Source organism: Pelagicoccus mobilis (assembly GCF_016595505.1).
Lineage (GTDB): Bacteria > Verrucomicrobiota > Verrucomicrobiia > Opitutales > Opitutaceae > Pelagicoccus > Pelagicoccus mobilis.
Genome location: NZ_JAENIL010000010.1, coordinates 57507 through 115177, shown reverse-complemented (window position 1 = coordinate 115177; position 57671 = coordinate 57507). Strand labels below are relative to the sequence as shown.

Sequence of the window (57671 nt, the reverse complement as noted above, 5' to 3'; positions counted from 1 at the left end):
GTTGTTGCCTTCGAGTGAGTTGGGACAGTTTGTTGATTTTTTGGGAAAGTGGGTCGTTTTCTATCTGAAATCTGAGGCAGTGAGTTTCTTAACCGCTCAATGCTGCTTAAAGGGGGGGAGCTATTGCCACTTCCGAGTGCAGGCGACAGGAGGTGCCGTGGGTGTACTACGACATGTTTCGTCATCAATTCCTCAAGTGCCAGCCTCCGGCTTCGGTACGAGGAACGAAACACGATAGTGACGAAACAAAAGGCGCCAAGAATCGGACTGTTGGAGGACCTTCGTCACGACGAAGGCAGTCAGTGCAAAAGCTTTGGGTGGCTAAGGATTCCTGCGCAGGAGAAAACCTAAATGCCGCTAGGTGCCTATTTGGAGAAGCCAACCTGACCCACTCTCATCGTGTTTGGCTCCGTGAACTCTGCGTCCTCGAGGGAAGCGGGTGGTTGATAATTCCATTGCTGGATCATCTGCTGCTCAGCGTGCTGAGCATATTGTTCCGGCTTCGCCGGATTGTTAATTTTAACATCGGCAGCCTTGCTGCCTAATGCCGCGTGGCGGCAACATTGTCCTGCTTTGCGGGCGCAGGTGATCCGTCTTCACTTTGTTTCCGCCTTCTCTTCGATTCGGCGAGACTAGCCGCCGGGACAAGTAGGTGTGTGCGGGAATTGTCAGGCCCGAGCGTTGCTCGATGTAGGTGTCAAATTCGCTGACGCTAGGCCTTAGGACCTTTTGCGAAGCACCTCTTTGGCGGGAGCCAACCTGACTGTGTGTTTCCTTAGCAGTGTGAGTGTTGAAGGTGGAGAGGTGGGGATTGGTCAGGTTCGCCTGGGGCGAAGTAGGTGTCGCGGGGCAACGGTAGGTTTTTCTTTAGCCACTTCCGAGCAGAGGCGACATGAGGAACGATAGTGACCAAACAAAAGGCGCGAAGAACCCAGCATTTTGATCCAGTCTTATAAGACTGGAGGGGGGGCGCGGAGGTTGGTAGAGAGCAAAGTGGAGAGAACTGAGCTGGGGGCGCTCTTCGTGGTAGATGTGAGGGGCTGATTCTATTTCCTGTGCGGAGGTGCTTGTCATTTTTTGGACCGCTGCCTGTGGGCTCTTGATTTTACAATTTATTGCCCACACGGGACGGGTGGCGTAAGTCCGCATGGGGGCGTGGGAGTGGCGCCTAGTGGGGTTGCGTAGCTTTTGCTCAGGAGGGAGTGAGGTTCCTCAAATTGAGGCGGGTGCCTTCAGTGGTTGGGTAGAGAGGCGAACTGTGGGGCATCATGAGAAGCCCACATATCTCGCAGTTCAGAACCTTTCGCCAGCCGTTGTGTTTACTGAGTTTACTCCTTCTGGGAGTGGTCGGGGCGTGGTCTGCTAGCGCGGGGCAATTATCACTCACTTGGCAGGACAATAGTGATAACGAAGATGGTTTTGAGGTTGAGAGAGCGTTGGTGGGAGAATCGTTTGGATTGCTCTCTACAGTGGGGCCGGATTCGGAGAGCTATGTGGATGACGCGGTTGTTCCAGGGCTTGAGTACGAGTATCGGGTGAGGGCTTTTAACGCGTTTGGCTACTCCGGATATACTAACGTTTCGGTTGGGGCGGCTGCTAATTCTGCTCCGGAAATAGGGGAGATTGATAATGTTTCCATGTTGAAGGGCGAATCGGCTCCTGTTGCGGAGTTCTCTTTTGCTGATGCTGAGTCGTCTGCTTCCGATCTGTTGGTCGAAGCGATTTCTTCGAATTTGTCTGTTGTACCCTTGGATGGGATCTCGGTGGAGTTGAGAGACGACGGGAGAGGCCACGTTGTTGTTGAGCCTCGGTTTACTGCTGGGGCGGCTGACATCACTGTGATTTTGAGCGATGGGGCTGAGGCGGTGCAGCGTGTGTTTTCTTTCGAGGTCTTGAACAATTTGGCTCCGACTATTTCCTCGGTTTCTGCGGTCGAGACGTTTGATGGAATGTCGGTCGCTCCGGTTGGATTTACTGTCTCGGATAAGGAGTCTGATGCGTCTGAGTTGCTTGTTACGGCTAGCTCATTGGATGAGTCGCTTGTTGCTTCAGATTCGATAAGCATCGGTGGCTCGGGTAGCAACCGTACTGTGGCCTTCGAGACGCTGCCTGACGTATCTGGCACTGCTACCATTAGGCTTACGGTCAGTGATGGCGTGAACCAGACTCATGGGGCATTGCAGGTTGCAATCACTCGAAACCGGGCTCCTGAGCTGAATGGGCTTGAAGAGCTTTATACGATCGAATCGGGCGGGCGTTTGTCTGGTGTTGCTTTCGATGTCGCTGACGTTGAGACCGCAGTTGGAAATCTCGAGGTAGATGTTCGTTCCTCCAATTCTGCTATCGTGGGGCCGATCGGGCTTCGCTTGGAGGGTACTGGAGCGAATCGCACGCTGGACGTGACTCCGAATCAAGGCGCGTATGGATCGGTTGAGATTACGGTGTCGGTTTCTGATGGCGGTAAAACGACTTCGCATACCTTCACGCTGCGTGTCCTTCCGCCTGAAGCGATTGTTAAGATCCTCGGTTTCTCTATCGAAGAGCGCCTTGCGGTGATCGAAGTGGAGAACCGTCCTAACGCAACCTTCTCACTCTGGAAGATCCACTCTCGGGATGGTGCCTGGGAAAAGGTGGATGCTGCGGAGATCTCTGCTGACGCAACGAGTACGATCATCATCGACCTGACGCCTGTTGAGTCTGCGGTTTGCTATCGTGTGATCGCGAGCGAGTAGGGGCGTTTCTTCCCACGAATGCTTGATTAAGCATGTCCGCCAAAATGGGGCGGACATTGGTGGGATCCTCCTTCGCTGATTGCTACGGCGAGACGAGAGCGTCTGATGACGCTTGGAGTAGGAGGCATTTTGTGTGTCAGGATCGCCTATGCGATTTAGGGGTCGCTTCGCGACTTTGGGTCTTTGGGATGTTTTTCTGAACCACCGATGAAGACGATTGGAGACGATAGCTTTGGTTTGGTGCGGCGTGGATGTCGATGGGTGGAAACTGTCTTTAGGTTGGTCGGATTAGAGCTTTTTGTTGTTTTCCTGAAGTCCGTCGTTGACAGATATTTGCCGCGAACTATCCGTAGCTCCTTCGACTAACGGAGTACCGAGCTCTTACGAGCGACACTCGAGCGAAAGCGAGACAATGGCAGGTATTTCAGAGGTTGAAGAACGCAGGGTGGAACTTCACGGTTTCGCCTAGACCAACGGAGAGATGGCAGAGTGGTCGAATGCGGTGGTCTTGAAAACCATTGAGCCGAAAGGTTCCGGGGGTTCGAATCCCTCTCTCTCCGCCACTTTTGAAAACTCCCAATCAACGATTGGGAGTTTTTTTTGGGGCTCGTTCGAGGGATTGTATCTTTTGTCTTCGCTTCGAGTGTCGTCACTTTGTTCCGCGGTGCTCTCTGCCGCTTTTAGGCGTCCCTGACACGGGGCGCCTTTTTAGTGTCTACTTTCGAGGGATTCGTGAATCCTTTGCCTCCTCGCTCACCGCTTGTCGGGTGTCGTCGGCGTTTGCTTCCTCGGGTGCTCTCCGCCATTTTTAGGGAGGTCTTTTTGTGGATCCCGCCTCGGATAATGGGTTCTGTAGGTTTTACGCGGGCTGAAGCACCGCGCTACGGTTCGTGCAATCGGGGGGATGGTTCGCCGCTAGTGATGGGACGGCGAGTTGGGGCGTGGCCGCTGGGATAGCGGCCGCAACCTGTTGGTGACCTACTCTGGGGGGGCTTGGTATTGGCAACGACGTTGCCCTCCTGGGTTAGCTCCAGCTGAGGTCGGTTTTGGATAGGGGGAGGGTGCGGACTCTTACTCCGGTGGCGGCGTAGATGGCGTTGGTAATGGCTGGTGTTGTTGGGGGGAATGCTGGTTCACCGAGTCCCGTTGGGGGATTGTCGCTTTGGATGAAGTGAGCTTCGGTCTTGGGCGACTGGGAGATGCGGAGCATGGCGTTGTCGTCGAAATTGCTTTGGCGGACTTGGCCGCCTTCGATGGTGATCTCTTGCTGCCAGGCGGCGTTGAGGGCGTCGAGCATGGAGCCGTGCACTTGGTTTTCCGCTCCGGACATGTTGATGACGGGGCCGACGTCGACTCCGGCTACAAGTTTGTCGACCTTGAGGGAGCCGCTTTGATCAACTGTGACCGAGGCTACGACAGCCACATAGCCTCGGTGGCTGAAATGGAAGGCAATGCCTTGTCCGCTGCCCTTGGGGAGCTTCTTGCCCCATCCTGCCTTTTCAGCGGCGACATTGAGGACGCCTTTCATGCGGGCGGTGTCGTAGGGGACTCCTCGCTTGCCGCTGGGCTTGACGGGACGGTCGGGGCCGAGGAGATCGAGGCGGAATTGAAGTGGGTCGGATTTGGCTTCGACGGCGAGTTCGTCGATGAAGCTTTGGATGGCCCAGGCGATCGAGCAGCTGCCGGGGGCGCGCCACCAGCTCATGGGGACGTTTGTGGGAAGGATGGTTTGGCTGAGGCGGGCGTTGTCGACGAAGCGGTAGGGGAATTCGTCTCCGCCCATGTTGGCTCCTCGGCCTGGCTTTTCATCGGTGTTGAGGCCGAGGGTGACGAAGTGGTCGGACCAGGCGGAGATTTTGCCGTCTTTGACTGCTCCCTTGAAGTGGTGCCAGCCGGCGGCGCGGTAGTAGTCGTGCTTCATGTCCTGCTCGCGGGTCCAGGTGAGTTTGACTGGGGTGCCTTCGAGTTTGTGAGCGATGGCGGCGGCTTCGCACATGAAGTCGGAAACGAGGCGCCGGCCGAAGCCTCCACCGATGCGGGTCATGTGGATGACTACGTTGTCGTCTTCGAGGCCGTACATTTCTTTGATGCGGCCGTGTCCGTCGCCAGGGTTTTGGGTGGGGCTCCAGATTTCCATGACGCCGTCTTTGTATACAGCGGTAGTGTTTTGGGGCTCGAGATTGGTGTGTGAGAGAAATGGATACTCGTAACTGGCTTCGAGTACTTTTGAAGAGTTGCTGAGTGCAGTGTCTACATCCCCGTCGGAGCGACGTTGCTTGCCGGGTTCTGAGGCGAGGGCTTGGGCTTTTTCGCGGTAGAGGAGGGAGTTCTCCTCGTTGGCGGCGGGTTCGTCCCAGATAATTTGTAGGCTTTGCTGGGCTTTGAAGGCGGTCCAGGTATCTTGGGCGATGATGGCGATACCGGGCACGAGTCCGAAGATGTCGTCGCTACCTTCGACTTGGAAGGCGTCGACGACGCCGGTCATTTGCTTGATGGTATCCAGGTTTGCGGTACGTGGTTTCCCTCCGAATACGGGACAGCGAACGTAGCTGGCGTAGAGGAGCCCTTCGTGTTGTTCGTCGATCCCGTAGATTGGGGCTCCGGTGACGATGGAGTGGTTGTCGACGCCGCCGATGCGTTTGCCGAGGAGCTTGAAGTTTTTGGGATCCTTGAGTTTGACGGAGTCGACGGACGGGGCTTCGAGGGTGGCGGCGATGTCGACTAGGTCTTTGAAAGCGAGTTTCTTCTTGGACTTCGCGTGTTTGACGTAGCCTTGGTCCGCCCGGCATTCGTCGACGTTGACGCTCCATTTCTGGGCGGCGGCTTGTTCGAGCATGGTGCGGCCGACGGCTCCGATTTTGCGAAAATTCATGTAGTGCCCAGGAGTCGCTCCACTGCCGCCAGCTCCTTGCCAGCCGGGAAGACCCTTGACGAAGCCTGCTTGCTCGATGCTGACGTTTTCCCAGGGGGCTTCGAGATCTTCGGCGATGATCATGGGAAGGGACGTTTTGATTCCCTGACCGATCTCTGGGTTTTTGGATACGAGGGTGATGAGGCCCTGGGTATCGATTTTGATGAAGAAGTTGGGCTTGAAGACTGTTGCGGCTTGGGTGGCTGCGGAGGCCTGGCGAGTGGGGAAGAGGGCGCTGAGGAGGAGACCGCCACCGGCGAGGGCGCTGGCTTTGACGAAGTCGCGACGGGAGGTCTTTTGATTATTGATGGAAAATTGCTGATTGCTGATTGTCATGGTGGCTTGAGGAGTTCGGGGTGTGTTTTGGCAATGACGGAGCATTGCCCTCCTATTTTGAGGCGGCGGTGTGGATGGCTTCGCGGATGCGGGTGTAGGTGGCGCAGCGGCAGAGATTGCCAGACATGGCGGCGTCGATGTCTTGGTCGCTGGGATTCTTGACGGCGGAGAGCAGGGCGGTGGCGCTCATGATCTGGCCGGATTGGCAGTAGCCGCATTGGGGGACGTCGTGTTCAACCCAGGCTTCTTGGACTTTGCTGAGTTTTCCGTTTTTGGCGATGCCTTCGATGGTAGTGATTTGTCCGGTGGCTGCCGCGGCGACTGGGAGTTGGCAGGATCGGGTGGCGACTCCGTTGAGGTGCACGGTGCAAGCGCCGCAAAGGCCTTTGCCGCAACCGAATTTGGTGCCGACTAGGCCGAGGTGGTCGCGAAGGACCCAGAGGAGAGGAGTGTCGTCGGATACGTCGACGGTTTGTTTCTGTCCGTTGATATCGAGTGTGTAGCTGCTCATGGATTGATTGGGTTCCGGGGCTCAGGTGCCGGGTTCCCGGGGGATTAGGTTGGGAGAGGCTTGGGGGTAGTTGGTTGAAGGGGAGAATGTTGTGTTGTGTGGTGCCCGCAACAGCTGAGGTATGCACGTTTTGATTTGGTACGTTTCAGATGTGCTTCCTACTTCATCTGAATGCAAAAAAGCCGCCTGTTATTTAGGCGGCTAATTTGGATCGTCTGTTTTAAGAATCTCTAAGGTCGGAAATTGACCTCGAGGCTTACGAGGGTTGGTACGTTTTTGCCGTTCTTTTGGCCTGCTTGCCACTTTGAACGGGTGACGGCGTCGATGGCGGGCTGCTCGAATTCGCGATGCGATGACCCGGTGACGCGTGCTCTGGAGACTCGTCCGTCTGGTCCGATCACGAATTGTACGACTGCGTGGCCGGAGGTCTTTGATTGCTGGAGCGAGTAGGGGTAGAGCGGCTTTACTGCCACGAGGACTCGAGGCTGTTTGTCGAGCTCGCTCGGTAGGAAGTGAGTGATGGCGGTCGCTCCCTTGTCGAGAAAGGACTTTCCGGCGTCCACGGCTACTTTTACTCCTCCATCGGTAGCGTTGATGATCAGGGCGAGCTGATCGATGGTCATGGGAGGAGGTGGTTCCTCGATGACGGGTTTTTCGATTTCGGGCTCAGGGGGAGGAGGGGGCGTCTTTTCGAATTCGATCGTCTGAGGGGGATTGTCGTGAGTGGTGATGGGAGTCGGTGGTGGTTCTGGAGTTAGCAGTCCAGGAAGGGTGCTGAGGATGGGGAGGATCGAAAATACCGCGACGACGCAGGCGGTTCCGAGGGCGAGAGCTTTGAGGTGGTTTTCAGCTCGTGGGGATGCGGGGGCGTAGACTTCGTTCATACGATTCCTTTGTTTTGAGGTTCGGGGTGAAGGTTGTGTATTACAAGTGTAGGATATGGGGCGGTTTGTCAATCCTACGGTTGTAGGATTTGGGGAGTTGTTATGGGCACACAAAAAAAACGGCCGCTCGATTGAGCGGCCGTTTTGGAAAGTGGACTGACTGGTCTCTATGGGGAGAAGTCGATTGGGATACGAACCTTACAGGCAACGGGCTTGCCGTCTTTCTGCGCTGGGTTCCAGGTGGAGCGCTGTACACACTGGATCGCTGATTCTTCGAACTCGCGGTGAGTGGACTTGGTGGCGCGAACGCGGTGTACCTTGCCATCCGGGTCGAGTACAAACTCTACCACCACGCGGCCCTTGGTCTTGGACTGCTGCATGGAGTAAGGGTAGAGCGGGGTCGACATGACGAGAGCACTTGGCTTTTTGTCAACGTCGGCGAGAGAGAAGATCTGCATGCCTTCGAGGGCGTCGATACCGGTGTTGAAGTCGCCAAAACCGAAGTCACCTACCGCGTCGCCAGAACCTGGGTTGAGGGCCATTTCCAGCTGGGCGAGAGTCATTGGAGGAGGTGGCTCTTCCATTTCTGGCTCTTCCATTTCCTGCTCTTCTTCTGGTGGAGGCGGTTGGTCCTCAGGAGGAGGAGGGGGAGGCTGGACTGAGTTGTCCTCGGTGCTTACGAGGACGGCTGGTTTCGCGAACTTCCCGAGGTATTGCATGAAGGGGAGAACGGCGAAAACGGCGGCTGTGAACACGATCGCGACGACTGCGTTCGAAAAGAAGTTACCGGTTTGGTTTGAAGGTGTGTAATTAGAGCTCATAGCGGCTGTAATTTAGATTTTGTACGGGGCTCGCTGGCGTTAGCCTTTTTGGATGCCGCTGAAGTGCTGCAGTGAAATGCTCTCGAGGCGAACGAGGAAGCTTTCGTAGTCCAGCACCTTTTGCTTGAGGTAGTAGGTGAGGAAGTAGCCTGGGATCGCGAGAACGAGACCCATCTGAGTGGTGATGAGGGCGACCTGGATACCGCTTGCCACGATGGAAGTGGTGCTCTCGGAGCCGCCGAGGGCGATACCGTAGAAGGTCGTCAACATACCGAGAACGGTACCGAGCAGACCCATGAGCGGAGCGGTGTTGATCATGATCTGCAGAAAAGTGATGTTTTGCTGAAGGCGTGGGATCTCGGCGATGCGGATTTCGGAGAAGCGGTCCTGGATCTCTTCGACCGAGTTCACGCCGTCCTGGGAGTAGCGGATGATCTCGCCTACGGTTCCCTGGGCCTTGCTTGGGTCGGAAACCCACTGCTCGCAAGTGGTGATGGAGGTCTTCTTGTGATTTCCGCGGGAGAAGAAGAGCAAGAGGCGGCCTCCTGTGTAGAATGCTACCAGCCCTAGGAGAAAGAGCGGAATCATGACCCAGCCGCCGGAATAGATAATTTCCCAAGCGTCGATTAATGTATCAGTGAATGTGCTTTCCGAATTTTGCATCGAGGTAAATGAGATTTACGAAAGGGGGCGTCGGTTCCTTCCAATTCGGGCTTGAGGGGAAGCAAGCTTTGTAAGGGGAGGGGTTGAACGTTACTTTTCGGGTGATGGTTGAAATATCCTTATCAAGGTGAGTCAAGGCGTAACCCCGAAGATTGCTCTGACCGGTTAAGGAAGGCGTTCAGGGGCGCTTGGATGGGTTCGAACTTAATGGGACATGGCCTCTATAAACCTGTTTCCTACAATTGTACGTCAAACCTATTTTTGAAAACTTTCCCTTAACCAATGAATTCACGGGAGTAGGCCGCGCTTATCGTTCGAGGCCGGTCACCTCGATGGAATCGAGCAGCTCGAAGAGCTCGATGAGAGAGTCTGGGGTATCGAGGTCGGGGGCTTCGATGATGTGGGTGACTTCGAATTTTTGTCCGTAGGAGCTTTCGTTTGCCTTGTTGTCGGGCAGGAGGAAGCCGCCCTCGAAGGATGCGCCTGCGTAGTAGCCTTCAAATGCGGTGTAGGCGAGCATGTCGGCGTCTTGGCCGATACTCGATTCGCTGTAGGCTCCGGTCGGGCCGCGTACGATGTTGGCGTCCACGCCCAGTTGGAATTTCTCTTTCTTGAGCATTTCCAGGGCTCGGTCTTTTACGACGAGCAGGACGACGTTGAGCTTTTGGGCTCCGAGTTGGAGGCCGCCGCTGATTTCGCCGGTTTTGAGCCAAGCGGGGGCGCCCCAATAACCTTCTGGATCGCGTTTGGCTACGATGCCGAATCCGCCGGAGGCGCCGAAGATTACGCCTGCCTCGTACTGTTTCAGTACAATGACGGCCTTGGCTTGGCGCATGATGTCAGCGGGGATTTGCGAGCGCTCGAGGGATTGGATGTCGCGAACCGAGGCTGCTAGCTTTTCGCCCCGGCGATCGAGTCGTTTTTGTTCGCGTTCTGTAGGGGCTGCGAAGGCGGGTAGCACGAAGACCTGCAAGAGGATGAGCCCAAGTGCGAGGATTCGGAGGGAGCTGTAGCAACTGCTTCTCAATGAAAGGGAAAGGCGAACGTTTCTCCTCTTATTGAGTCTCCGACTTCGGCGATCCGAGCAAGCTCCTATTTTAGGGGATGGTCCCTAGGTCTGTTTTGTTGGGTGGTTGGGGTGCTACTACTTGATCGGGGCTCTGCGGTGCGGTGGCGAGCGCCGACCCTACAAATTGATCAAAGTAGTAGGTCTGGATGTTGTTTGGGTACAGAAAACCCCGCTGGGATGTGGGGTCCTCAGCGGGGTTTCTCAAAACAAGAGACTTAAAGGGAGAGGCCTCAGGCCGGCATGGTGTAGGCGGCTGGCTTGCTTTGGCTTGGAAGTTCGATGATGCCCAGTTCGAAGGCGCAGCGGGTGAGTTCCACGGCGCTACGTGCGTCTAGCTTTTTCATGAGGTTCGCGCGGTGGGCCTCGATCGTCTTGACGCTGACTTCCAGCATCTCGGCGATTTGCTTGGTGCTGAAGCCTTCGGCGACGGCTTGCAGGACTTCGCGCTCGCGGTTGGAGAGGCGGTTTTTCTTTTTCGCTACGGCGCTGCCGACGAGGTGAGACTCGCGGAGGAGGCTGGCGCAGAGCGGGCAGAGGTAGCCGCTGCCGCTTTTAACTTCGCGGAGGCCTTCCTTGAGCTTCGAAGCGGAGGAGGCTTTGGAAATGATGCCGTGGCAGCCGAGTTCGAGCAGCTCTCGTATGGCGTCCGGCGTGAAATTGGAAGAGATGGCGACGAAGCGGGTGTCCGGGTGCTTCGGTCCGTATTGTCGGAGGATTTCGATGCCGTTCAGGCCGGGAAGGTACATCTCGAACATGACGATGTCGGGCTTCTCGTCGTCGCAAAGCTTGAGGGCTTCGCGGCCTTCGGAGGCTTCGCCTACGACCATAATGCCTGGGATGGTAACGGCGAGTGAGGATAGGAGGTCTCTCAGCATGAGTTGATCCTCCAATACGACCATGCGACTTGTCTGGTTGGTGGGTTGAGTCATGGTAGTTCGGGTTGGTTGGTTAGTTTGCTCGGCCTTGTGGTTGGATGGTGAGTGCCTATCTCAGCTTTCGCTTAGGGAGGATCGACGTGCTCTCCAGAACGGAGGGTAAACGCTTAGACTCTTGCCCAAACAAAAGGCGTCACGGTCCCTTAAGCTGCTCCGTTTAGGCTAGTTGTCAAAGGTGTTTAACATTTTTTTTAAATTTGAAGAAAATTGCGAGTCTTTTGCTAAAAAGTCGCAAAGGGTCGATAAATCAGGAAACAAACCTAGTGTTTTGCAGTTGAAAGACTTGCGATGAGCGAACCTTCGAAAAGAGACGCAACGGGACAGAACGAGGAGCTGCCAGTGGACTGGCGGCTGTTTTTGGTGGATAGCAGGCTGAAGGTCGTTTCGGCGACGGGCCCTTTGTCGGCGGATGATCCGTCGGAGGTGCTTGGCTACGATCTGGCGGACGTGCTGGAGGTGGAAGGCTTGCCGTTGGCGGATGTCGGGGAGTTGCTGGTTTGCTTGGAGGACATGCCGACGGAATGCGAGTTGAGGCTGAGGCTGGGGGAACCTGCGATCAGCATCGTGGCGCGGGGATTTGAGGAGAGTCGGGGGATTTGTTGCGTGGTCTTGCGGCCGAAGGCGGACCCTAGGTCTGAAAAGGTTTTGCCGGCGGCTTGGGATTGGGCGGTGAGGAGCGTGCGGAAGATGGGGTTGACGAAGCGGGATCCGAGTGACGCTCCGCTGCAGATTCTGGTGGTGGATCAGAATCCTGAGGTGGTGGAGTTCGGGAGAACGCTTGCCCGGAAGTTAGGTTGCCGTTCATTGGGGGCGTCTTCGGCAGGGGAGGCCTTGGCTCAGGCGAAGGCTAACTGTTTCGACCTGGTGCTGGTGGACCATTTGATTCCCGGAGTGGGGGCTCAGGTTTTGGAATCTCTACTAATAGAGAGAGGGGAGCGTGATTGGGGCCGGGCTCCGTTAGTGGCGGCGATGGCTTCGGATGTAACGAAACTGTCGGGCTCGGGGCAGATCGCGATCGAGAAGCCGATTTCGATGGGCGAGCTGGGCGAGGTGGTGCAAATCGCCAAGCGGCAGCGAAAGGAGACGGCGGAGCAGGGCGGAGCTTCGGGTGGTTTGCCTGTCCTGGATATTGGAGCGTGGAAGGATGATCTTCCTTTGCTGAGGCGTTTATCTAAGGCGTTGGTGGCCCAGGGGGCTGAATTGTCGCTCAAGTTGGGAGAGAGCACTGTTTTTTCCGAAAAGAGCCAGTTTCTGGAGGATTTGAAGTCGCTCAAGAACGGGGCGGATATTCTGCGGGCGCGTCGTTTGTCGGCGATTTGCGGGGAGATTCTCGATTCGGTTTTGCTGCTGGGAAGGAAGGCGAGAGTGGCGAAGCTAGACAATTTGCTGATCGAAATCGAGGGCTTCCGCCTATTCGCTGCTGGTCAAGGGCTTTTGCGCGATTAGGTAACGAAATCCGCTGAGCATGAATTTTGTGGCTCAAATAGGCGTTTAACCCGCTAATTTGGGTTGATTCGCACACCGCCAGTCGTATCCAAGGAATCCTTATGGCAAAATCTTCTTCTTCAAAACCAGCCAACGCGGCTTTCATGAAACCTGTTACTCCTGACGCTGCGCTTTCTGCAGTGGTAGGTGCTGACCCTCTCCCACGTACCGAGCTTACCAAGAAGCTTTGGGACTACATCAAGTCAAACGACCTGCAAAACCCAGAAAACAAGCGTGAGATCATCGCTGACGACAAGCTCAAGGCTGTTTTCGACGGCAAGGAAAAGGTTTCCATGTTCGAAATGACCAAGTTGGTTTCTGGCCACATCGTTAAGTAAGGCGAAACCGAAGCACTTTAAAAAACGAGAAGCCCGGGGCGTACGCTCCGGGCTTTTCTGTGGAAACTTGACTGGTATCGACCGGTGTTTGTTTCTCTCGTTCTTATTGGGGTGTAGGGTTCCTTTTTCGGCCTAGGGACGAAAGGGATTCCGCGGCGTCCGGCGGGTAAGGGGTAGGCCATTCGCTGCGTGTTGATTGGAGGGATGAGTTAAGTGGATTCCTGCGTTCAGGTCAAGAACCCTTCAGTTCTGCGGGAAAATGCCCCTAGCTGAGCTGAGCCTACTTTGGGCTGTCGGGGCGTCGGCCGCTATTTCCGTTAGATGATCGAAGCTTGTTAGGTGGCGGTTGCCTCCTGAGGGGATGGGCTCGGCGTTTGAGTTGGCCAGTGGAGAGGGGCTGAGAGAGTCGTTAAGACCGGTAGGTGGTCGGAGGCGAGGCAGCGGATGACCTCGGTCGTTTTGGCCTCGAAGGGGGAGGCGAGCAGGATGAAATCCAGTCCGCGCGAGGGAAAATGGGAGGGGAAGGTACGTTCCCGCTTGGGGTAGTAGTTGTAGTCCTCCTTGTGGGCGGAGCGTTCGATCAGCTGATGCAAGGCGTCGCGGGATGAGCGAGAACTCGTATTGAAGTCGCCGCAAATGATGGGAGGAAGGTGGTAGGGGTCGGCTAGGCTTCGCTGGTGAATGGAGGCGAGCAGTTTGTCGACCTGTTGGAGGCGGGTGCGACGTGACCGGAAATCGAGATGAAGGTTGATCACGTCTATTTCGCGGCCGTCGACGAGGAAGCAGGCTTCGAGGAAGCCTTTCTCGCCGAGCTTCTTGGAGCCGAAGGTTACGACTTTCCAGTCTTTGCATTCGTGCTTGGAGAGGAAGGCGTTTCCGTATGCGAGCGGCTTTCGTCCGTCTCGCCGATTGTGAATGCCGTGGAGAGAGACTGGGTATTCGGTGGCGGACTGGAGGTAGTCGAGCAAGTTGATGTGACCGTTCCAGTGCGAGGACGCGTCGATTTCTTGCAAGGCGACGATGTCTGGCTGGTGCTCGCGGATGATATGGGCGATCCGGTCGAGGTTTTTGAAAATGCTCCGAGCGCTGCTGAAGCCTTGGTAGAGCGAGAGCCCTCGCCCGTGGGCGATGTTGAAGGTCATCAGTTTGATCTCTCGTGTTTGCGACTGCATCAGCTAGGTGTTTAACGCTTTAGACAGTCTATCGAATTCTGCGAGCGAGGAAAGGTCTTGCCCGTTATTTCACCAGAAGTTTATCAGTCTGCAGACTGACCTGAACCGCGTCTTGCAGTGAATTCCTTTGGCGAGCTCGATATCCACCTGAAAATCCCCGACCTGTGGCAGCAGGATGCGCTGCACCATATCAAGGCGGGGGAGGATGTCGTGGTGAATGCTCCGACTGGGGCGGGCAAAACGTATCTGGTAGAGCTTATCGCGGAGTCGAAGCGAAGCGGCCAAATCGTGCTAGCGGTGCCGACACGGGCGTTGGCGAACGACAAGCTACGAGAGTTTCGGGCGAAAGGCTGGCGCGTGGGAATCGTGACGGGAGATGTGGCGATCGACCCGGATGCTCCGATTGTGGTGGCTACCTTGGAAACGCAGAAACCGCGCTTTCTGAGGGGGCAGGGACCGCAGCTTTTCGTGATCGACGAGTATCAGATGATTGGAGACGAGGCTCGCGGGGTTAACTACGAGCTTTGTGTGGCGCTTGCACCGCCGCAAACGCAACTCTTGCTGCTGAGCGGTAGCGTATCCAATCCGCAGGACATGGTGGACTGGCTCATGCGGTTGGGACGAAAGGCCCAGTTGATTTCAGTGAAGAAGCGGCCTGTTCCTTTGGAGGAAATACATTTGGACGCGTTGTCGTTTAATCCGCCGCGTACGGTGACGGGATTTTGGCCGCGGCTTATCGCTCGGGCGTTGATGGCTGATTTGGGGCCGATTCTGGTATTTGCCCCGCAGCGAAAAGGAGCGGAGTCGCTGGCTCGACAGTTGGCGGCGGCATTGCCGATCGAGAATCCGTTGGCTCTTAGCTCGGAACAGAAACGCCTGGCAGGAGGGACTCTGGAGAAGCTGCTGAACAAACGGGTCGCTTACCATCACAGCGGTTTGAGTTATCAGCAGCGAGCGGGGCTTGTGGAGCCACTCGCGAAGGCGGGGCAATTGCGTATCGTCGTTTCGACTACAGGTTTAGCTGCTGGGGTTAATTTTTCGATGCGCTCGGTTTTGGTGACGGAATCCCAGTTCACGCTAGGCAGCGTGCAGCAGCTGATACAGCCAGACGAGCTGCTGCAGATGTTCGGACGGGCGGGACGGCGTGGTTTCGATGAAGTGGGCTATGCGCTCGTAGCTCCTGATCGACCTCGGTTAAGGGAAGGTAAACAGAGGCCAGTACGACGTCCAAAGCTCCTGGATTGGCCGAGTTTGATTGGAATCCTCGACGTGGCATGCGAGCAGGGGATAGAGCCTTTTTCTCAAGTGGTTGAAGCCTGTCATCGTTTGCTGGGTGAGACGCCAGCGAAAGTCGGGGTAGAGCACGGTATACGGTTTCCAAATACGCCTTGTGGACTGCAGGTGGATGCGGAGCGGGCTCGCTATGCGACGGCGAATAGCGAAGAGTTTTTAAACTCTCAAGGAGCGTGGGAGCCGCGACGGGAGCGTGTCAGTCTTCCTTTGTCGAAGCTTCATGTGTTGAGCGAGGGGGCTGTGGTGCCGGCTTTGGAACGGCCTTCGGTGATCAAAGCGATCGGCGGCGGCAAGCCGTTTCGGATGGGGAAGCGATTGGGAAAAAAGAGGTTGATCGGATTCTTCGATAAGCGAAAGAAAGGACGTGTGCAGTTGGCGAGTTGGCTGCTGGACTCGTTTGCTGAGTGTGGCTCGGAGGTGTCGAAACGTTGTGATTTGGACGCTCTGGATTCTTTGCCTTGGGAAATGGTCCCTGACTGTGGTGAATTGGTGGATACGAAGCGGGAAGGATTCCGCTTGTTCGGCGTGTTCGATTTGGCGAGTTTGGTTTTCGAGGCGGATGTGGACGTGTTTGGCGTCGCTCTCTACGAGCCGCAGACGCGTCGAGCTTATCCCTTGGAATGTCAGGGGTGCCCGCAAAGGGCTGTTTGTGAAGGGGAGTTAAGTTCGGCCCGTAGCCCGGCTCTTGCTTGGAGGCAGTTGGGACTGGTTGAGGCGGATGGGCATCCGACTTTGCGGGGAAGAATTTTTAGTTTTTTCCAAGGAGGTGAGGGGCTGGCGATCGCTGCAGCGCTTGAGGACGAGAGTTATGCGGTGGATGCGATCGCGCGAGATATCGCGAATCTGAGGGCTGGGTATCGGTTTGATGACTACAGCTCCTATAGTCACCGGATATCGAGGGCTTGCCGTGTGGCGTATCAGGATCGCAGCTACGATGGGTATTTGAGGCACGGACTGCCTTTGCACTACGGGGATGGAGCGGCCGAGGTGATCGCCGAGTGGGCGGACTCTGTGGGCAAGGGGAAGAAGCTGTTGGGCGATAACCTTAAATTCGGTGATGTACAGCGGGCTCGGCAGGAGTGGCTGAGTTTGTTGAGGCACATCGTGAACGCTCCGAGTTTGGAGTTTGAGCGCTGGATCGAGTTGCAGGCTTGCGCTAAGGCGATTCTCGCGGTGGACGATCAGCGTCTTTTGGCGGAGGAGTTGCCGAAGCTAGAGCCCTCGCAATTGGGACGGGTGGAGCATCGGCTGCGGTTTCCGCGGAAGTGGTGAGTGAGGAGGGTGACGTGTCTGTCATTGCCACTCTCTAGGTCTAAGGAAACGACGTTTCCCTCCGGTTAGAGGGCGGTGACTTTCCAGGTCCATTTGCCGGGTTCGGGGAAGCGAAGCCAGGCGAAGCTGCTGGCGGATCCGTGGCGGGGGCCGGTGATGGCGCCGGGGTTGAGGATGCGGATGCCGTCCATCGTTTCGTCGATGGGGCGATGGAGGTGTCCGAAAAGGATGGCGTCGTTTGAGGGGATGGCAATTGGAGGGGGGCGGTGCTGCAGGTGGAAGGTGCAGCCTTCTCGCTCGAGCTGTCGGGTTTCGGGCCATGTGCCGCGTGGATCGCAGTTGCCGTTTACGACGATGAGGGGGCGACCGAGGTTTTGGATGGGGATGAGGATGTCGGGGCGGGTGACATCTCCGAGATGCCAGATCTCGTCGGCTTCGGATAGGTGGGTGAGCAAGCGATCGGGAACGGTCCCGTGGGTGTCGGAGATGACGGCGATGTTTCTCATCACGGGAGTTCGTTTGCGCTTTCTTTTTTTCGCAAAAGGTAGGCGAAGAGGGCGACGAAGAAGACGAGGACGATGCTGACCCAATAGCCGTCGGCTACTCGGGTGGTTCCACTGAAGGCGTTGGCGGATTCGGTGGTGGAAAAGGCGTTGCCGAAAAGCTTGATGGTGAAGACCCAGCCGGAATGGATGGCGATGCTTGCCCAGAGGTTGTTGGTGAGAAGGAAGACCTGATGCAGCACGACTCCGACAAGAGTGATGGCGAGCAGGTATTTGAGGTCGAATTCGGTGAAGATCGCGATGGCGGTTCCCAAGGCGACCTGGGTGGCCTGGGCGATGCCGATTTCTGAGGGGGCTACGTGGTCGAGCGAGAAGGCAGGCGTTTTGAAGTGGAGGATGGCGAAGAAAAAGGATGATAGAGCGATTGCGACCACGGGGGGGAGGGCCGTGTAGAACATTCTGAATACAAGACCTCTGAATACGATTTCCTCGAGCGTTCCTATGAGGAGGGCGGCGAGAATGGCGTCGTCGATTTTGGAGAGTATGGTGGCGGTATCCCAAGTGAAGGAGAAGGCTCCGGTGGCGGAGTTGAAACCGTAGATGATGAAAATCATCAGGATGCCGCTAGTGAACCAGCGAGCCCAGGTCATAAGGACTGGGCGGGAGAAGCCGATGGCTTTCCAGCTGGTGATACGGCACTGGATGAAGAGGTAGGGGAGGAGCAGGACTACGCTGAACCAGCGGGCTCGGTCGAAAAATTTTGGATACGGTTTGTTGGCGAGGTAGCTGCTGGTGTCGGGATCGACGTAATGGGTGATTTTGAAGGCGATCAGGCTGAGTATGGCTCCCGATACGAGGGAGCCGAAGTAGAGGAGGCAGAGCAGCCAGATGCCTTTGAGGGATCGTTCTGCCGGATTGAGCCCGTAGAGGATGTGCTTGGGATCGCGGTTCATAGGTGTGGTTGAGAGGTGGCCGGTCGGCGCCCGGCCCTACTGTTTTTTTTGGGGGGGCTATTGGCTCTCGTATTCTCCTCCGTCGAGTCGCTTCAGGACTTTGAAGCCGGCTGCCTTGGCGTTGCTGACGCTTGGCTTGACGTTGATTTTAGCTTCGGGAGCGATGCTGGAGGGGCAGGGCTCTATTTCTTGTCCGCATTTGGGGCATTCCTTGGGTGCGGATACAGTTGAGGCGAGGTGGAGTTCCACTTCGCCTCGGCAAAGCTTGCAGCGGCCGGATATCGGTCTGAATCGCTGCAGCGGCATATCAAGTTCCGGCTAGTTCGCCGCTGGGGCGAGGCCGATGCGTTGCATTTCCTGCATCATCAGCGTCTGGATGTACTGGTTGGCTGCGAACTGGCCGTAGAGGTTTTTGAGCTGTTGCTCGACTTGGGCGTATTGTGGATCGTCCTTGCTGACCTCTGGGATATCCTTGGAAATAACGTAAACGAAGGCTCCTTGGTTTTCGATGCCAGAGGTGCGAGCGAAGTCTGAAACCTGGCCGGCTTCGAGTTCTACGAAAGCGGAGAGGAGTCGAGGGTTGAGGCCTGCTGCTGGCTCGGAAAGAGAGAAGTCGAGGAAGGACCCAACTGTCATGCCTGCTTCTTCGGCTGCGGCGCCGAATGATTCTTCGCTAGAGGAGGCTTCTTTGAGTTTCGCCTTGAGCTCGATTGCGTATTCGGAGCGTACCTTGCGGTACTCTTCCGCCTGCAAGTCGGCTGCCACGCGCTGGGCGATGGTGTCGAGCTGAGGCAGGGTTGGCTCGATGATTTGGTTGTAGAAGAGAACGACAGCCTTGTTTCCGTGTTGGAATGGCTCGGAGAAGTAGCGGTCTTCGCTGAGGTTGAACGCTTGCTCAACGATGTCGCGTCCCCAAGTGGTGCCGATAGGTGTTTCGTTGGCAGCGAAGGAAGCGGAGGTTCTGGCTTCGACGTTGTGGTTGGCGAATGCGGTTTTGAGGCCTTCTGAACCGCGTGAGTATTCCTTTTCGATGATTTCTACGACTAGGTCGTGGGCGCGCTCTGCTGCGACTTCGCGGGCGTTGCGGATACGCAGATCGGTGCGGACTGCGAGGCGGACGTCTTCGAAGGTGACGGGCTCGACTTCCTCTTCGCTGTCTTCCGCAGGAGTCGGCTGGTAGCGGTCGATGTTTTCTTCGAAGAAAGTGATGAGTTCGTCTTCGGATGGCTTGATATCTTCGACGAATTGGCCGGCGTCGATTTCGATGTAGTCGACGATGCGGCGTTCGGGAGTTTGGTACTGGAAGCTGTATTTCTCGTAGTGAGCCTCGATCATTTCCTGGGTGAGGTCGAGCTCGGGAGAGTAGGTGGAGAGGTCGTAGTCGGCTACGAGCACGGACCACTTGGCGAGGCGTTGGCTGAGGCCATCGAGGATTTCTGATTCTTCGACAAAGCCGGTGCCGCGGAGGACGTTGTAGACCTTGTTGATGCGGTAGTCGTCTGCCAGCACGCGGCGTAGATCGTTTTCGGTGTAGCCGAAGAAGGGGAGGCTATCGATCATGCGGTTGTAGGCTTGGGCGTCGAACTGGCCGATGGGGCCTCGGAAGGCTGGAATGGTTTCGATGTACTCGCGCAGCTGCTCCTTGCTTGGCTCCGGGATGGAGTGGAGGTTGGCGATGTAGCGGACGGTGGCGCGTTGGTAAGGGAGGCTCTGGTCGGCTTGCTGGTTGCCGTTGAGCATGGCGCTGAGCTGGGCGTCGCGTCCGAGTTCGGCCCGCGCGGTCTCGGTGTTCATTGGCGTATCGTAGAACTGGAGATCTGCGGTTCTCTCGTCGCGACCGCTCATTGGACCTTGGTTTCCAATGGTGAAAACGAAGGCGATGATGATGATCGAGAAGAGAATGAATACGATGAGCAGATTCTTCTGCAGTTTGTTTTGTAGCCAGGAAATCATATAGGGATACGCAATTTAAGGCGGCTAAACTAGGCTTGGCGCCTAGGCTGTCAATGGACAAAACCGGCGGTTTTCAGAGGGGACTAGCCCTCTTGCTGGGTGGTGCTGCGTTCTGCTTCGTCTTGCTCGGCAAGGGCTTCGAGGGCTTTGGCGAGCGTGAGATTGTCAAAACTGGCGGCGCGCGCTTGGTCGATCAGCTGATGATAGCGGTGGACGAGCGGATCGCGGGAGTCGAAAAGATCGTCGTCTGGGGTTTCGCCGAAGGACTCGAAGCGCTGCTTGAACTCGAGCAAGGGGATTTTGTCGAGGGGGCGGGCCGGCTGGTAGCGAAGGGCGTTGGCGGTGTCTTTTTCTTTGGCCGGGAGGGCGGATGCCAGCTCCAGCTCGGCGAGTCGGTTGAGGGCGGCTTCAGCGAGCGGCCGCGGGAGATTGTTTCGCCTGGCGAGTTCGGAGCTCGAATAGGGTGGGGCGCAGTCGAGGAAGCGTCGGCTGATTTGGGAGAAGAGGAGCAAGGAGAGGCTTTCTTGCGAGGCTTGGCTGAGCTCGTCCCAGGCGACTTTGCCGCTTTTGAAGCGGGCGTTTTGTACGGCGAAGGAAAGTCGGCCGCCCAAGAGCAGGCAGATCCAGAAGGAGAAGAGCCCGATCATGAGCACGGGCAGGATGCTGAGCGATCCGTAAAGGGTGCGTTGCATGGCGACGCGTTCGACGTAGAGGAAGGCGAATGCGTTATTTGCTGTGAAGCAGCTCATGGTGAAAAGGCCGCCGATGAAGGCGGCTTTCCAGTCGACTTGGGTATTGGGGATGAAGCGGTAGAATGCGGCGAGCAGGAAGGATAGGATGAGGAAGCTGCCAAGCTTCGCTCCGTAGGTGCTGACCCAGCTGTTGACGGTTTCTGAGCCGGGGATGCCTTCCGTGAGGTGTGCGATTTGCTGGTTGAGTTTTATCAGTTCGGAAACGGCAAATGCCAATCCCGCGAACATGATGGCGGTTCCGAGAGTTAGGATGGTCCAGCAGAGGATCACGCGTGTGAGCAGGTTTCTGCCTTTGGAGACTCCCCAGATGTCATTGAACGCGTCCTCGATCGAGGTGAAGAGCTGGATCGCGATCATGGCGAGTATGAGCAGGCCTCCGATGCCGATCGCGCCTGATTGGCTGGCTTCGATAGAGTCGGCGATGATCTTGCGTAGGCTTCCTTCGTCCGATCCGGCTTCGGACAGGGACACTTGCGGGGCGATGTAGGTGACGATCTTCTCTATCGTCTCTTGGGCTGTTCCCGGTTCGGTTTGGTCGAGTACGAAACCTGAAACCATCACCATGAGAGCGATGAGGGGGGCGAGGCCCAACAGGGAGCTGAAGCTCAGCGCGGCGGCCCGCGCGAGAATGCGGTTTTCTTTGAGGCCGGAGAATGTGATCGCGATCACGCGTCCGGTCGCGAAGGCCGCGACTCGGCGTTTGGAAATCTCCCCGTCGTGGTGCCGCCACATCTCTCTGAGAAGTATACGGATATTGGATACGATCTCTTGGATGCGGGAGTTCATGTGCTGTGGGTGGCGTTCCGACTCTTGTTTGTTTTTGGGGCGGCAAGTCGGTTGATGCCCCGGTGTCTTAGCTAAGGAAGAAGGCGTAGACGTAGCCGAGGATCCCGGCGAGACCGGCCACTCCGCATCCGATCAGGAATCGGATTTTGATGATGGCGCTGGTGAAGTAGATCGCTGCCATCAGCAGGAGGTTGGAAAGCAAGGGGATCATATCTCCGCTAGAGGCGAAAAGTAGGGTGAGGAATCCTGCTCCGATCGCCGCTCTGAATCGAAGGAGTGGATACACCTCTGTGACTTGTAGCAGGAGAGTCACTAATACGATGGCATCGAATACAGCGACGATGATAAAGGGGCTTTTCGCCATGGCGATGGCGTCCGCGGTCAAGAGCAGATCCTTTTCGATATAGGCCATTGCCAGGATCGAGCTAAGGAAGAATAGGGCGAGGAGACGGAGTCCGATGAAGGCGACGGCCGCTTGCTTTTCCCTAGGAGATTTCCCGCTTGGGTCGTCGGCTCTGCCTTCGGCGAGGGCGAGCATCTTGGTGACTTCGAGCTTTTTGCGTTCCTCCTCTTCGTCGCCTTTTTTCTTTTTGCCCTTTTTCTTCTTAGGCTCTGGCTCTTCCTCTTTCGCTGTGGTGGCCGTTTCCGGAGAGTCCTCTGAATCGGAGGCGCTTGTGCCTTCCTCGGACTCGGGTTGGTCGCTTTCGGAATCGCCCGTCGCTTCCGCGGCTTGTTTTTCCGCTTCGGCAGCCGCAGCGACCTTGGCGGCTTCTTCCTCAGCCTGGCGTTTCTTTTCAGCTTCTACTTCAGGAGTGCGGAGGGTGAGCTTTCGCTTTTTAGGAAAGAGCGTATCCATTAATTCCTGATTGGATGAAATCAGGAGCCAGGACTCGGTCTCGATGTCGTAGTAGTAGGCGTTGGCATCGAGCTTGTTTGCCTCGATCAAGGAAGAGATTTGGTCGATGTCGAACGGGCCGCTCGCATCTTCGTCACCTTCGCGTCGGATATAGTACTCTCTCATAGGCTAGGGAAGAGCTCTATGAGACACTTGCTCAAGGGGCTTTGTCAAGGCGCGGTACGGGTCCGCGCCTTGTATTACATACGCTCGAGCGTAGGAATGCCTAGCAGTCCTAGTCCCGTTTCCAAAACGTCTAGGGTACGTTGGCAGAGCATTAGGCGCCGCGACTGTATGTCTGCCTCGGGTACGATCACCTTGTTGGCGTTGTAGAAAGAGCTGTAGGCCCCAGCCAACTCGAAGAGGTAGGTGCAGAGCAAGTGCGGGCGTAGCGTTTCGACGGTTTGCTGAAGCACGCCGACGAATCCGAGGATCTTGCGGGCGAGGGCGAGCTCTTCGTCCGTCTCGATGTTGCTTGCTTTGTCGGCGAGGTTTTCGAGGTCGGCCGCTTCGAAGTTGCGGAAGATGCTTTTGATACGGGTGGCTGCGTAGAGTAGGTAGGGAGCCGTATTGCCTTCGAAGCTGAGGAGCTTATCCCAGGCGAAGACGTAGTCGCTAGTGCGGTTTTGCGAAAGCTCGGCGTATCGGATGGAGCTGGTACCGATGACCTTGGCGGCGGCGACGATTTCCTCTTCAGCGAGGGCGGCTTGTCCTTTGGCGATCTTCTCGTCGTTTTTCTCGCGTACGATCTTCTCCGCGCGCTCGATGGATTCGGCGATGAGGTCTTTGAGGAGCACAGGCTCGCCGGTACGGGAGGCCATGGCCTTGCCGTTTTCGCCCATGATGGTGCCGTGGAAGACGTGGCTGAACTTCGGGAAGGTTCGGCCTGTCTTTTCGAACCATTTCTGGGTAGTGAGCTCGAGCTGCTCGAAGTGGTCCTTTTGACGGAAATCGGTTTCGATAATGATGCTGGACGCTTTGAAGTGCTCAGCTCGGTAGAGCATGGTTGCCAAGTCGGTTGTCGCGTAGTTGGACGCGCCGTCGGACTTGCGGTACATGAACGGCTGGGTGGCGTAGCGCTTGTGTTCCGGGTGGAACACGACCCATGCGCCTTCGCTCTCTTCGCCGAGACCGCTTTCTTCGAGCTCTTTATATACCTGCTCGACCATGTTGCGGTAGAAGCTTTCGCCCAGGTAGTGGTCGAAGCTGATGTCGAAGAGTTCGTAGACGCGTTTGATGCCGTCGATGGAGTGGCCGTTGACTTGCTCCCAAAGAGCCATGGCTTCAGGATCTTCGCTCTGGAGTTTGACCAGCTCCTCGCGGGATTCCTTGACGACTTCCTCGTCTTCGGTGGCCAGTTTGCTGCCGAGCTTGTAGAGTCGCTCGAGTTCGCCGAGTGGATTGGCCTCGAGGTTTTCTTCGTCCAGGAAGCGTTTGTAAGCGTAGAAAAGGCGTCCGTAGGCGGTGCCCCAGTCGCCGATGTGGTTGTCGCGGATAACCTTGGCTCCGCAGAATGCGAGCAGCTTGCAGATGGATTCTCCGATGATGAGCGAACGCAGGTGCCCGATGTGCATCTGCTTGGCGGTATTAGGAGAGCTGTAATCTACCACTACCGTCTCATTTTCTTGGAGGTGAGCGGCGGCTTTTTTCAGCTGTTCGGAGCCGGAGAAGGTTTTTAGCCAATCTTGGAGGAAATCGGCCTTGAATTTAAAATTGATGAATCCTGGGCCGGAGAGGGTGATTTCGACCTTGCTGGTGAGGTCCTCGTTTTTCTCGAGGAGATCGACGATGGACTGGCCGATTTGGCGTGGGTTAGCCTTGTTTCGCTTGGCGTAGGGAAGGGCTCCGTTCGCCTGTAGATCGCCGAAGCGAGGGTCCGCCGTACGGATATCAGCCGTAAAGGTGTCTTCCAGCCCTGCGGTGGCAGCTGCCTCCAGCACGAGCGAGTCCATCTTTTTTGCGAGGTCGAACCAGTCTTGCATAAGGCCGCCTAGAAAATCCGGCTCTGACGCGCTCGCAAGCCTCTAATCCGGACAAAACTCTCTGAATTGCGAAAATCGCCCGTGATTACCCTAAAAATGGCTGAGCGCATTACGGGGTCGCGGTATTCCGTTAGGGGCTTGACACGTGTGGCATAATACGCTCTTCAAAATTGCCGCTTGGGCGGTCGAGGGGCTTTGTTCTGGTAGCGAGATCCTTCGTAAGTCCAAGAGCGTCAATGGTGTGGGTGATACCTTCCTAGCGGATGGACCGCGGGTGTTGTCCCATCATGGCCGCGAACGGCACGCACATACGTATTCGTTCAAATCCATATGGTTAGAAAAACCTTAAGCAGCCGTCGTTTCATAAAGCCAAGCTACGCGTATCTTATCGAGAAGAAGCGCGAGGGCCAAGAGTTCACCAAGGAAGAGATCAGGTATATAATAGACTCCATTTTGGATGGAGAGATGCCGGACTTCCAAATGGCCGCCATGGCTATGGCTATCTACTTCCAAGGCATGTCTGCCCAGGAAACGGCGATTCTCACCGAAGAAATGATGCTTTCAGGCGAGGTGATCGATCTTTCTCACATCGCTAAGCCAAAGATCGACAAGTACTCTACAGGCGGAGTAGGCGACAAAACCTCTCTCGTGCTCGTACCGCTCGCGGTCGCTTCCGGTATCGTTATCCCAATGATGGGTGGCATCGATCAGGACTTCGCGATCAGCTCGCTCGACAAGCTCAGCGCGGTTCCAGGCTTCAATGCTGACATGGACATCGATCCATTCATCGAGCAGCTGGAGAAGATCGGTGGCGCGATGGTTCGCCAAAGCCCAGAGCTAGCACCAGCAGATGCCAAGCTTTACGATCTCCGCAAGAAGACAGCGACGATCCCAAGTCTCCCGCTTATCACTGGCAGCGTTCTCTCTAAGAAGCTCGCCGAAGGTGCGGAAGGTCTCGTGATCGACGTCAAGTGGGGCAATGGTTCTTTCATCCGCGATCTCGAGCAGGCGAAACAGCTCGCTCGCAGCATGACTCGCGTTGGCCGTTCAATGAAGCGTCGTTGCGTAGCGCTCGTGACCGATATGAACCAGCCGCTAGGCGACACGGTCGGTACAGCTCTCGAACTGAAGGAGGCGATCCAGCTTCTCAAGGGCGAGGGACCGGAAGATCTTCAGGAGCTCGTTCTCAAGCTCGGTATGGAAATCGTGCGCCTCGCAGGTGTTGCCGGTTCTACGCTTTCCGCGAAGCAGACGGTTCAGCGTCACATCGAGGACGGAACTGCTCTCGCGAAGCTCAAGGAGATCATCGCAGCTCAGGGCGGCGACACATCTTACATCGATGATCCGGATAAGTTCCCGACCGCTCAGCACATCCGCAAGCTGCCAGCTCCAAAGCGTGGATACGTTCACACGATCAATGCGGCTCAGATCGCCAAGGGAGTTCACCTCCTCGGCGCGGGCGCGGACGAAGATGGCAAGATCGACTACGCGGTTGGCGTTTCCGAGATCAAGAAGGTTGGTACCCAGGTCAAGCAGGGCGAGCCGCTTATGATGATCCATTACAACGACGAAGCGAAGCTCGAAGCGGCGTTGCCTTACTTCAAGGAAGCTTATCGCCTCGCTCCAAAGCGCCCAACGCCACCGCCTCTCATCGTAGAGCGCGTCGCGTAAGGCACGCCCGACATCGTTTCAAATTTTCAAAGCCAGTCGCGCCTGCGGCTGGCTTTTTTGTGGGTGGGAACGCGCTTGTCACGCGATTCCCATGCCTATCGTGTGACAAGCGTGCTCCCACGTTCTCTAATTCCTTGAATTTCTGTCACATTGCTGGCACTAAGCGAACCCCATGAAGCAACGCTCCCTCCTGCGCGAAGTCTCAGTCAAAGGTCCGTCACTGCATACGGGCGACAAAACTCAGCTCACGCTGAAGCCAGCTCCTGCGAATTCGGGAATTACGATTCGCCGTTCGGACCTGCATGACAAGCCGGTGATTAGGCCGCACGTCTCTCAGGTCACTGATTTAGTGCGAGCGACAACCCTGTCATCTGGCCATGCGAAGATCCACACCGTGGAGCATGTGCTCGCGGCGCTTCACGGGATGGGGATCGACAATGTCGAGATCGAGATGAACGCCTCGGAGCCGCCGATCCTCGATGGTTCTTCGAAGGGCTTTGTGAACCTCATCCTTGAAGGCGAGCCGGTCGAGCAGGAGGCGGATCGCGAGTATTTCGTGCTCGATCAGCCGATTTCGGTGACCAAGGGCAACTCGTCTATCATCGCTTTGCCGTACGACGGATTTAAGATCTCTTGTACTTCCGCAGATGATCGCGGGATTCACACGCAGCATCTCACGATCGATATCGACCCGGATGTGTTTGCCACTCAGATCGCGGCGGCACGTACGTTTACTGTCTACGAAGATATCGAGGAATTGCTAAAGCTTGGAAAGATCAAGGGTGGCAGCCTCGAGAACGCGATCGTGCTCAAGGATGACAAGATCATGTCCAAGGAGCCGCTTCGTTTCGACGACGAGTTGGTGCGTCACAAGATTTTGGATATCATCGGCGACGTGCTTTTGTTGGGCAAACCGTTGAAGGCTCACATTGTGGCGGTCCGTCCTGGGCATGCTGTCAACGCTGAGCTCACAACGAAGCTCGCTGAGCGGATGGAGGAGCTTGCGAAGGGCAAGAGAAAGCCGGTTGAGAAGCCGAAGACAGCCAAGATCGAAGAGGAGACTCAGCTCGATATCCGCCGTGTGATCGAAACGCTGCCGCACCGCTACCCATTCATCATGATTGATCGTGTGACTGAGTTCCGCGGAACGGATGAATTGACGGCGATCAAGAATGTCACGATCAATGAGCCCTATTTCCAAGGCCATTATCCCGGCCAGCCGATCATGCCAGGAGTGCTTCAGGTTGAAGCGATGGCTCAGGCAGCCGGCATTTTGATGCTCCGAGCGACGAATCTGGAAGGGAAGACGGCGGTTTTCATGAGTGTAGACAAGGTGAAGTGGCGCAGGAAGGTGATTCCTGGCGATCAGCTTCGTATCGATATCAAGTTGATCAAGATCATGCGTGGGAAGATTGGTACTGCCTCCGCGATTTGTTACGTGGGTGATGAGGTCGCCTCATCCGGGGAACTTAAGTTCATGATCCTTGACGAAGGTCAGGACGTCTAAGGGCGGCAAACCTTTCGAATCATGAGCGACAAGATTCATCCTACTGCAGTTGTCGACCCCAAGGCCGAGCTCGCAGCCGACGTAGAAGTCGGGCCTTTCGCGGTGATTGGCCCACAGGCTCGAATTGGAGCAGGTACCAAGGTTTGGCATCATGCAACGGTTTGGGGAAATACCTCGATCGGCGAATCCTGCGAAGTCTACCCGTACGCGAGTATCGGGATGCAGACCCAGGACTTGAAGTACAAGGGCGGCAGTCCGGGCGTGAGGATTGGGGACCGGAATATTTTTCGGGAGTATGTCTCGATCAATGCTGCGACCAATGATGGCGAGTGTACGGAAATTGGAGACGACAACTACCTGCTCGCGTACTGTCATGTTGGGCATTGCTGCAAAATAGGGAACCATCTGATAGCCAGTAATGGGGCCACTTTTGCAGGGCACGTAGTCGTCGAGGATTATGTTGGCGTTGGCGGTGGCGGGACGGCGATCCACCAGTTCTGTCATATAGGACAGCGTAGCTTTATTGGCGGTTGCTCAAAGGTGGAGCAGGATATCCCTCCGTTCATGCTCGGTGATGGTAACCCTGCCAAAATTCGATTCTTCAATAAGGTAGGCCTTGAGCGCTCTGGTTTTACGAAGGAGCAGATGGCGGCCGTGAAGTTCATTTTCAAGGCATTCTATCGCGAGGGATTGAATCGCCAGCAGGCGGTTGAGCTCGTAAAGGGTAGTGAGCATGCGGATACCGAAGAGGTTAAGGCGTATGTCGCTTTTGTGGAGGCGACAGAGCGAGGGATCACGGGCGGAAGCAAGTAGGTCGAAACGTAGCGCGGTGCTTTAGCCCGCGTTTTTTTATCGGTTTGATCTTGCAGTGGAGCTACGCGGGCTGAAGCACCGCGCTACCTGTTAGAACAAATCTAGTTGTTCGCTTTTTTCGTCGGGTTTTGCCCGGTCGCTTTCGAACTCTGGCAAGTCGGGGAGGAGCAGGTTGATTCGTTTTAGCTGCTCGTGCAGCATTCGGGCGACGTAGGGAGCGAAGGCGTCGTCGCCTGCGTGGGCGAAGATGTATGGCTTTTTTCCCTCGAGTATCCACTTGTTAATGACGGGTGCCCATTCTTTGATGTAGACGGCGTTTTTCTGGACTTTGTTTTTTCCGACGAAGCGAACGACTGGGTGCTTGCCGAGGGCCGCTTTGCGAATCGGCATTTGAGGCTTTCGATTGCGGGCGTCCCGTTCCTCGTCGTCGTCCGGCTCGGAAGCGTTGAGGGGGCGGGTGTCGAAGTCGACTTTGTCTATGCCGAGGTTCTCTAGAAGATCGTCGAGTCGCTTCTCGTTGTCTGCTTGGTCGTACCAGCTGATGTGCCGAGGCTCGATGGCGTAACGGAACTCTTTTGGGAGGGCTTTGAGGTAGCTCTGGAGTGTATCCAGATTGTTGATGTTGAAGGATGGAGGCAGCTGGAGGAAGGAGACTCCTAACTTGCCGCCGTGGGCTAGCGCTTCGAGGACTTTGAAGAATGCAGAATTCTCCTCTTCTGCGTCGCTGAGGCGACGCTCATGGGAAATGGCCTTGGGGAATTTGGGGGCGAATCGAAAGCAGTCGGAAGACTCTGCCATCCAGCGTTCCACGGTGGCCATTGGGGGGAGGGCGTAGAAGAGCGTATTGCCCTCGACCGTGTTGAAGACGCGGGAGTATTCTCTGAGCAGATCGGACGTGTCGGTGCCGGAGCGAAAAACCTTCCCGATCCAGTCACGATTCGACCATGCGGGGCAGCCAAGGTAGTAAGGAAGGGAGGAGCTCATTGGGTGGTTGGTGGGAGATTTGTATAAAAAAAAGAGGGGAGGCACTGAAGCCTCACCCTCTTGGTAAAGTCGTTATTTTTTGTATACTTCTTCCGGATCGAAGAGCGGTTCTCCGCCGTCGAAGACGAGAGCGTCGCCTTCTAGCTTTCGGTAGAAGCAGGACTTGTAGCCGTTGTGGCAGGCAGCCCCGTTTTCGCCGATGTCTGCCTTGACGAGAATAACGTCTTGGTCGCAGTCGGTACGGAGTTCCTTGACCCATTGGATTTGGCCGGAGGATTCGCCTTTCACCCAAAGCTTTCCGCGGGAGCGGCTGAAGTAGGTGGTCTTGCCGGTTTCGATGGTATGTCGAAGGGCTTCCTCGTTCATCCAGGCGAACATAATCACCTCGTTAGAATGGACCTCGGTTGTGATGCAGGGGATGAGGCCGTTGCTGTCGAACTTTGGCTGCAGCTTCAGGCCTTTTTCTATTTCCTCCTTTGAGGTGCGTTCATGGATGCATGTTTGTGACATAACGTGTTGCAAGTAAGGCGAGTGGGGGCGGATTGTAAAGCACTCCCTTCGCGGGCGGGGTTCCGGTTCAGGCTTCAGGTTCCGGGGAGGAGGGTGAGGAGTTGGTTGAGTTGGCTGATGCTGTGGTAGCCGTTTGGACTGTGGTCTTCTTCGTTGACGATACGAATGGCGTTCCAGCCGGCTGCGCTTGCTCCTTCGATGTCGTGCTGGAAACTGTCGCCGATGTGGAGGATTTGCTCTGGCGTTAGCTCAAGTTTGGCTTCGCAGTGGGAGAAGATTTCTCGGTCGGGCTTTTCGTGGCCGATTTCGCTGGAGACGAAGACGTGGTCGAGCAGTGGGGTGAAGTCGGTTTCGGCGAGGACTTGATGTACGCGGCTGTCCCAGTTGGAGAGAACGGCGATTTTGTATCCGCGTTTGCGGAGTTCGGTGAGGGTCTCCTTGGCGGTGGACTCAGGCTTCCAGCGGTTTCCTTTGCCGAATTCGTTCCAGAGATCGAGAAAGAGGGCGTCGAAGTCGCTTGGTTGCGGGGACAAGTGGGAGATGGATTCCTTGACAATGGATTGCCAGTAGCTCCATTCGCGTTGCTCGCCGTCTAAGACGGTCTTGTCTTTTGAGACGGAGCGGAAAGCGCGGCGGAAGCCTTCTTCGAGCTGGTCTTCGGGGTAATCGAGTCCGTGCTGTCGCATCACCTCCTGGTAGACCGCCCCGACGGACGGGTAGGGGTGGTAGAGCGTGTGGCCCGCGTCGAAGGTGATCGCTTTGATATTCGAGAAAGACACGGTGGGGAAAAGTGGGGGAGTTCGTGCGCGCTTTTGAACGTAACGTTACGTAGCAAACTGCGCGGCCCTTATTGGTCGCCTAGGCGTTTGAGGAGCTCGTAGCTGTAGAGGCCGGTGGCGTGGCCGTCGGAGAATTTGAAGCGGATGGCGTAGTTGCCGACGAACTGCCAGCTCTCGATGCGGACTTGGGAGTAGTCTTTGCCGTGCTCGCCGCCGTGCAAGACGCCCAGAATGTCGCGTTCGCCGGCGGTTTCGGCGCTGGGGGAGGCTGCTCGCAATACAGGGGCGAGGATGTAGGTCTCGCTGCCGTCTTCCCAGAGCAGGGCGAGTTCGTTGCCGATGAGCTGAATGTCTTTCGGGGGCGTCATAGTTTTGAAAATCGGAAAAAGGGGATAGGTCGCGGTGGCAGTTCTAGCAAGTCCAGAGCGGCGTTTTTGCCCGGACTTATTCCACTTGTTCCCGAGTTATTCACAAGGGATTTGGGGAGTGGTGGAAAGTGGGGATTTTTCGCTGCTGAGGGGTGGTGGACAACTTGGGAGCAAGGAAAGCGCGAAATGTCGGGTTTGGGGGAAATTCTCTCCCTGCAGGGGGAAATGGGCCTCGAATGTAAATCTCCTGTCAAGAAATGGCATGTGAATAACCTGTTGATAGTAAAAAAGGGCCATTGTGGAGGATTTTCATTGAAAAGTGGGGGAAAGTGGGGAGTTTTGGGGAAGTTTTTCACAGCTTTTCCGGAAAGAAGTTTTAATGAGCGCCCTGGGCAGACCAATTTTCGTTGGCAAACACCAACGAAACCTTGATTCGAAGAATCGTCTTACGATCCCTTCGAAGTGGCGCTTTGATGGGGACACAGAAGACGTATATCTGGCTTTTCCAGACCCAGGCACAGGCTCGATCCACGTACTCCCGCCGTCCCGTGTTGAAAAACTGATGGAGCTGATCGAGTCCCAAAGCCTGAGCGACGAGGAGATGGCCACGCTTCAGGACAAGCTTTTCTCGCAAGCCCACTCGTTTGGCTGCGACAAGCAGGGGCGCGTCAATCTCACCGAGGAACTTCTCGAGCACGCTGGCATCACCAAGGAGACGATGGTGGTCGGCCGTTTGACGGACTTCCGCATCTGGTCGCCTGATCGCTGGAACGCGGTCGATCCGAAGGCGAACAACGACGACATGGGCAAGATCATGAAGCTCGCCGGCATCTAATCAGGAGGAAGGTAAGATGAAGGAACGCCAATCAACACTCTCTTATATAATGGAAGCAGTCGGCCTCAGCCGCCGGAAGAAGCTTGCTCCTGGCGCTGGACGTTTTCTCGGCGTGGGAGGCACTTTCGGCCGCGGGAACATCCGCCACTGCTCAACATGGGATTTTGAATACAAGCTGCCACGCGTGGCGGCTCGCAACTACAACAGTGATTTCGGTAATCGATAGTCTAGTTGGCATCGCCCCTGATATGGAAGGACATGTGCCAGTACTTGCCGCGGAGACGCTAGAGCATCTTGCTCCTCGCGACGGTGGCGTGTATCTGGATTGCACCTTCGGAGGGGGAGGGCACACCGAGCTGATGCTCGAGCTCGCCAACTGCACCGTCGTAGCGATCGATCAGGACCCGCAAGCCGTTCTCCGTTCGGAGCGGCTCAAGGAGCGTTTCGGCGATCGTTTCCGTTTTCACAGAATGAATTTCGATACTCTCGACCAGTTGGATGAAGGGCCCTTTGACGGCATCCTATTCGACTTTGGCGTTTCCTCCTTTCAGTTGGACGAGGTAGATCGAGGTTTTTCTTTCCGTGGAGAAGCCCCTCTCGATATGAGGATGAATCCCGAAGCGGGTGTATCAGCAGCGCAATGGCTCGCCACAGCCAGTCGCTCTGACCTGATCCATGCGCTTCGCGTTTACGCGGAAGAAAAGAACTGGCGCAAAATCGTCGATGCGATCCTTGCGGCTCGGGAAAAAAACGAACTCACCACCACCACACAACTCGCGGACCTTATTCTATCCTGCACTCCCGCGAGAATTCGTTTTAGTTCCAAGCTGCACCCGGCTACCAAGGCATTCCAAGGTATTCGGATAGCGGTCAATGACGAGATAGGCGTAATCGAGCGCGGGCTGCCCGCTGCCTTCGAAAAGCTCAAAGTAGGAGGGATCCTTGCTGCGATCAGCTTCCATTCCTTGGAAGATCGCGTGGCGAAGAATCTGTTCCGACGTTGGGCGGGGAGGCCGGAAGGCGCGCACGACAATCGCCCACAGGACATGCGCGAGGTGTTGGCTGAGTTAATCAGTCGACGCCCCATAACAGCTGGCGACAAGGAAGTCGCGCAAAACCCGCGGAGCCGCTCGGCGAAGCTCCGTGTCATCAAGAAGGTAAAGTAGCAATAACATGAATACGTACGAACTACAGAGTCGCAGGAACATGAGAAATTCAACCACGCTTAAGTCTATACTTAATCGCCAATGCGTCACGCTTGGCTTTGGCCGTCCTCTCGAGGCAGGCCTTTTCGATTGCCGCCAAGAGGAGGCGATCGGCACTACCACCCCCACTATATCTTTCAAACCCTTTGAACGCGTCTACAAGATCCCCTCCCGTAATCGGGGACTTGCGCTAGAAGCATCATGAGCAAACGCCCGACTCAAAAAACTTCCCACACCTCATCCATTCTAAATCGTATCATCTGGCTGACCTTTGCCCTTTTTCTGTTTGTGGGCATGTTCGGTCTGAGCACTGTTTACCTGCGCCACGAAGCCGCTAAGCTCGCGAACGAGAACAAGGTGCTTTACGCGGAAATTTCCGAACAGAAGCGTCACATCGCTGAACTCGGCGCGGTGATCGCCCGTCAGACTACGCGTGACCAGCTAAAGTCGCTCAACAACGTGTACAGCCTCGGTTTGCAGCTGCCGCGTGAACGCCAGATCATACACGTGATCGAGGATCCTACGAAGCGCTTGTACGAAAAGCAGACGCAGTCGATGCTGACTGCATCCACTTTTTAAGGACAGATGGCAAGTCGTCCTGGAACGAAATTCAGATTTTGGATACTCGCTCTTTTCTTTCTTTGTGGCTATGGAGCGATCGGGTTTCGCCTGGTCGAACTGCATGCATTTAAGAGTACGGAACTAGTAGACGAACTGGAGAGCAGTCGCTTTCGCGTTTTGCGGGAGATGCCTCGTCGTGGGGATATCTATGATATCAACGGGGAGATTTTAGCGACCAGCCACATCTTTTTGGAGGTGGGAGTGGATCGGTATGAGGTGAAGCCGGAGGACGTTTCGCGTATTCCTCAAATCGCTGCTAATCTTGGACTTACGGTCGCTCAAGTGGAGGAGGCTTTCGGGCTGCAGAATGGCCGAATGCCGGCGGATATGCGTTCGCTCAATCCGCGTTGGAAATTGTTGAAGCGTCGTGTCGAGCCCCGTTCTTTCGAGGCGCTTAAGTCGCTTGGCATCAAGTGCGTGACGAGTACTAAGAGCTATGAGCGCGAATACCCGCAGGGAGCGCTTGCTTCGCACGTTATCGGGTTTGTTCGCAAGGACGGACAGGCGACGATGGGCGTTGAGCGGGAGTTTGACTACTATTTGAGCGGTGAGGAAGGATGGACCGAGACTGAGATCGGAGCGGGGCGACGCGAGATGGCGCAGTTTCGTCGTCGCCGCGTGACTTCGACGGACGGGTTCAATGTGGTATTGACGATCGACTCCTACGTTCAGGACGTGGTTGAGAAGGAACTATCGGAAATCGTTAAGAATTTTAATCCGCGTGCGGCTACGATCATCGTCTCCGACCCTTATACAGGCGAAATGTTGGGGCTGGGGAACTATCCGAATTTCAACCCGAACGAGTATTCAAAGTCCGACGACGAATCTCGGAAGAACCGTGCGTTGACGGATATTTTGGAACCGGGGTCGACTTTTAAGATCGTTGCGGCGACAGCTGCTCTAGAGGAGCGAGTGGTAAACGTTGAGACGCAAATCGATTGCGCTCAGCCGATCGCTGTCATGCCGGACGGATACAGAGTAAGACTGCCGAAGGATGATCACCCAATGGGAATGCTTTCGGTGGGCGAGGTTATTTCCAAGTCCTCGAATCGGGGCGCTGCCCACTTAGGCTTTAGGCTCGGAGGTCGCAACTTCTACGATTGGGTGGAGAAGTATGGATTTGGCGCATACAGTGGACTGGATCTGGGAATCGAGTCACGAGGCATTTTGAACCCGCCAAACAAGTGGGACCGTCTCACGCTTTCCCGTATGACCATGGGGCATGCGATCGCGGCGACGCCGATCCAGATTCACATGGCGACTTCGACTTTGGCAAATGGCGGTGTGTTGATGACGCCGCGTGTTGTGGCGGCGATCACTAACTACGAAGGCGAGAAGGTAGTGGAGTTTGGCCCGCTACCGAAACGAAAGGTCTTTTCGCGAGAAACCGCTAAGACAGTTACGCATTTGCTGGAAGAAGCCGCTTCGGTGAGAGGTACGGCCCGTCGCGCGGTTGTGGAAGGGTACCGGGTCGCCGGTAAGACCGGTACGACTCAGAAAATTATTAACGGCCGCTATTCCACTCGCGAGCACGTTGGCTCTTTTTCGGGATTTTTTCCCGCGGACAATCCTCAAGTCGTCATCACTGTGATCGTAGACAACGGCCGGCCGTCGACCGGCGGTTTGGGCTACGGTGGCGTCGTGGCGGCGCCCTCGTTTCGCGAAATTGCGAAGAAGCTGATTCCTCACTACGCGATTTCTCCCTCAACTTCGGCAGACGGGTACGCTCAGTACCGGGCCGGCAACCCTACAGCCGGAGGTCATTGACGTTGTTGCAGCTTGCTCTTGGGGGAAACTGGATTTCTCGAAGCAGGTCGTAAGGGAGAGTGAACGTAACCAAGAAGATGCAGTCGAAAGCAAAAAAGCTCAGCTCCCTCCTCGGGCCGGACTTCGCAAAAGCTCTTAAAGGACAACCTGATCCGAAAATCGAGAGACTCGCGATCGATAGTCGCCGAGTTACGCCGGGCAGTCTTTTCTTTGCCTTGCCGGGACTGCGGTCGGATGGAAATTCGTTTGTTGACGAGGCGATTTCTCGCGGAGCGGTGGCAGTGATTTCCTCTCAGCCACGGCGTTTTCGGAGCGGAAAGGTGGCGTACGTGACTGTTGAGAATCCGCGACTGGCGTTGGCTTCGGTTTCGAGAGCATTTTTTGGCAACCCGGACCAGACTCTTTCATTGATTGGGATCACGGGCACGAATGGCAAAACGACGGTTGCGTATCTGGTGAAGCAGATCCTGTCGAACATCGGTCATCGCTACGGTTGCCTTGGCACGATCGGATACGATTTGGTGCGTCGCACGGTTCCGTCTTTCCGAACCACTCCGGAGGCCTTGGACTTGTGCGACCTTCTAGCGCAGATGCGCGAGTTTGAGTGTCGAGGCGCGGTGATGGAGGTGAGTTCGCATGGGATCGACCAGCACCGGGTAAGTGGGATGAATTTCGAGGTCGCAGCGTTTTTGAACCTTACGCGCGACCACCTGGACTACCATCAGGATATGCAGTCCTACTATGAGGTGAAGCGTCGCTTGTTCAACGGGGAGAACGGCACGCTTCCGAAAGTCGCGGTTGTGAACGTCGACGACGAGTATGGAGCGCGGCTTGTATCGGAGATTCCAGAACAGGTAGAAGTGCTCACTTATGGCGAATCGGCTGATGCGATGTTTCGGGCGGAGATTGTGGAGCTGAGCTCCGAGGGATCCCACTTTACGCTGAAGACGCAGGATGGCGCGTTCGCGGTGCACACTCCGTTGGTTGGAGACTACAACGTGAGCAATGTCGCTGCCGCGTTGGCTGTTTGTCATGGGCTTGGCTTGAATCTTGAGAATTGTATCAAGGATCTGGATTCTTTTCCTGGAATCCCGGGCCGTATGCAGAAGGTCGAAGCGGGTCAGGCTGCAACGATTCTGGTTGATTATGCTCATACTGGTGATGCCTTGGAAAATGCTCTGGGAATGCTCCGCAAGGTTACCAAGGGCAGGCTCTGTGTTGTTTTTGGCTGCGGGGGCGATCGCGATAAGGGCAAGCGTCCGGTGATGACTCGTATTGCGAACGAGCTTGCTGACTATGCTTGGGCAACCTCCGACAATCCGAGGAACGAGAAGATCGAGGCCATTTTTGAGGATATGAAGGAAGGGCTTGTCGCTCCCGATCGCGTACAGTTTGTGCCGGATCGTCGGCGAGCGATTGAGCGTGCGATCGAGTTTTGTGGAGAAGGGGACTGTCTTCTAATTGCTGGGAAGGGCCACGAATCGTTTCAGGAGTATGGCGAAACGGTGGTGCCTTTCGATGACCGCAAGGTGGCGATCGAGCTCGTTGAGAATATGCGTCTAGGAGGTAGGGCGTAGGTGGATACGATTGATCCAATCGATTTGGCCAACTGGGCGGGAGGCGAATGGAAGCTTGGGATTCCGGGCGAGATTGTGGGGCTGACCAATGATTCGCGTAAGGCGGAAGAGGGGCAGCTCTTTGCGGCCCTTAAGACGTCAGCTCGTGATGGTCACGAATTTGTCGGGGCTGCTCAGCAGAAGGGTGCTGCCGGGGCGATTGTTGAGCGCGTTTTGGAAGAGGTCGATTTGCCACAGCTGCGAGTTCCGGACGTGAACGCGGCCTTGCTTCGCATGGCCAAGGGGTATCGTTCGTCTTGGCAGGCTGAAGTGGTTGGCATCACGGGGAGTTGCGGGAAGACGACTTGCAAGGAGCTGCTCGCGTGTTTGCTTTCTGGCGAGCCGACTTTGAGCACGTTGGGGAATTTGAATAATTTGATCGGCGTGCCGATGAGCGTGCTGCGTCCCGAGGGGGCGGCTGCGCGTTTCGCGGTTTTGGAGGCTGGGATATCCGAGCCGGGCGAGATGGAGCAGTTGGCTCGTGTGGTAGATCCCGAGTGGGGAGTGGTCACGGCGATCGGTCCCTCTCACTTGCAGGACCTCGGCACGGTGGAAAACGTTGCTCTAGAGAAAGGGAAGTTGTTGCAAGGCGGTCGCTTGAAGCGGGCGTTTGTGGGAGAGACGGCGGAACCGTATTTGAGTCAGCTGGGATGCGAAGGTGCATGTGTGGTGAAGCCGGATTCCTCGTTGTCGGCGGACTGGTCTTATCGCGTGGAATCCATTGGTTCTCGGTCTCGCTTGTCGCAGCGGTTGGAAGGCGTTGTTGAGACGTTTGAGTACGAGGGAACAGGAGCTGGATTGGCCTCAAACGCAGCGCTGGCGATCGCGGTTGCGTACTCGATGGGGATTTCGGTCGAGCGTTTGCGCGAGGCCTTGAGATTTTGGAAGCCATCCCAAATGCGGAACGAATGGCGGGATGTTGAAGGGCATTCGGTTTTCCTCGATTGCTATAATGCGAATCCCATCTCGATGAAGGATTCGCTCGCCACTTTTGTTACGCAAACACCTGAAGATCAACCGCGTCTCTTTCTTGTCGGTTGCATGGAGGAATTGGGAGCTGAAGCGGGCCGTTTGCATGAAGAATTGGGACGCTATTTTCCGCTGAGAAAAGAGGATTTACTGCTTGTGATTGGCGGCGAAGCGTCGAGCGTGTTGCGAGGTATGAAGAGTGCGGGGCGCGAGCTGGGAAATTGTTTTGAAATAACGGAAATCGAGGAGGCGAGAGACTATTTTGAGGGCTTCGTCGGCTCGGTGTTTTTGAAGGGGAGCCGTCGCTATCGCCTGGAGTCTTCGCTTGCTTTTATCAAGGGAGGTGCGGTGTGTTAAGTTACCTCGCCCAATACGAAGAATTCTTCGGCCCGTTCCGTTTGTTGCGCTTTATCACATTGCGGACGCTTTTTGCGTCGGGCACGTCTTTGTTGATTGGATACATGCTCGGTCCGTGGATGATCGCGAAATTGCGTGAGTTCAGTTTTCAGCAAAGTCTGCGTGACAAGAGCGAGGTGGGTAAGCTTGCCGAATTGCACGAGGGGAAGAAGAACACGCCGACGATGGGTGGGCTCCTTATTTGTCTAAGTGTTACGACGAGCTGCCTTTTGTGGGCTCAATGGAATGTATGGGTGCTCACCGCTCTGTTTGTTTATGTGAGTCTGACTGGCCTCGGCTTTATGGACGACTTCCTGAAGGTGTCCAAGCGGAACAGCAAGGGGGTCAGTTCTCGCTTTAAACTGGTTTGGCAGAGCCTGACGACTGTAGTGGCGATCGTAATACTGTTGAATAACCAGGATAGCGCCGAGCTGACGCGGCAGCTGTGGTTGCCGTTCTTTAAGGATGCGGTTATCGAATCGATGCCGATTTGGTTCCTGTTTATCTTCCTTTTCTTCGTCTTGGTGGGGTCCTCCAATGCGATAAACTTGACGGATGGAATCGATGGATTGGCGATTGGTTGTACAATCTCGTCGGCCCTCGTTTACGCGGTGATGGCCTACGCGGCGGGCAATGCGATTATCGCGGATTATTTGCTCATCTCTCACGTTCCTGGAGTTGGGGAGTTGACGATCATTTGCGGTTCACTGGTTGGTGCTGGGCTGGCGTTCTTGTGGTTCAATTCGCATCCGGCGGAGGTCTTTATGGGCGACACTGGTTCGCTCGCGCTGGGCGGATTGATCGGTACGATCGCGTTTATGGTGCATCAACCGGTAACGCTGGTGATCGTGGGCGGCATTTTTGTGATGGAGGCGATGTCTGTCATCTTGCAGGTCGCGTCTTTCAAGATGACGGGAAAGCGCATTTTCCGAATGGCTCCGATTCACCATCACTTCGAATTGAAGGGATGGGCCGAATCGAAAGTCGTGGTCAGGTTTTGGATACTTTCTTTGATCTTCGCGATCGCCGGGCTGGGGACCCTGAAGCTTAGGTGAGCGTGGGAACTGCAGAGTTGCCGGAATGGCTATCATCATGCGCTGGGTCGCCGGTGGCAATTTTCGGGCGGGCGTCCAGTGGGCAGGCTGCGAGCAACTTGTTGGAGGGGCTTGGTTACGAGTGTCATGTTTTTGACGAGCGGAGCGACGACGCTCGTTGGCGTTCGTTTGATGCCAAGGAGGCAGAGCTGCACAAACTGGTCGTTTGCAGTCCCGGGTTTGCGGCGGATCATCCATGGCTGCAGGCAGCGAAAGCAGCGGGCTGTAAGATCGTACCGGAATTGGATCTAGGGGCGAGTCTGTGGAAAGGGCCGATCGTGGTGATCACAGGAACCAATGGTAAGACGACGTTAACGGAGTTTTTGACCTCTGCCTTCAATAGCGCGGGGATGGAGGCCTATGCCTGCGGGAATATCGGGCGTCCGATCTCAAGCTTGATTGCGGATGACTACAATCGGGAGGCGATCGCGGTTTGCGAAGTGAGCTCGTTTCAGGCGGAGCTCACCAATCATGTACACGCGGACTACTTGTTGTGGACAAATTTCGACGAGGATCACCTTGATCGACATGGTTCGCTGAAAACGTATTTCGAATGTAAATACAGTTTAGCGGAGTTGCAGCGGGGAAGCGTCTTCTTGTTTGACCAGAGCGTTCTGGATTTTGGAGCGGAATTTGGCAAGACGCTCCCTGAATCGGGGCTGGTCGATAGCTCTTTGAAGTCTGAGGAGCTCGGAGTGTGCGGAACGATCTTCGAAAGCTTGCCCGAGCGGTACACCTATTTGATCGCTCGCTCGTTGTGGTTGCGCATGGGCTTGGAGGAGGACGAGCTGATCGAGGCGGCCAACAATTTCCAGAAAAGTCCGCACCGGATGGAGCTGATCGAAAATCGCGACGGCGTTTCGTACTGGGATGATTCTAAGTCTACTAACTTCCACTCGGTGTTCGGAGCTCTGGAGCGTTTTGAAAATCCGGTGGTTTGGATTGGCGGAGGCAAACGAAAAGGGGGGGATCTCCAGAGGTTTGTTGCCCGCTTAACCCCAAGTTTAAGCTCAGCTCACCTCATCGGCGAAACTGCGAGCGAGTTGGCTGCAGCTTTTACGGAGCACGAGCTTCCGGTTCGTGTCTATCCCGATTTGGAGAGCGCGGTTGCGGGAGCGACCGACCAAGCCCAATCCGGAACTAACATTTTATTAAGCCCAGGCTTTGCGAGTCTCGACATGTTCGATGGCTACTCTCAGCGTGGGGAAGCATTCAGGAGAGCAATTAGCCATTTGTCAGACCTATGAAACTATCAGCCTATAAGGAACTCGATTCGAGCAAGCGTGCTCAGACTTTGAGCCGAATCATTTTGATCGCGGGAGCCCACATCGTAATCATCGGAGGAGCTTTCCTGGTCACGAAGTTTGGGGATAAAGGGCCAGTCGATCCGAATGCTCCGTCGCTCGCGGGAGTGGGGACATGGTCTAGCCAAAGCTCGACCGCGGACCAACCAAGCGTGGACGCTGCTTCCGGTTCGCTTTTCGATTCGCGGGCCAGTGATTTGAGCGGTTACAACGCGGGAGAGGGCGAACGCCAAGTGCTCCTCGCTTCGAACACGGCATCGACCAATTCGGCGGCTCCCGGCCGTTACGCCCCGCGCCGTCCTAGCGATTCGGGTTCTTCGAATGCAGGAAGCTCCAGCACGCTCTTCCCGTCAACGAGCTCGCCTTCCAGCAACGATGACGTGCTCCAGCCGGTTCGCCGCCAGAGTGACGAGCTTTATCCTTCCCGTACTTCAAGCGCTCCAAGCAGCAGCTTGTCTCAAACGATCGAATACAAGATTCAGAATGGAGATAGCCTGTGGGGGATTTCGCAACGCTTCAAAGTTAAGGTAGCCGACATCACTTCTGCGAACCCAGGCATCAAGGCGAACGCAATTCGAGTCGGGCAGACGATCAAGATTCCTCGTTCTACGGCAAACGCGTCGCTGAGCATCGCGACTCCTGCTCAGGCGGCATCCTCTGCGACTAAGCCACCAGCTAACGGAACCATTTATAAGGTGAAGGCGGGCGATAGCCTTTCCCGCATCGCTTCGCGCCAAGGTCTCACCGTTTCCCAGCTTAAAGCGGCGAATGGTCTTTCGAGCGATATGATTCGAATTGGCCAAGAGCTGGTGATTCCTTCGACTCGCAAGAGCAGCGCGGCTTTGGTCTCTCAGCAGCATCGCGGGCCAAAGGTTACGGTCAAGGCGGGCGACTCGGTTAGCAAGATCGCTGCCGTTTACGGCGTGTCTTCGACCGAGTTGATGCGTTTGAACAACATCACTGATCCGGCTCTTCTTCGTATCGGGCAAACCATCTTGATCCCGGAAGGTGGCCGAGCTTCTAGCGTTACGCGTACGGTGACTCCGCCGCCGGCGGCAGATCCTGTACGTAGCGATCCGGTACCGACCCAAAGTCAACCGTTGCAGACGCTCGATCAATTGCAGCCGCGAGCGACTCCTCAAAGTTCTACTTCACTGCCGACGCTTGATGATGCGTTTGGCGCTGAGGATCTTGAGGATCAGCCGCTTATCCCAATCAAGGAATAGTATCCTGTAGTCCTTTCCTCACTACAGCTGAATGGCGAAAAAGACCAAGAAAGCCCATGTTGGCGCAGGTGGCGTATTGAATCCGGCGATGATCGTTTTGGTCTGCGCGGGATTGCTGACCATCCTTGGAATTACGATCCTATTTAGCGCGAGCCTCCATATCAATAAGAGCTCGCCTTACTACTTCATCGAAAAGCAAGCCATGTGGGTGGGCTTAACCCTGCTGGTTGGCTTGTTGTTGATGTTGGTAAATCTCGATTGGCTGCGCCGGTTTATCTGGGTGGGCTATATCATCGGCATCGGGCTGCTGCTCCTGGTGTTCGTGCCTGGAATCGGTACGGTGATTAACGGAAGCCGAAGCTGGGTGCGGATTGGTCCAATCGGTTTTCAGGTAGCTGAATTCGCCAAGATTTTCTTCGTCTTTTTCGTGGCTCATTACTTCAGCTCGATTCGCAACGAGAACCAGACGTTTTGGCGCGGTTTCATTTATCCTGGAGTCGGGATGGGACTGTATATCGGGCTCGTTATCTTGCAGCCAGATTTGGGTACGGCTTTGATTTACGTGATGGTTGCGGTGGGGCTCTTGTATTTGGCGGGAGTTCGACTGGTGTATCTCGTGCCGTCGGTACTTGCTGGGTTCGCGGCTGTAGTGGGATTGATCTACAACGACGCTGAGCGTTGGAGTCGACTGACGGCGTTTTGGAATATGGAGGCTGAGAAGGCCGGCGACGCGTACCAGGGGTGGCAGGCGTTGCTTGCGTTTGGAGCTGGGGGAATCGATGGGGTTGGCCTTGGCAATGGGCGCCAGCAGCAGAGCTTTCTGCCGGAGGCTCACAATGACTTTATCTTTGCCATCATTGGGGAGGAATTGGGGATGATCGCGACTTTGGCGGTGGTCGTGACTTACTCGATCCTGTTTGTGGCAGGAGTCATGCACATTCGTCGGGCGCCGAACACGTATCAGTATCTTCTTGCTGCGGGATGTGTATTGATGATCTCCGTACAGTCTATTTTGAATTTGGGGGTTGTGACGGGAGTGCTTCCGACCACTGGTTTGCCATTGCCGTTTATCAGCTACGGGGGATCGAATTTTCTGACAATGGGTATTTTCGTAGCGATCGTATTGAACACGAGCTTAGCTTGGAAGGGGCCGGTTTTGCAGCAATCAAAACGTAAACTGAAGGACATCGAAGGATGAAGCGGGCACTAATCGCTTGTGGGGGCACAGGTGGACATTTGTCGCCGGGAATCGCTTTGGCGGAAGAGCTTGTTTCTCGGAATTGGGAATGCACGCTTTTGATCAGCAACAAGCAAGTCGACTCGCGACTCGTTAAGAAGTACGAGCAATTCGCATACGAGGCGGTGGATGGGCGCGCTTTCTCGCTCCGCCCGGATCGGTTGCTTCTATTTATCGTCAGTCTGATTAAAGGGACGATCCGTTGCAGTCGCATGATTCATGATCGCAGGCCTGATGTGGTAATCGGGTTTGGCGGTTTTCTTTCGATGCCAGCTATGTTGGCTGGTTTTTTTGCCGGATTGCCTACGGTGGTGCACGAAGCGAACCGGGTAGCAGGCCGGGTGACCCGTATCGTGAGCTGGTTTGCTCGAAGGATTTATTTGCCCAAGGGCGTGTCGATTCGAACCAAGCGGCGGAGTCGTATCCGTTATATCGGTATGCCCGTGCGAAACGAGATTAAGAGCATCTCGAAGTCTTCGGCGAAGGAAACCTTGGGGCTCAATCCCGCGCAGAAAGTGCTGGTGATCATGGGCGGCAGTCAAGGTGCGGAGGCATTGAATAAATGGGTGAAAGCGAGCTTGCCTTCCTTGGCTCAAAAGGAAGTGCAGGTTTATTGCTTAACGGGGGGAAGCGAGACTGACGGGTCGATGACGTTCAAGTCGCCGAAAGGTGAAGAAGTGCGATCTATTTTTAGGCGTTTTAGCCATGATATGGCGACTGTCCTCTGTGCGGCGGATCTGGTTGTTTCCCGCTCTGGTGCAGGCAGCATTGCTGAGATGATGCGGTGTCGGGCACCAGGAATCATGATTCCGTATCCGTTTTCCGCAGACGATCATCAGGTGGCGAATGCTAAGAATTTTGAAATGTTGGGCTGCGGCTTGCAGATGTCGCAAGACTATCTGGGTGATTTGTTGGAAGAGGTGAGGGAAGTCATCTACAACGAGTGGTTGCTGCAGAAGTTCAGACGTAACCTGGAAATGGCAGACCGTGCGGATGTGCAGGGATTTATGGCTGCTGACTTGGAACGAATCGTGTCGGACTCAGGATTCGGCAAGGTTCGCGGGAATCGGCAGGCATTGCAGTCATGATTGAAGGGCTACCGAAACGTATCCACTGTTTGGGGGCTGGCGGGGCAGGAATGTTGCCACTGGCGATTTATCTCTCGGAGGCAGGGCACTCTGTTACAGCGGAGGACGACTCGCTCGAGTTGGACGCTCGTGGTCTTCTGGAATCGGCTGGCGTAGAAATCGCGTCCTTTGTTGAAACCGAGGATCTAGGTCTGGTTTTTTCGTCTGCTATTTCGGAGGAGAATCCAGTGCGGCGTTCGGTAGAGGAAAAGGGGGGCGTATGTCTAAGGCGCGGAGAGTGCTTGGCGGTGATTGCCAAAGAGAAAAAGCTAGTCGCGGTGGTGGGTTCCCACGGGAAGACCACGACCTGCGCGATGTTGATTGATTTGCTGGATACGCTGGATGTTGACTTCGGTTATCTGCTGGGAGCCCAGTTTGTGGGAAAGAGCCCGAGCCGATTCTCTGCTAACGAATGGTTGATTGCCGAGATTGACGAAAGCGATGGGACGATTGAGGGATTTAGTCCGGAAGTCTCGGTTGTTTTAAATATCGATCACGATCACCATGCTCGGTATCCGTATCCTGAGGACTATTTTGAAGCGTTTCGCCGATTGGTGGGACGGACGAGTCAGGTGGCGATCGTTCCGGAACCCCTTAAGGAGACACTTAAGAAAGGGAGCGACTCGGAGGTTTGCGGACTTGGAGAGGGAGGCGATGTCTCTCTCCAATGGAGCTCGGAAGGAGCGGGTTGGTCGAAGCTGAGTCTCGATGGTTCGAGTGTTTCTGGCGATTTGACCATCAATCGATCAGGTGAAATGAATGTGCAAGATGCGGCTTTTGCTTTGCTTACGGTCAAGTGTATGGGTGTGGAATCGAGTGGATTGGAGCGGGTCGAGTTCGATTCTGTGAAGCGGCGTCAGCGTTGCTGGTACAACAGTCCGAAGGTTCAGGTTTTTGAGGATTATGCCCATCATCCAGAGGAGATTCGTGCAGTGCTGCAAGCCCTGCCGAAGAAAGAAGGCTGGCAGACTGTAGTGGTTTTCCAAGCGCACCGGTATACTCGGACGCGTGAAATGAAGGATGAGCTTGCCGAGAGTTTGGCGGAGTGCGAGGAGCTGATCTTGCTCGATGTTTACGCAGCCAGCGAATCTCCCGTTGAAGGCGGGACCGGCCAGGATCTCTACGCTGAATGTCGAAAGAGGAACAAGCGCGTTTGTTTCGTTTCGAGCGTGATTGATCCGCTTGGTACTTTGCATGCTCGGTCCCTGCAGGGGCCGGTGCGAATCGTGTTTCTGGGAGCTGGAGTGGGGGATCGGCTTGCCCGTCGTTTGAGCGAACGTTTAGGGAGCGAGGATTCGCGATGGGGCGTTTTCGATTCTGCGGTGGCCGAGGTTGCTGGATTTACGACTGAGATTCGGGCCGATGAACCGATGGCTCGGAAGACAACCATGCGAGTGGGGGGCGTAGCGGAACGGTATTTTGAACCGGAGTCCTTGCAGCAGTTAGTGGTCGCTTTGAAGGCTTGCGCGAAAGCGGGAATCGAGGTGCGTCCGTTGGGGCGTGGATCGAATCTCGTTGTGCCGGACGAGGGAGTTAGCGGATTGGTTTTGCGTTTGAGTCATCCGTATTGGAGTCGTTTTGAGAAGCTGGGAGAAGGGAAGGCCCGTTTGGGAGCGGGGATGCGGATCAAGGCACTTTGCGGTCAGGCGGCAAAGGAAGGCTTGGAAGGCTTTGAATTTTTGGAAGGCATTCCCGGCAGTCTCGGCGGTGTGCTTCGCATGAATGCCGGCGCGATGGGGGGCTGGGTTTTTGATGTGGTCGAGTCGATTCGCTATGTGACGCTAGAGGGGGAAGTCTTGGAAGCGCAGAAGGATGATTTGGACTTCGGCTACCGTTATTGTCGTGAGCTCGAAGACGCGATCGCAATCGATGCGGTTTTCGTATCCAAAAAAGCGGACGGTTCGTCGGAGTCGATTCGTCGTACGATTGATACCTACCAAAGCAGGCGAAAGGAGTCGCAACCTCGAGAGCCGAGCGCAGGTTGTATTTTCAAGAATCCGGAAGGCGATTCGGCGGGACGGTTGATCGAAGAGCTCGGTTTGAAGGGAGCTGTTGTTGGAGGAGCGGAAATCAGCAAAGTGCATGGGAATTTCATCATAAACCGAGGCGGAGCCCGAAGCGAGGACGTGATCGAGCTGGTTCGCTTCGCACGCAAAGTTGCTCGCGAACGAAAAGGCGTGGATTTACATCCGGAGGTTTTGCTGTTTGGCGCTAATTGGGAGGAGGCCTTGCGATGAAGGAGCCTAAAATAGCGGTGCTGTTGGGGGGCGTTTCAGAGGAGCGCGAGGTTTCGCTGGGATCTGGCAAGGCTGCAGCCGCCGCCCTGGCGAAGGCTTTCGAAGTGGATGTGTTCGATGTGCAGTCGTATTCAGAACTGCCGGACGGTTTGAACCCGGAGACACATGTTGTTTTTTCGACCTTGCACGGTTCGTTCGGAGAGGATGGCCAAGCTCAGCGTCTGATGGATGCCGCTGGGGTTTTTTACGCTGGCTGTGATGCGGAATCGAGCTCTCTGACCTTCGACAAAGTCGCCACGAAGGAGAGAATGAAAGAGGCAGGGGTGCCTGTGACCGAGGAGATCGTATTCAGCGAAGGCGAACTGCCTGAGGTGGAGACAGTTCTAGCATCGTTGGGCGAATCCGTGGTGATCAAGCCGGTGGCTCAAGGGAGCAGCGTAGGCCTGATGTTTGCAGCGGGGAAGGAACAGATCGCGGCTGCCTTGCGGAAGTGCGGCGTCGGGCGATGGCTGATCGAGCCCAAGGTGGAAGGCACGGAGGTGACGGTCGGAATCCTGCACGGCAAGGCCCTTGGCGTGGTGGAAATTCGACCTAAAAGCGGACGGTTCGACTATTCCAGCAAGTATACGAAAGGGTTGACCGAATACATTGCTCCTGCGGAAATTAGCAAAGATTTGACGGAGCGCATCAGAAATTTGGCTACGATCGCGTTCGAGGCATGCGGGTGTCGCGACTATGCTCGGATCGATTGTATGATCGACGGGGCGGGAAATCCCTACTTTTTGGAGATAAATACGCTTCCGGGGCTGAAAGAAACCAGTCTTTTGCCCATGTCGGCAGGGCTTTTTGGATACGACTTCGACGATCTGCTGCAAAAGCTTGTAGAACCCGCTATAATAAGGTATAAGGCCCGCCAAACTTCCCACTAATAATGGCTGCCCGTACTCCCACTTCCTCCACCAAGCGTAAGCGCAAAGCTAATACGTGGAAAGACATCGACCAAAGCGTCAAGCCGAAGGCTATGAGCTCGGCTTCGGAAAGACGTGTCTGGATGGGGCGCGCTAAGTTGTTTGGCGGCGTTTTGTTTGTGGGGGCTGTATTGGCGGCCGCGCTACATTTCGCCCCTCAGATAGAGGGTGGTCCGGAAATGATCACCAAAGCGGGCGAATCCTTGCCGGTAGCGACGATTGATGTGCATACGGACGGTAATCTGGAGCGAGACTACCTGCTTCGGACGCTGGATGTGCCGGAGGATGCTAACCTTTTGAGCGTCGATTTGGACGAGATGAAGCGTCGCCTGGAATCGATCGGCCAGGTCGAGAGCGCAGTGGTGAGCCGTCGTTTCCCGGATGCCTTGGAAGTTACGGTTGAGGAGCGTACTCCGATCATGCGTTTGCTGGTGCAGCGTTCCAATGGGGAGACTTTGAATCTCTTTGTAGACGGGGATGGCGTGGTTTTTGAGGCGGATCGGCTTGATCCGAGAATCTCTCGCCGCCTTCCGTTTCTGTTCGGAGTGAATTTGGCGAAGGAGGAGGAAGGTTTTTCTGATGTCGGGGATATCGAGCCGTTGGCGGATCTGTTGTCCGAAGCCCAAGCGGTGGCGCCTCACATTTACAGCAGTTGGCGGATCATGTCGTTGGAGAAGGAGGACCGGCTTATCGCGAAGGGGAAGTTCGTGAAGGAGGTCGTGTTTGACCGGAACAGCGATTTTCGCGATCAGCTGGCGAAATTGGACTATATTTTGGACTATCACCGGGGGAACGGATCGGGTCCTTTGAAGCGCATTGATTTGACTCTAGGCGATCAGGTTCCGGTAACTTTGTAGGGGATTGCAGTATCGGGTTGAAATAATTCGAGAAACAGTCAGCGGTACGGTCAGAGCAAGGTGTATAAGACGAAAGTAATTGCAGGCGTAGATATTGGCACGAGCAAGGTGACGGTGCTTCTTGGAGAAATCCATGAGGGCCGGAAGCTTAATGTGATCGGCCTTGGTCAGTCGTCTTCAAAAGGTCTCCTCAAAGGGGAAATCGTTGATTACCATCAGGCTAGCGATTGTGTCCACGCGGCCTTGCTGGCGGCTGAGGATCAGGCGGGGGTGTCGATCGACGGCGTTTATCTGGCTCAAACCGGCGGCCACATCGAAGGTTTTCCGAGCGAGGCCTCCGTGAATATCACCGATCCGGAAGGACGTGTGCAGCAGGGGGACGTGGATCAGGCGTGTTCTCTGGCGCAAGGACGGGAGTTGCCGGAAAACCGTACAACCATTCACCATTTGCGTCGCCCCTACAAGCTGGACGGGCGAAGCATCGAGTCGCCGGTCGGCCTGGAAGGCGAACGCTTGGAGGTCGGCTATTGGACGGTGCACGGCGATTCGCGCAAAATCGGCGATGCGATCCACATCATCAACGGCTTCAACTTGCACGTGGACGACATCGTCTTGGCAGGTTTAGCGAGCAGTGCCGCGGTGGCGACTACGGACCAGAAGAAGAGTGGGGCTTTGATCATCGATATCGGCCGAGGCACCACGGACTATACGCTTTTTATTGATGGTCGTTGCGTGAAGGCAGGTTGTTTGCCGATCGGAGGGGACCATATTTCGAACGATTTGAGCATCGGCCTGCGTATGCGTTTGAAGCAGGCGGAGAGCCTGAAGCTGCGCTATGGCTCGGCGATTTTGGAGCACAAGGACAAGACGGAGAAGGTCTGGCTGAACAACGATTTCGAGATCGGCGATCGTCCGATTCCACTTTGGAGCATCGAGAAGATCATCGAGCTTCGCGTGTCCGAGATTTTCGAGGTGGTGCGCAAGAAGTTGGGCGTACACTTCAACCCCGACAAAATCTCTTCAGGTGTAATATTGAGCGGTGGTACGAGTAAGCTGGCAAACATCGACCAGTGCGCGGAGAACGTATTCGGAATCCAAGCGCATGCCGGTGACAATGCGGCTATGGCTACGGGCGAGTTGAGAGATTCGCAGTATAGCACAGCCCTCGGTTTGCTTCATTACGGGCTGCAGTTCCAAAGCGAAAAGGGCTCCGTCAAGCATCGTGAGAGTGGCATTTTCGGCCGCCTGAAGACTCTGTTTCAAAAAGCCTAGCCCCATACCCCTTTATGAGCGATCCACTTAGTGACGAGCAAAGCGAACCTACCGAAATTCGAATGAAAGTGGTAGGTGTCGGCGGTGCTGGTTCCAACATTGTGGATCGTCTGATGCTTTCGCAATTTTCTGGAGTGGAGCTAGTTGCGGTGAATACGGACCAGCAGGCTCTGGCGAATTCACCGATCGTCAACAAGCTCTGTATCGGAAAGTCGGTTACGGGAGGTTTGGGATCGGGCGGCGATGTGGAAGTCGGTCGCGAAGCGGCTCTCAAGCACATCGATGCGATCGACGAGATGGTGAGCGGGGTGGATCTGCTCTTCATCGCAGCTGGATTAGGTGGAGGCACCGGCACGGGGGCAGCTCCCGTGATTGCGGAGCAGGCTTTGCGTCAAGGAGCGCTGGTCATTGCCTTTGTGGCGCTTCCCTTTACCATCGAACGTTCTGCTCGGGCCAATACGGCTTTGGACGGGTTGAGACGCTTGCGCGATACCTGTAATGCGGTGGTTCCTTTGCCGAACGATCTTCTCATTCAGGAGTCGGACCCGGATGCGTCTTTGCTGGATGCGTTTGCTAAGGCGGATGCTTGGATCGAAAAGGCGATTCGTTCGATCTGGTGCATGATGAACAAGACGGGCATGATCAATTTGGACTTTGCCCAGCTGCGTCAGATGCTTTCGAAGAAGGCTGGCAAGACGCTTTTCGGTCTTGGCAGCGGTACGGGGGAAGGAGCAGCGGCTGCGGCGGTGGCGGATTTGAAGCTTTGCCCGTTGCTTCATACGCCGGAATTTTCAAAGAAGGCGGATCAGTTGCTGGTCAACATCGTCGGAGGAGCGCGTATAGGAATCGCGGATACTCAGATGATCATGGAGGCCGTTTCTGAGGAGTTTGGCGCTGACGCGAACGTGACGATGGGCGCGGTGGTCGACGAGGACCTCGGAGACAGCGTCGAGATCTGTATCCTCGGCACGAGCGAGGTAAGTAGCGTACCGTTTACGAAAGTCGTAAAGCAGCGGGCGAAGAAGTCGAAGGCGGAACCGAAGAGCGAAGTGACGGAGGAGGCGAAACCGGCTCCGAAGAAGTCGAAGCCGTCTCGGCCGGTTGTGCATGAGAGCTCGAAGCCTGCGGAGCAGGAGGAGTTCTCGTTTTCCGAAGGAGATCCGAAAGGGGAGTTTGAGAACTCCAGCGGGACGATCTTCGAGGGGCAGGATCTTGACTCGCCAACCTACTTACGGCGTGGCGTGAAGATCGTGCTGTAGCGGGCAGGCCGTCGCGTACGACGGCCGTTACGTTTTTAATAGCTGAGGGAGGCTCCGAGGACGTATTTTCCGTCCCAATCAGAGGACGTTCCTTGGCGGTCGCTTTGGTAGAGCAGGTAGTAGGAGATCTTTTGGTCTCCGATTTTAGAGCCGAGCATGACCGGGTAGATGCGATTGCGAGTGATCTTGCTTTTGTGCTCTTCGAAGAAGACTTCGTCGGCGATGGTGTAGCTGCTAAAGGGACCCCAATTGATTTTCCAGGAGGCTTTGCTTGAGTGGCGGATGCGATGAAAGATCTCGCTGCCTTTTCCTTCTTTCCAGCGGAGCTCCCAGCGGTTGCGCATGCTGATAGTCGGCCCGTTGTCGCCGAGATTGAACTTGGCGGGGTTGAGCTCGAGGTCGAGTCGGTAGGTGTTGTTCCAGTCGTCTCCCTTTTTGCTGGTTTCGAAGACGGGGTGGGTGCCAAGCGACCACTTGTCGTTGAGCTTAGTGGTGATCTTTTGGGAGAGGTAGAAGTAGTTGAAGTCTTCGAATTCGGGGAAGCGGACGGAGACTTGCGTCTTGGTTTTCGTGTCTTCCCAAAGCTCGTGCGAGCGGGCGTTTACGGTAAGCCAGAGGTGTGGACCGGTATCGGCTTGAGCGGTGACTGAGGCGAGTACGAGACTCGCGAGGAGGATGATTGTGTAGCGCATTTGATCTGTGTTTAGGATTCGATTAGTTGTTTGAAGTGACTGTCAGGGCACTATCTCGAGTATTTGGATCAAAGCTCCATTCCTCCTCGGCAGGCGCGGGAGAAGACATGGATCGGCTAGAGGATATGTTGGCGAGAACGCCATTGGTTTCGATACCTAGGATATCGGAAAGCTCCTCGACCATGCTATGAAGGCGAGTCGCTTGTTGGTCAAGTTGTACCGTGGCGCTTGCCGTTTCTTCGGCGGAGGCTGCGTTGGTCTGGGTAACTTGATCCATCTGGGTGATAGCTGTATTGAGCTGGGTGATACCGGCGGATTGTTCTTGGGAGGAGGTCGCCATGTTGCTCATGAGCTCGTCCATCTCGAAGGCTTTGCTGCAGATTTTCTCCAGCATTTCGGCGACGCGTTCACTGGTGCGAATCCCGGCTTCGCTGCGTTGGGTGGACTCCTCGATACGATCTGAAGTTTCGCGGGCGGCTTTCGCGCAACGCTGGGCCAGGGCGCGGACTTCGTCGGCGACCACTGCGAATCCTGCTCCTGCTTCGCCGGCGCGAGCGGCTTCGACTGCGGCGTTGAGGGCGAGAATGTTTGTCTGGAAGGCGATCTCGTCGATGGTCTTGAGCGTGGTGGCGATGTTGGCGCTGGATTCGGCGATTAGCTGCATGGCTTCCTTCATGCTGCTCATTTCGGAACTTCCGAGCTGGGCGGCTTCGCTGGTTTCTTCCGAGACGGACTTTAGCTTTTGGGCGGCTGCAGCGCTGCTTTGGATGGTGGCGGCGCTTTCTTCGAGAGAGGCGCTTGTTTCCTCGAGTGAGGCTGCTTGTTCGGATGCTCCTTCTGCTACGCGGCGGCTGCTGTCACTGATCTGGGAGGTCGTTTCGGCGGTTTCGAAAGCGGTGGCTGAGATTTGGTTGGCGATGCCTTTTAGGCTGCTGGCGATCTTGTATCCGATTTTCCATGTTGTGAATCCGCCGATGAGCAGACTTACGAGAATGGAGACGAAGATGGCGTACTGGCCGTTTTGTGCGGTCGACTCTGCGTCTTGCTTGATGGCGAGAGACTGTTTTTCCAGTACTTCGGTGAGTTTGTCGATCTGGTCGCGAGCGGTGTTGAAGTCGTTGAGAGCGTTTCCGGATATGAACGCGAATCCGGCGGCTTGTTCGGCGTTGTCAGAGCTGTTGAGCTTTTTGAGAGCGGTATCGCAGGAATGCTTCCAGCGAGTGAAGTCGCTTTCGAAGGATTGCTGGTACTGGAGGACGTCGCTCGTGGCGTAGGGGGCGACCGCTTCTTTGAATACGTTCCAGCGCGTGTCGACTTGGGCCAGGTTGGTTTTGGTATCGTCGGTGAGCTGAGGGTATTCGGAGCGTTCGCTGCTTTGGAAGCGAAGCTGGGCGATGTAGGCTTGGTGGAGATCCCGGTCGAGCTGGAGAAGGGCGTCGGTGGCGGTGAGGATGTTGTTGGAGAAGAGTCGTAGATCTCCCAGGATCGACTGTTTGGTGCTGATTCCTACGGCTCCGATAACGAGACCGAGTAGGGTGAGTGTGGCGAAGGCTAGGGTGCTCTTCTTTGCGAATGTGAGTTTCATGCGGGATGGGTTCCTGGTTGTGTGGTCTGAGTGGTTGCAGTCGCTCATCGATCAGGAGATACTCTTACTTGAGTCGTGGGGGTAGCCTCTTAGGTGTTTTGTGAGCTTTTTACTCTAGTTAGGAATTTGAGAAGCCTGTAACTAGGGTGAAGTCCCGGGGTGGCAGTTGTACCGTTGAAGCTAGATCCTGCTTTACGCTCGACGTTTATGCTTCAGGCTCCGCAGCTGTGAATACCCTCAAGAAATCGCTTCTATTTGTTGCCTGTTCCCTCGGCCTTTCGTGCGTGTCGGCGGAGACTATTTGGATCGCCGCGGAAGGTGGCGTCTACCGTTCTGAATTGAATGAGAAGACGGGGGCTCTTTCCGAGCCGAAGCTCAGTTGCGAATTTCCTTCGGGGAGTTTTTTGGCGATCCACCCGGAGCTGGATGTGATGTACGCGACTTACCGTACTCGCGAGCAATCGGGCTACATGTCGCTCGTGCCTACGGGAGACGGGAAGGGGCTTGAGCAGCAGAGTTTGCAACTTTTGGCGAAGAAAGAGGGGAGTCCTTCGCATCTTATGGTGAGCGATAATGGCAAGTGGCTGGCAGGCGCGCATTGGGGTGGGAAGACCAACTTCGTCTTCCAGCTAGAGAAGGATGGGAGTGTTTCCGAGAAGCGTCGTGGCTTGCCTCAAGAAGGTTCTGGCCCAGGGAACTCCCAAAACCAGTCCCGCCCTCACTGGATCTGTTTTGCCAATGACGATTCCTTCATCCATTCGGTGGATCTCGGATCGGACGAGATTTGGACGTATTCGATGAATGGGAGTTTGGATTCCATCGAGCTAAGCCATAAGGTTAAGTTCCCGCTGGGAACTGGGCCGCGTCACATGGCGTTTCATCCGAGTTTTGAATACGCTTACGTGACTGGCGAGTTGAATCTCTATGTGAACAGCCTGCACTACGATCGGGCGACGGGGCGCTTCAGCCCGATTCAATTCATCCCAACGGTTGAGTCTCCCGAGGTGAGAACGACGCTTTCGGAGATCCAGGTGCATCCGAATGGCAAGTTCGTGTATGCAGGGGTACGCGGGAGCGATCTGATTGCGGCGTACTCGATCGATCAAAGCACGGGTGAACTGACGATGGTGGAAGGGCAGGAGACTCAGGCTCATTGGCCGCGGAACTTTACGGTGAGCGATAGTGGAAATTGGTTGATCGTGGGTGGACAGAATTCCAACGAGATCCGCGTCTTTTCGATCGATCTGGAGTCTGGGGCATTGGAGTTGACGGATTCTCGGATCGAGCTGAAGAACCCTGTCTGCATTCGTGCTTGGGGCCGCCTGTAGTCGCGATGGCGATACAGCTAGAAGATTTTGCCAAACAGGTCCTTTTCGGAACCACGATCGAGGAAAAGCTTCGGTTTCCGCGTGAAGAGATTGTCGATACGCGGCGGGGCGATCCGATTCGAACGCCTCGCAAGCTGTCGCGGCCGTCTCATCTCCAACTAAGGGAGGACGGAGTAAAGGCGTCGCATCCTGCGGAAGGGCGACTTGTCGACGAAAAGGAGCGCGGGCGTCTGTTGCACTTCTTTGGCAATCATGAGCTACTGGCGACTGAGTTGATGGCTTTGGCAATTCTGAAGTTCCCGGATGCTCCGGCTAGTTTTCGTAGGGGATTGTTGGAGACGCTTAAAGACGAGCAGGTGCACACCCAGATGTACATGCATCGCATGAAGCAATGCGGGGTGGAGTTTGGGGAGCTTCCGCTAAACGACTATTTCTGGAAGAGCGTTTCCTCGATGGAGGATCCTCTGGATTATGTGACGCGTTTGTCGCTCACGTTCGAGCAAGCGAATCTGGATTACTCGCGTGAATACGGGAAGATTTTCGATCAGGTGGGAGATGCCTCTACTGCAGCGATTCTGGATAAAATCTATCGGGACGAGATTGATCATGTGGGCTTTGGACTGAAGTGGTTTCGTCGCTGGAAGGCGGAGGGCAAAACGGATTGGGAAGCCTTTCGCGAGCGATTGGTCTTTCCACTTTCTCCTGCTCGAGCAAAGGGGAACTTCTTCAACAAGGGAGGTCGCAGCGAAGCTGGCTTGGATGACGGATTTATCGAGCAGCTCGAGGTTTTCAGCCAATCGAGAGGGCGAACGCCTCATGTGTATTGGTTTAATCCGGACGCGGAGCGGTTTGCAGCGGCAGATTCTGACGCTTCGTTCGATGGAGAGCTTTCGATGGTGCAGAGGGATCTCGGCTTTTTGCCGGCGTATTTGTCTCGTAAGGACGACGTATTGATTGTGGGAGAACCACCTTCAGCCGAGTTTTTGAGGAAAACGCAGCTGGCTGGATTTGAGTTACCGGAGGTCATTGCTGGAGGTGAAAAGAAAGGCGCGAGCGCTCCGGCGCTTGATCGGAAGATTGGCAGTTTGAGGCCTTGGGCGTGGACTCCGGACAGTCTGGCGTTTTTCGGTTCGACGATGAAGTCGTTGACCCGACCGAGAGCGCGTGACGAGGTTTGGAACGCGAAGATTCGGGACTTGTTCTCGAAGGCTTGGAGCGCGGATTGGGCTTCGAGGTTGCCGCTTGTGGAGGAGGAGTTCGACTGGGTCGCTCCTGCGGAAATTTATGGGCGACTGTGTCGTTCGATCGAGGAGATTGCTTTTGCTAGGTCTCGGTTCGCGGAGCTCGGGTATGGCGAGATCGCTTGCAAGGCGCCCTTTGGCACTGCTGCGAATGGGATGCGTTGTTTGCGAGAGGAAGATGTGATTGAAGGGCGAATACGGGCGTGGCTTGAAACAGCGCTTGCGGAGCAAGGCGGTTTGGTTGTGGAGCCTTGGCTGGAGCGGGTCTTTGACTTTTCTGTCCAGTTGGAATTGCGGGAGGGTGCGTTGAAGGTTCTTGGTTTTACGCGATTGCTGAACAACGCGCGCGGGCAGTTTAAAGGGATCGTGACGGATGCGTTTAGCAGTGGGCTGGAATCGGAGTTGAAACGCTTTTTGCTTCGTAGAGTTGGCGGAGTCCCGAGAGTTTACAGCTGGTTTGAAGAATGCCTTTCTCCGGTTTTGGAAGAGCAGTTGAACAAGGTCGGATACTTGGGGCCGTTGGGGATCGACGCGTTTGTTTATCGCTCCGCTCAGGGCGAATTGCGTTTAAAGCCGGTGGTGGAGATCAATCCGCGTTACACGATGGGGCGTGTCGCTTTGGAGGTTGGGCAACGTAATGCGGCCACTTCGGTTGGCTATTTTCAAATTTTGAACCGGCAGCAGTTGAAGAAAAGCAAAGGTGTCAGTTTTTCTGAATACTGCGATTCGCTGGAGAGAGATTATCCTTTGCAGTTTTCTACGGAAAAGAAAGCGAGGATTAAATGCGGATCTTTCCCGTTAGTGGATCCTCACCAAGCGAAGCGCTTCCTCGCTGTTTACCATGTGAGAGAGAGTTTTTCGGAACTACCGTTGTGAGTTGTCGGAGAGCTATTTGATGCCGACAACCATTGAGTCAGGGCCGATGAGGTGCTCGACTCGGGTTTCTTTGAAACCGGCTTCCTGCATCCACATGGCACAGTCGGCTCCGGTGTAGTCGAAGCCGCCGGGCGTTTCTATCAGCATATTTAGGCTCATGAGCAGTCCGAACGCGTTTTCGCGTCGTTCGTCATCGATCAACGCGTCGTAGACGATGACGGCTCCGCCATCGGGGAGGGCGTCATAGGCAGCGGAGAGGAGTTGTTTCTTTTGTTCTAAATCCCAGTCGTGCAGTATGTGCCCCATCAATACGACATCTGCCTTGGGAAGGGGATCGTTGAAGAAATCTCCTCCCTGAAAGCTCACTCGATCGCTGAGGCCAAGGGCTTGGATGTACTCTTCGAAAACGGGGGCTACGGCGGGGAGGTCGAAGCCGATGCCTTTGAGGTGTGGATTTTGCAGGGCGATTTGAGCTGGCAGGTCTCCTTGGGCTGGACCTAGGTCGACGAAGCTTTTGTAGTTAGCCCAAGGGAATTTTGCGGCTATGCAGAGGTTGGCGCCGTGACTGACTCCTGACATGGCTGCGAGAAATTCTTTTAGACGGGCTGGGTCGGAATAGAGGATTCCGAAGAAGTCGATGTTGTCCTTCGACTCGTTTTGAGGGAGTCCGGTGCGAACGGCTTCGGTGAGGTGTGCCCAAAATGGATACAAGCGATGATTCGCCATTTCGAGAATTCCGCCGATGTAGCTTGGCTTGTTTTTATCGAGGAAGTGGTTGGTTTCGGGGGTATTGCTGTAGAAGCCGTCTTCTCGTTCGAGCATGCCGAGCGCTACGAGGGCGTCGAGGAAATCGCGGGAGCTGCGCGGGTGCAGTCCCATGCGGCCTTGCAGGGTTTCGAGGTTTTCGGCGCGTTTGGCGAGCTCGGTGAAGATCTCGAGTTCGACCGCGGTGAGCAGGGTTTTGGACGCCCAGAAGCCCATGCCGAGCTGCATGATTTTTTCGGGGCTGAGAGGAGGAGTGGATTGTTCTGACATGCGAGGTGTTGGGTTGAGGCTGTGGGGGTACGATAAAAGGACTCGC

General features: G+C 55.5%; 49 protein-coding genes and 1 tRNA gene (1 of these 50 only partly in view). 28 read left to right on the top strand and 22 right to left on the bottom strand.

The window, feature by feature from the left end; genetic code table 11:
- The 3 genes from JIN87_RS07045 to JIN87_RS07035 all read left to right on the top strand — a co-directional run.
- Positions 1–18: the final stretch of a hypothetical protein gene (locus tag JIN87_RS07045; RefSeq protein WP_200354833.1), read on the top strand. The gene continues 225 nt to the left of window position 1, outside the view; 18 of the gene's 243 nt are visible here — the last part of the coding sequence; the start codon falls outside the window, past its left edge; it ends in the stop codon at positions 16–18.
- Positions 19–1268: 1250 nt separating this feature from the next.
- Positions 1269–2732 carry a fibronectin type III domain-containing protein gene (locus JIN87_RS07040; protein WP_200354832.1) on the top strand — a complete coding sequence of 488 codons (1464 nt, stop codon included), beginning with the start codon at positions 1269–1271 and terminating at the stop codon, positions 2730–2732.
- Positions 2733–3207: 475 nt separating this feature from the next.
- Positions 3208–3295 (top strand) — tRNA-Ser (locus JIN87_RS07035).
- A 461-nt stretch (positions 3296–3756) separates the two neighbouring features.
- Here JIN87_RS07035 and JIN87_RS07030 read toward each other — a convergent pair.
- The 7 genes from JIN87_RS07030 to JIN87_RS07000 all read right to left on the bottom strand — a co-directional run bounded on the left by JIN87_RS07030 (position 3757) and on the right by JIN87_RS07000 (position 10856).
- Positions 3757–5979 carry a xanthine dehydrogenase family protein molybdopterin-binding subunit gene (locus JIN87_RS07030; protein ID WP_200354831.1) on the bottom strand — a complete coding sequence of 741 codons (2223 nt, stop codon included), beginning with the start codon at positions 5977–5979 and terminating at the stop codon, positions 3757–3759.
- A 52-nt stretch (positions 5980–6031) separates the two neighbouring features.
- The gene (locus JIN87_RS07025; RefSeq protein ID WP_200354830.1) at positions 6032–6490 is read right to left on the bottom strand and encodes a (2Fe-2S)-binding protein; all 459 of its coding nucleotides are present in this window, start codon (positions 6488–6490) and stop codon (positions 6032–6034) included.
- A gap of 230 nt (positions 6491–6720) precedes the next feature.
- A complete protein-coding gene (locus tag JIN87_RS07020) occupies positions 6721–7374 on the bottom strand; it encodes an energy transducer TonB (RefSeq protein ID WP_200354829.1) in 654 nt (217 codons plus the stop codon).
- 167 nt (positions 7375–7541) lie between these two features.
- Positions 7542–8195 (bottom strand): energy transducer TonB, encoded by a 654-nt coding sequence (locus tag JIN87_RS07015; RefSeq protein WP_200354828.1) that lies wholly within the window; start codon positions 8193–8195, stop codon positions 7542–7544.
- A 39-nt stretch (positions 8196–8234) separates the two neighbouring features.
- Positions 8235–8858, bottom strand: a complete 624-nt coding sequence (locus tag JIN87_RS07010) for a MotA/TolQ/ExbB proton channel family protein (RefSeq protein ID WP_200354827.1) — start codon at positions 8856–8858, stop codon at positions 8235–8237.
- A gap of 307 nt (positions 8859–9165) precedes the next feature.
- Complete coding sequence (locus tag JIN87_RS07005) at positions 9166–9885, bottom strand: lipid-binding SYLF domain-containing protein (RefSeq protein ID WP_200354826.1); 720 nt, start codon at positions 9883–9885, stop codon at positions 9166–9168.
- Between the two features lie 272 nt (positions 9886–10157).
- On the bottom strand, positions 10158–10856 hold the full coding sequence (locus JIN87_RS07000) for a LuxR C-terminal-related transcriptional regulator (protein ID WP_200354825.1): 699 nt from the start codon (positions 10854–10856) through the stop codon (positions 10158–10160).
- A gap of 294 nt (positions 10857–11150) precedes the next feature.
- On the opposite strand from JIN87_RS07000, the gene JIN87_RS06995 reads away from it, so the two are divergent.
- Together JIN87_RS06995 and JIN87_RS06990 are read left to right on the top strand one after the other, a co-directional pair.
- Positions 11151–12308: a response regulator gene (locus JIN87_RS06995; protein ID WP_200354824.1), complete on the top strand. Its 1158-nt coding sequence runs from the start codon at positions 11151–11153 to the stop codon at positions 12306–12308.
- Between the two features lie 101 nt (positions 12309–12409).
- A complete protein-coding gene (locus tag JIN87_RS06990) occupies positions 12410–12685 on the top strand; it encodes an SWIB/MDM2 domain-containing protein (RefSeq protein WP_200354823.1) in 276 nt (91 codons plus the stop codon).
- Positions 12686–13020: 335 nt separating this feature from the next.
- Here JIN87_RS06990 and JIN87_RS06985 read toward each other — a convergent pair whose 3' ends face one another.
- On the bottom strand, positions 13021–13857 hold the full coding sequence (locus JIN87_RS06985) for an endonuclease/exonuclease/phosphatase family protein (RefSeq protein WP_200354822.1): 837 nt from the start codon (positions 13855–13857) through the stop codon (positions 13021–13023).
- Positions 13858–13974: 117 nt separating this feature from the next.
- Here JIN87_RS06985 and JIN87_RS06980 point away from each other — a divergent pair, with 117 nt between their 5' ends.
- Positions 13975–16422, top strand: a complete 2448-nt coding sequence (locus tag JIN87_RS06980; protein WP_200354821.1) for a DEAD/DEAH box helicase — start codon at positions 13975–13977, stop codon at positions 16420–16422.
- Positions 16423–16487: 65 nt separating this feature from the next.
- On the opposite strand, the gene JIN87_RS06975 is transcribed toward JIN87_RS06980, so the two are convergent.
- From JIN87_RS06975 to argS, 7 genes are all read right to left on the bottom strand, one after another.
- Complete coding sequence (locus JIN87_RS06975) at positions 16488–16928, bottom strand: metallophosphoesterase family protein (protein ID WP_200354820.1); 441 nt, start codon at positions 16926–16928, stop codon at positions 16488–16490.
- Entirely contained in the window at positions 16928–17878 is a 951-nt protein-coding gene (locus JIN87_RS06970; RefSeq protein WP_200354819.1) for a CPBP family intramembrane glutamic endopeptidase, read from the bottom strand. The genes JIN87_RS06975 and JIN87_RS06970 overlap by 1 nt, the downstream gene beginning before the upstream one ends.
- A gap of 57 nt (positions 17879–17935) precedes the next feature.
- Positions 17936–18184, bottom strand: a complete 249-nt coding sequence (locus tag JIN87_RS06965) for a hypothetical protein (RefSeq protein ID WP_200354818.1) — start codon at positions 18182–18184, stop codon at positions 17936–17938.
- A 12-nt stretch (positions 18185–18196) separates the two neighbouring features.
- Complete coding sequence (locus JIN87_RS06960) at positions 18197–19831, bottom strand: peptidylprolyl isomerase (RefSeq protein ID WP_200354817.1); 1635 nt, start codon at positions 19829–19831, stop codon at positions 18197–18199.
- An 83-nt stretch (positions 19832–19914) separates the two neighbouring features.
- On the bottom strand, positions 19915–21369 hold the full coding sequence (locus tag JIN87_RS06955; RefSeq protein ID WP_200354816.1) for a YihY/virulence factor BrkB family protein: 1455 nt from the start codon (positions 21367–21369) through the stop codon (positions 19915–19917).
- A 67-nt stretch (positions 21370–21436) separates the two neighbouring features.
- A complete protein-coding gene (locus JIN87_RS06950; RefSeq protein WP_200354815.1) occupies positions 21437–22390 on the bottom strand; it encodes a hypothetical protein in 954 nt (317 codons plus the stop codon).
- Between the two features lie 74 nt (positions 22391–22464).
- Complete coding sequence (gene argS / locus JIN87_RS06945; protein WP_200354814.1) at positions 22465–24246, bottom strand: arginine--tRNA ligase; 1782 nt, start codon at positions 24244–24246, stop codon at positions 22465–22467.
- A gap of 330 nt (positions 24247–24576) precedes the next feature.
- Here argS and JIN87_RS06940 point away from each other — a divergent pair, with 330 nt between their 5' ends.
- The 3 genes from JIN87_RS06940 (at position 24577) to lpxA (ending at position 28237) form a co-directional block, all read left to right on the top strand.
- The gene (locus JIN87_RS06940; RefSeq protein WP_200354813.1) at positions 24577–25917 is read left to right on the top strand and encodes a thymidine phosphorylase; all 1341 of its coding nucleotides are present in this window, start codon (positions 24577–24579) and stop codon (positions 25915–25917) included.
- Positions 25918–26089: 172 nt separating this feature from the next.
- The gene (locus tag JIN87_RS06935; protein ID WP_200354812.1) at positions 26090–27424 is read left to right on the top strand and encodes a bifunctional UDP-3-O-[3-hydroxymyristoyl] N-acetylglucosamine deacetylase/3-hydroxyacyl-ACP dehydratase; all 1335 of its coding nucleotides are present in this window, start codon (positions 26090–26092) and stop codon (positions 27422–27424) included.
- Between the two features lie 21 nt (positions 27425–27445).
- The gene (gene lpxA / locus JIN87_RS06930; protein ID WP_200354811.1) at positions 27446–28237 is read left to right on the top strand and encodes an acyl-ACP--UDP-N-acetylglucosamine O-acyltransferase; all 792 of its coding nucleotides are present in this window, start codon (positions 27446–27448) and stop codon (positions 28235–28237) included.
- 90 nt (positions 28238–28327) lie between these two features.
- On the opposite strand, the gene JIN87_RS06925 is transcribed toward lpxA, so the two are convergent.
- The 4 genes from JIN87_RS06925 to JIN87_RS06910 form a co-directional block, all read right to left on the bottom strand.
- The gene (locus JIN87_RS06925; protein ID WP_200354810.1) at positions 28328–29221 is read right to left on the bottom strand and encodes a DUF72 domain-containing protein; all 894 of its coding nucleotides are present in this window, start codon (positions 29219–29221) and stop codon (positions 28328–28330) included.
- A 72-nt stretch (positions 29222–29293) separates the two neighbouring features.
- Positions 29294–29731, bottom strand: a complete 438-nt coding sequence (gene hisI, locus JIN87_RS06920) for a phosphoribosyl-AMP cyclohydrolase (RefSeq protein ID WP_200354809.1) — start codon at positions 29729–29731, stop codon at positions 29294–29296.
- Between the two features lie 74 nt (positions 29732–29805).
- Positions 29806–30510, bottom strand: coding sequence for an HAD-IA family hydrolase (locus tag JIN87_RS06915; protein WP_200354808.1), 705 nt, complete (start codon positions 30508–30510; stop codon positions 29806–29808).
- A 68-nt stretch (positions 30511–30578) separates the two neighbouring features.
- Positions 30579–30878: a gamma-butyrobetaine hydroxylase-like domain-containing protein gene (locus JIN87_RS06910; protein WP_200354807.1), complete on the bottom strand. Its 300-nt coding sequence runs from the start codon at positions 30876–30878 to the stop codon at positions 30579–30581.
- A 379-nt stretch (positions 30879–31257) separates the two neighbouring features.
- Between JIN87_RS06910 and JIN87_RS06905 the strand changes: the two genes are divergently transcribed.
- From JIN87_RS06905 to JIN87_RS06825, 17 genes are all read left to right on the top strand, one after another.
- Positions 31258–31713: a division/cell wall cluster transcriptional repressor MraZ gene (locus JIN87_RS06905; protein ID WP_200354806.1), complete on the top strand. Its 456-nt coding sequence runs from the start codon at positions 31258–31260 to the stop codon at positions 31711–31713.
- A 16-nt stretch (positions 31714–31729) separates the two neighbouring features.
- On the top strand, positions 31730–31939 hold the full coding sequence (locus tag JIN87_RS06900; protein ID WP_200354805.1) for a hypothetical protein: 210 nt from the start codon (positions 31730–31732) through the stop codon (positions 31937–31939).
- On the top strand, positions 31920–32879 hold the full coding sequence (gene rsmH / locus JIN87_RS06895; RefSeq protein WP_200354804.1) for a 16S rRNA (cytosine(1402)-N(4))-methyltransferase RsmH: 960 nt from the start codon (positions 31920–31922) through the stop codon (positions 32877–32879). Before JIN87_RS06900 ends, rsmH begins: the two co-directional genes overlap by 20 nt.
- A gap of 240 nt (positions 32880–33119) precedes the next feature.
- Positions 33120–33497 carry a hypothetical protein gene (locus JIN87_RS06890; protein WP_200354803.1) on the top strand — a complete coding sequence of 126 codons (378 nt, stop codon included), beginning with the start codon at positions 33120–33122 and terminating at the stop codon, positions 33495–33497.
- A gap of 6 nt (positions 33498–33503) precedes the next feature.
- Complete coding sequence (locus tag JIN87_RS06885) at positions 33504–35306, top strand: peptidoglycan D,D-transpeptidase FtsI family protein (protein WP_200354802.1); 1803 nt, start codon at positions 33504–33506, stop codon at positions 35304–35306.
- A 77-nt stretch (positions 35307–35383) separates the two neighbouring features.
- Positions 35384–36883 (top strand): UDP-N-acetylmuramoyl-L-alanyl-D-glutamate--2,6-diaminopimelate ligase, encoded by a 1500-nt coding sequence (locus JIN87_RS06880; RefSeq protein ID WP_200354801.1) that lies wholly within the window; start codon positions 35384–35386, stop codon positions 36881–36883.
- Positions 36884–38248 (top strand): UDP-N-acetylmuramoyl-tripeptide--D-alanyl-D-alanine ligase, encoded by a 1365-nt coding sequence (locus tag JIN87_RS06875; protein ID WP_200354800.1) that lies wholly within the window; start codon positions 36884–36886, stop codon positions 38246–38248.
- Positions 38242–39342 (top strand): phospho-N-acetylmuramoyl-pentapeptide-transferase, encoded by a 1101-nt coding sequence (gene mraY / locus JIN87_RS06870; RefSeq protein ID WP_200354799.1) that lies wholly within the window; start codon positions 38242–38244, stop codon positions 39340–39342. The genes JIN87_RS06875 and mraY overlap by 7 nt, the downstream gene beginning before the upstream one ends.
- Positions 39339–40628, top strand: a complete 1290-nt coding sequence (murD, locus tag JIN87_RS06865; RefSeq protein WP_200354798.1) for a UDP-N-acetylmuramoyl-L-alanine--D-glutamate ligase — start codon at positions 39339–39341, stop codon at positions 40626–40628. Before mraY ends, murD begins: the two co-directional genes overlap by 4 nt.
- Complete coding sequence (locus JIN87_RS06860; protein WP_200354797.1) at positions 40625–41911, top strand: muramidase family protein; 1287 nt, start codon at positions 40625–40627, stop codon at positions 41909–41911. Before murD ends, JIN87_RS06860 begins: the two co-directional genes overlap by 4 nt.
- Before the next feature lie 31 nt (positions 41912–41942).
- Entirely contained in the window at positions 41943–43109 is a 1167-nt protein-coding gene (locus JIN87_RS06855; RefSeq protein WP_200354796.1) for an FtsW/RodA/SpoVE family cell cycle protein, read from the top strand.
- Entirely contained in the window at positions 43106–44236 is a 1131-nt protein-coding gene (locus JIN87_RS06850) for a UDP-N-acetylglucosamine--N-acetylmuramyl-(pentapeptide) pyrophosphoryl-undecaprenol N-acetylglucosamine transferase (RefSeq protein WP_200354795.1), read from the top strand. The genes JIN87_RS06855 and JIN87_RS06850 overlap by 4 nt, the downstream gene beginning before the upstream one ends.
- The gene (murB, locus tag JIN87_RS06845) at positions 44233–46512 is read left to right on the top strand and encodes a UDP-N-acetylmuramate dehydrogenase (RefSeq protein ID WP_200354794.1); all 2280 of its coding nucleotides are present in this window, start codon (positions 44233–44235) and stop codon (positions 46510–46512) included. Before JIN87_RS06850 ends, murB begins: the two co-directional genes overlap by 4 nt.
- Positions 46509–47441, top strand: coding sequence for a D-alanine--D-alanine ligase family protein (locus tag JIN87_RS06840; RefSeq protein WP_200354793.1), 933 nt, complete (start codon positions 46509–46511; stop codon positions 47439–47441). The genes murB and JIN87_RS06840 overlap by 4 nt, the downstream gene beginning before the upstream one ends.
- A gap of 2 nt (positions 47442–47443) precedes the next feature.
- Complete coding sequence (locus JIN87_RS06835; protein ID WP_200354792.1) at positions 47444–48337, top strand: cell division protein FtsQ/DivIB; 894 nt, start codon at positions 47444–47446, stop codon at positions 48335–48337.
- Between the two features lie 60 nt (positions 48338–48397).
- Entirely contained in the window at positions 48398–49609 is a 1212-nt protein-coding gene (gene ftsA, locus JIN87_RS06830) for a cell division protein FtsA (RefSeq protein WP_200354791.1), read from the top strand.
- Between the two features lie 14 nt (positions 49610–49623).
- Positions 49624–50868, top strand: a complete 1245-nt coding sequence (locus tag JIN87_RS06825) for a cell division protein FtsZ (RefSeq protein ID WP_200354790.1) — start codon at positions 49624–49626, stop codon at positions 50866–50868.
- Positions 50869–50903: 35 nt separating this feature from the next.
- Here the strand turns inward: JIN87_RS06825 and JIN87_RS06820 are convergent, their stop codons facing one another.
- Both JIN87_RS06820 and JIN87_RS06815 read right to left on the bottom strand, forming a co-directional pair.
- Positions 50904–51560: a DUF2490 domain-containing protein gene (locus JIN87_RS06820; RefSeq protein ID WP_200354789.1), complete on the bottom strand. Its 657-nt coding sequence runs from the start codon at positions 51558–51560 to the stop codon at positions 50904–50906.
- Between the two features lie 22 nt (positions 51561–51582).
- The gene (locus tag JIN87_RS06815; RefSeq protein WP_200354788.1) at positions 51583–53145 is read right to left on the bottom strand and encodes a methyl-accepting chemotaxis protein; all 1563 of its coding nucleotides are present in this window, start codon (positions 53143–53145) and stop codon (positions 51583–51585) included.
- 227 nt (positions 53146–53372) lie between these two features.
- On the opposite strand from JIN87_RS06815, the gene JIN87_RS06810 reads away from it, so the two are divergent.
- Positions 53373–54473, top strand: coding sequence for a lactonase family protein (locus tag JIN87_RS06810; protein WP_200354787.1), 1101 nt, complete (start codon positions 53373–53375; stop codon positions 54471–54473).
- Positions 54474–54478: 5 nt separating this feature from the next.
- Positions 54479–56590, top strand: coding sequence for a DUF455 family protein (locus JIN87_RS06805; RefSeq protein ID WP_200354786.1), 2112 nt, complete (start codon positions 54479–54481; stop codon positions 56588–56590).
- A 12-nt stretch (positions 56591–56602) separates the two neighbouring features.
- Here the strand turns inward: JIN87_RS06805 and JIN87_RS06800 are convergent, their stop codons facing one another.
- A complete protein-coding gene (locus JIN87_RS06800; protein ID WP_200354785.1) occupies positions 56603–57625 on the bottom strand; it encodes a methyltransferase in 1023 nt (340 codons plus the stop codon).
- Positions 57626–57671 lie beyond the last annotated feature (46 nt).

Coding starts and splice junctions, on each gene's coding strand:
- JIN87_RS06840 (WP_200354793.1), top strand. CDS start 46,509: ATGAAGGAGCCTAAAATAGCGGTGCTGTTGGGGGGCGTTTCAGAGGAG.
- JIN87_RS06835 (WP_200354792.1), top strand. CDS start 47,444: ATGGCTGCCCGTACTCCCACTTCCTCCACCAAGCGTAAGCGCAAAGCT.
- JIN87_RS07020 (WP_200354829.1), bottom strand. CDS start 7,374: ATGAACGAAGTCTACGCCCCCGCATCCCCACGAGCTGAAAACCACCTC.
- JIN87_RS06885 (WP_200354802.1), top strand. CDS start 33,504: ATGGCAAGTCGTCCTGGAACGAAATTCAGATTTTGGATACTCGCTCTT.
- JIN87_RS07000 (WP_200354825.1), bottom strand. CDS start 10,856: ATGACTCAACCCACCAACCAGACAAGTCGCATGGTCGTATTGGAGGAT.
- JIN87_RS07015 (WP_200354828.1), bottom strand. CDS start 8,195: ATGAGCTCTAATTACACACCTTCAAACCAAACCGGTAACTTCTTTTCG.
- JIN87_RS07025 (WP_200354830.1), bottom strand. CDS start 6,490: ATGAGCAGCTACACACTCGATATCAACGGACAGAAACAAACCGTCGAC.
- JIN87_RS06975 (WP_200354820.1), bottom strand. CDS start 16,928: ATGAGAAACATCGCCGTCATCTCCGACACCCACGGGACCGTTCCCGAT.
- argS (WP_200354814.1), bottom strand. CDS start 24,246: ATGCAAGACTGGTTCGACCTCGCAAAAAAGATGGACTCGCTCGTGCTG.
- JIN87_RS07030 (WP_200354831.1), bottom strand. CDS start 5,979: ATGACAATCAGCAATCAGCAATTTTCCATCAATAATCAAAAGACCTCC.
- hisI (WP_200354809.1), bottom strand. CDS start 29,731: ATGTCACAAACATGCATCCATGAACGCACCTCAAAGGAGGAAATAGAA.
- lpxA (WP_200354811.1), top strand. CDS start 27,446: ATGAGCGACAAGATTCATCCTACTGCAGTTGTCGACCCCAAGGCCGAG.
- JIN87_RS06905 (WP_200354806.1), top strand. CDS start 31,258: ATGAGCGCCCTGGGCAGACCAATTTTCGTTGGCAAACACCAACGAAAC.
- JIN87_RS06955 (WP_200354816.1), bottom strand. CDS start 21,369: ATGAACTCCCGCATCCAAGAGATCGTATCCAATATCCGTATACTTCTC.
- JIN87_RS06850 (WP_200354795.1), top strand. CDS start 43,106: ATGAAGCGGGCACTAATCGCTTGTGGGGGCACAGGTGGACATTTGTCG.
- murB (WP_200354794.1), top strand. CDS start 44,233: ATGATTGAAGGGCTACCGAAACGTATCCACTGTTTGGGGGCTGGCGGG.
- JIN87_RS06995 (WP_200354824.1), top strand. CDS start 11,151: ATGAGCGAACCTTCGAAAAGAGACGCAACGGGACAGAACGAGGAGCTG.
- JIN87_RS06900 (WP_200354805.1), top strand. CDS start 31,730: ATGAAGGAACGCCAATCAACACTCTCTTATATAATGGAAGCAGTCGGC.
- JIN87_RS06825 (WP_200354790.1), top strand. CDS start 49,624: ATGAGCGATCCACTTAGTGACGAGCAAAGCGAACCTACCGAAATTCGA.
- JIN87_RS06815 (WP_200354788.1), bottom strand. CDS start 53,145: ATGAAACTCACATTCGCAAAGAAGAGCACCCTAGCCTTCGCCACACTC.
- JIN87_RS06880 (WP_200354801.1), top strand. CDS start 35,384: ATGCAGTCGAAAGCAAAAAAGCTCAGCTCCCTCCTCGGGCCGGACTTC.
- JIN87_RS06935 (WP_200354812.1), top strand. CDS start 26,090: ATGAAGCAACGCTCCCTCCTGCGCGAAGTCTCAGTCAAAGGTCCGTCA.
- JIN87_RS06960 (WP_200354817.1), bottom strand. CDS start 19,831: ATGATTTCCTGGCTACAAAACAAACTGCAGAAGAATCTGCTCATCGTA.
- JIN87_RS06970 (WP_200354819.1), bottom strand. CDS start 17,878: ATGAACCGCGATCCCAAGCACATCCTCTACGGGCTCAATCCGGCAGAA.
- JIN87_RS06805 (WP_200354786.1), top strand. CDS start 54,479: ATGGCGATACAGCTAGAAGATTTTGCCAAACAGGTCCTTTTCGGAACC.
- JIN87_RS06990 (WP_200354823.1), top strand. CDS start 12,410: ATGGCAAAATCTTCTTCTTCAAAACCAGCCAACGCGGCTTTCATGAAA.
- JIN87_RS06910 (WP_200354807.1), bottom strand. CDS start 30,878: ATGACGCCCCCGAAAGACATTCAGCTCATCGGCAACGAACTCGCCCTG.
- JIN87_RS07010 (WP_200354827.1), bottom strand. CDS start 8,858: ATGCAAAATTCGGAAAGCACATTCACTGATACATTAATCGACGCTTGG.
- JIN87_RS06950 (WP_200354815.1), bottom strand. CDS start 22,390: ATGAGAGAGTACTATATCCGACGCGAAGGTGACGAAGATGCGAGCGGC.
- JIN87_RS06800 (WP_200354785.1), bottom strand. CDS start 57,625: ATGTCAGAACAATCCACTCCTCCTCTCAGCCCCGAAAAAATCATGCAG.
- JIN87_RS07040 (WP_200354832.1), top strand. CDS start 1,269: ATGAGAAGCCCACATATCTCGCAGTTCAGAACCTTTCGCCAGCCGTTG.
- JIN87_RS06965 (WP_200354818.1), bottom strand. CDS start 18,184: ATGCCGCTGCAGCGATTCAGACCGATATCCGGCCGCTGCAAGCTTTGC.
- JIN87_RS06820 (WP_200354789.1), bottom strand. CDS start 51,560: ATGCGCTACACAATCATCCTCCTCGCGAGTCTCGTACTCGCCTCAGTC.
- JIN87_RS06940 (WP_200354813.1), top strand. CDS start 24,577: ATGGTTAGAAAAACCTTAAGCAGCCGTCGTTTCATAAAGCCAAGCTAC.
- JIN87_RS06985 (WP_200354822.1), bottom strand. CDS start 13,857: ATGCAGTCGCAAACACGAGAGATCAAACTGATGACCTTCAACATCGCC.
- JIN87_RS06855 (WP_200354796.1), top strand. CDS start 41,943: ATGGCGAAAAAGACCAAGAAAGCCCATGTTGGCGCAGGTGGCGTATTG.
- JIN87_RS06925 (WP_200354810.1), bottom strand. CDS start 29,221: ATGAGCTCCTCCCTTCCTTACTACCTTGGCTGCCCCGCATGGTCGAAT.
- JIN87_RS06860 (WP_200354797.1), top strand. CDS start 40,625: ATGAAACTATCAGCCTATAAGGAACTCGATTCGAGCAAGCGTGCTCAG.
- JIN87_RS06890 (WP_200354803.1), top strand. CDS start 33,120: ATGAGCAAACGCCCGACTCAAAAAACTTCCCACACCTCATCCATTCTA.